46 protein-coding genes (1 of these 46 running past the window's edge) are annotated in these 57,671 nt (G+C 57.8%); 29 read left to right on the top strand and 17 right to left on the bottom strand.

Going from position 1 to position 57,671, the window contains the following annotated elements:
• The 4 genes in view from GS611_RS13210 to GS611_RS13195 are tightly spaced (at most 47 nt apart) and all read right to left on the bottom strand, a layout consistent with a single transcriptional unit that may run on beyond the window.
• Positions 1-111, bottom strand: partial view of a type I secretion system permease/ATPase gene (locus GS611_RS13210; protein ID WP_253285043.1) — the start only. Its footprint begins 2,037 nt before the window's first position; only the first 111 of its 2,148 coding nucleotides appear in the window; it begins with the start codon at positions 109-111; the stop codon falls past the left edge of the window.
• Positions 108-1,451, bottom strand: coding sequence for a TolC family protein (locus GS611_RS13205; RefSeq protein ID WP_171636355.1), 1,344 nt, complete (start codon positions 1,449-1,451; stop codon positions 108-110). The genes GS611_RS13210 and GS611_RS13205 overlap by 4 nt, the downstream gene beginning before the upstream one ends.
• On the bottom strand, positions 1,438-2,271 hold the full coding sequence (locus GS611_RS13200; RefSeq protein WP_171636354.1) for a SapC family protein: 834 nt from the start codon (positions 2,269-2,271) through the stop codon (positions 1,438-1,440). The genes GS611_RS13205 and GS611_RS13200 overlap by 14 nt, the downstream gene beginning before the upstream one ends.
• A 47-nt stretch (positions 2,272-2,318) precedes the next feature.
• Positions 2,319-6,230, bottom strand: coding sequence for an Ig-like domain-containing protein (locus GS611_RS13195; protein ID WP_253285038.1), 3,912 nt, complete (start codon positions 6,228-6,230; stop codon positions 2,319-2,321).
• A 151-nt stretch (positions 6,231-6,381) separates the two neighbouring features.
• On the opposite strand from GS611_RS13195, the gene GS611_RS13190 reads away from it, so the two are divergent.
• The 5 genes from GS611_RS13190 to rfbA all read left to right on the top strand — a co-directional run bounded on the left by GS611_RS13190 (position 6,382) and on the right by rfbA (position 12,168).
• Positions 6,382-8,439, top strand: coding sequence for a dockerin type I domain-containing protein (locus tag GS611_RS13190; protein ID WP_216598281.1), 2,058 nt, complete (start codon positions 6,382-6,384; stop codon positions 8,437-8,439).
• Positions 8,440-8,816: 377 nt separating this feature from the next.
• The gene (rfbC, locus tag GS611_RS13185; RefSeq protein WP_171636353.1) at positions 8,817-9,386 is read left to right on the top strand and encodes a dTDP-4-dehydrorhamnose 3,5-epimerase; all 570 of its coding nucleotides are present in this window, start codon (positions 8,817-8,819) and stop codon (positions 9,384-9,386) included.
• A complete protein-coding gene (gene rfbB / locus GS611_RS13180) occupies positions 9,383-10,423 on the top strand; it encodes a dTDP-glucose 4,6-dehydratase (RefSeq protein ID WP_171636351.1) in 1,041 nt (346 codons plus the stop codon). The genes rfbC and rfbB overlap by 4 nt, the downstream gene beginning before the upstream one ends.
• On the top strand, positions 10,420-11,283 hold the full coding sequence (rfbD, locus tag GS611_RS13175) for a dTDP-4-dehydrorhamnose reductase (protein WP_171636349.1): 864 nt from the start codon (positions 10,420-10,422) through the stop codon (positions 11,281-11,283). The genes rfbB and rfbD overlap by 4 nt, the downstream gene beginning before the upstream one ends.
• 18 nt (positions 11,284-11,301) lie before the next feature.
• A complete protein-coding gene (gene rfbA, locus GS611_RS13170; RefSeq protein ID WP_171636347.1) occupies positions 11,302-12,168 on the top strand; it encodes a glucose-1-phosphate thymidylyltransferase RfbA in 867 nt (288 codons plus the stop codon).
• A gap of 73 nt (positions 12,169-12,241) precedes the next feature.
• Here the strand turns inward: rfbA and GS611_RS13165 are convergent, their stop codons facing one another.
• The gene (locus GS611_RS13165) at positions 12,242-13,096 is read right to left on the bottom strand and encodes a glycosyltransferase family 2 protein (RefSeq protein WP_171636345.1); all 855 of its coding nucleotides are present in this window, start codon (positions 13,094-13,096) and stop codon (positions 12,242-12,244) included.
• A gap of 205 nt (positions 13,097-13,301) precedes the next feature.
• Between GS611_RS13165 and GS611_RS13160 the strand changes: the two genes are divergently transcribed.
• From GS611_RS13160 to GS611_RS13145, 4 genes are all read left to right on the top strand, one after another.
• The gene (locus GS611_RS13160) at positions 13,302-13,577 is read left to right on the top strand and encodes a hypothetical protein (protein WP_171636343.1); all 276 of its coding nucleotides are present in this window, start codon (positions 13,302-13,304) and stop codon (positions 13,575-13,577) included.
• 395 nt (positions 13,578-13,972) lie between these two features.
• Positions 13,973-14,887, top strand: coding sequence for a class I SAM-dependent methyltransferase (locus GS611_RS13155; RefSeq protein ID WP_171636341.1), 915 nt, complete (start codon positions 13,973-13,975; stop codon positions 14,885-14,887).
• Positions 14,887-16,152, top strand: a complete 1,266-nt coding sequence (locus GS611_RS13150; protein ID WP_171636339.1) for a glycoside hydrolase family 99-like domain-containing protein — start codon at positions 14,887-14,889, stop codon at positions 16,150-16,152. The genes GS611_RS13155 and GS611_RS13150 overlap by 1 nt, the downstream gene beginning before the upstream one ends.
• A gap of 129 nt (positions 16,153-16,281) precedes the next feature.
• Positions 16,282-17,577, top strand: coding sequence for a glycoside hydrolase family 99-like domain-containing protein (locus tag GS611_RS13145; RefSeq protein ID WP_216598280.1), 1,296 nt, complete (start codon positions 16,282-16,284; stop codon positions 17,575-17,577).
• 82 nt (positions 17,578-17,659) lie between these two features.
• On the opposite strand, the gene GS611_RS13140 is transcribed toward GS611_RS13145, so the two are convergent.
• A complete protein-coding gene (locus GS611_RS13140) occupies positions 17,660-18,625 on the bottom strand; it encodes a LysR family transcriptional regulator (protein WP_171636335.1) in 966 nt (321 codons plus the stop codon).
• On the opposite strand from GS611_RS13140, the gene GS611_RS13135 reads away from it, so the two are divergent.
• Both GS611_RS13135 and GS611_RS13130 read left to right on the top strand, forming a co-directional pair.
• Positions 18,618-19,733, top strand: coding sequence for a phosphotransferase family protein (locus GS611_RS13135; RefSeq protein WP_253285037.1), 1,116 nt, complete (start codon positions 18,618-18,620; stop codon positions 19,731-19,733). The two genes, GS611_RS13140 and GS611_RS13135, sit on opposite strands and share 8 nt — an antisense overlap.
• An 11-nt stretch (positions 19,734-19,744) precedes the next feature.
• Positions 19,745-20,986 carry an acyl-CoA dehydrogenase family protein gene (locus GS611_RS13130; RefSeq protein WP_171636333.1) on the top strand — a complete coding sequence of 414 codons (1,242 nt, stop codon included), beginning with the start codon at positions 19,745-19,747 and terminating at the stop codon, positions 20,984-20,986.
• 92 nt (positions 20,987-21,078) lie between these two features.
• Here GS611_RS13130 and GS611_RS13125 read toward each other — a convergent pair whose 3' ends face one another.
• A complete protein-coding gene (locus tag GS611_RS13125) occupies positions 21,079-22,674 on the bottom strand; it encodes a GMC family oxidoreductase (RefSeq protein WP_171636331.1) in 1,596 nt (531 codons plus the stop codon).
• Positions 22,675-22,783: 109 nt separating this feature from the next.
• Here GS611_RS13125 and GS611_RS13120 point away from each other — a divergent pair, with 109 nt between their 5' ends.
• From GS611_RS13120 to GS611_RS13105, 4 genes are all read left to right on the top strand, one after another.
• Positions 22,784-24,022: a TRAP transporter substrate-binding protein gene (locus tag GS611_RS13120; protein ID WP_171636329.1), complete on the top strand. Its 1,239-nt coding sequence runs from the start codon at positions 22,784-22,786 to the stop codon at positions 24,020-24,022.
• A gap of 64 nt (positions 24,023-24,086) precedes the next feature.
• The gene (locus GS611_RS13115; RefSeq protein WP_171636326.1) at positions 24,087-24,752 is read left to right on the top strand and encodes a TRAP transporter small permease; all 666 of its coding nucleotides are present in this window, start codon (positions 24,087-24,089) and stop codon (positions 24,750-24,752) included.
• Positions 24,752-26,110, top strand: coding sequence for a TRAP transporter large permease (locus tag GS611_RS13110; protein ID WP_171636325.1), 1,359 nt, complete (start codon positions 24,752-24,754; stop codon positions 26,108-26,110). The genes GS611_RS13115 and GS611_RS13110 overlap by 1 nt, the downstream gene beginning before the upstream one ends.
• An 11-nt stretch (positions 26,111-26,121) precedes the next feature.
• Positions 26,122-26,901: an IclR family transcriptional regulator gene (locus GS611_RS13105; protein WP_171636323.1), complete on the top strand. Its 780-nt coding sequence runs from the start codon at positions 26,122-26,124 to the stop codon at positions 26,899-26,901.
• A 263-nt stretch (positions 26,902-27,164) separates the two neighbouring features.
• Here the strand turns inward: GS611_RS13105 and GS611_RS13100 are convergent, their stop codons facing one another.
• Positions 27,165-28,661, bottom strand: a complete 1,497-nt coding sequence (locus GS611_RS13100) for an aldehyde dehydrogenase family protein (protein ID WP_171636321.1) — start codon at positions 28,659-28,661, stop codon at positions 27,165-27,167.
• An 18-nt stretch (positions 28,662-28,679) separates the two neighbouring features.
• A complete protein-coding gene (locus GS611_RS13095; RefSeq protein ID WP_171233222.1) occupies positions 28,680-29,786 on the bottom strand; it encodes a saccharopine dehydrogenase family protein in 1,107 nt (368 codons plus the stop codon).
• Positions 29,787-30,427: 641 nt separating this feature from the next.
• Between GS611_RS13095 and GS611_RS13090 the strand changes: the two genes are divergently transcribed.
• The 3 genes from GS611_RS13090 (at position 30,428) to GS611_RS13080 (ending at position 36,840) form a co-directional block, all read left to right on the top strand.
• The gene (locus GS611_RS13090) at positions 30,428-32,902 is read left to right on the top strand and encodes a CoA transferase (RefSeq protein ID WP_171636319.1); all 2,475 of its coding nucleotides are present in this window, start codon (positions 30,428-30,430) and stop codon (positions 32,900-32,902) included.
• A gap of 241 nt (positions 32,903-33,143) precedes the next feature.
• Positions 33,144-34,394, top strand: coding sequence for an aminotransferase class V-fold PLP-dependent enzyme (locus GS611_RS13085; protein WP_171636317.1), 1,251 nt, complete (start codon positions 33,144-33,146; stop codon positions 34,392-34,394).
• Positions 34,395-34,422: 28 nt separating this feature from the next.
• The gene (locus GS611_RS13080) at positions 34,423-36,840 is read left to right on the top strand and encodes an FAD-dependent oxidoreductase (protein WP_171636315.1); all 2,418 of its coding nucleotides are present in this window, start codon (positions 34,423-34,425) and stop codon (positions 36,838-36,840) included.
• Between the two features lie 61 nt (positions 36,841-36,901).
• Here the strand turns inward: GS611_RS13080 and GS611_RS13075 are convergent, their stop codons facing one another.
• Positions 36,902-37,519 (bottom strand): UbiX family flavin prenyltransferase, encoded by a 618-nt coding sequence (locus GS611_RS13075; protein WP_171636313.1) that lies wholly within the window; start codon positions 37,517-37,519, stop codon positions 36,902-36,904.
• Positions 37,516-39,024, bottom strand: coding sequence for a UbiD family decarboxylase (locus tag GS611_RS13070; protein ID WP_171636612.1), 1,509 nt, complete (start codon positions 39,022-39,024; stop codon positions 37,516-37,518). Before GS611_RS13070 ends, GS611_RS13075 begins: the two co-directional genes overlap by 4 nt.
• Positions 39,025-39,161: 137 nt before the next feature.
• On the opposite strand from GS611_RS13070, the gene GS611_RS13065 reads away from it, so the two are divergent.
• Genes GS611_RS13065 through GS611_RS13055 form a run of 3 tightly spaced genes read left to right on the top strand, consistent with a single transcriptional unit; the run spans position 39,162 to position 41,603 of the window.
• On the top strand, positions 39,162-39,704 hold the full coding sequence (locus tag GS611_RS13065; RefSeq protein WP_371732264.1) for an SCP2 domain-containing protein: 543 nt from the start codon (positions 39,162-39,164) through the stop codon (positions 39,702-39,704).
• Complete coding sequence (locus GS611_RS13060) at positions 39,704-40,681, top strand: peptidase U32 family protein (protein ID WP_171636611.1); 978 nt, start codon at positions 39,704-39,706, stop codon at positions 40,679-40,681. The genes GS611_RS13065 and GS611_RS13060 overlap by 1 nt, the downstream gene beginning before the upstream one ends.
• A 4-nt stretch (positions 40,682-40,685) precedes the next feature.
• Positions 40,686-41,603, top strand: a complete 918-nt coding sequence (locus GS611_RS13055) for a U32 family peptidase (RefSeq protein WP_171636307.1) — start codon at positions 40,686-40,688, stop codon at positions 41,601-41,603.
• A gap of 48 nt (positions 41,604-41,651) precedes the next feature.
• Here the strand turns inward: GS611_RS13055 and GS611_RS13050 are convergent, their stop codons facing one another.
• From GS611_RS13050 to GS611_RS13040, 3 genes are all read right to left on the bottom strand, one after another.
• Positions 41,652-42,920 carry an MFS transporter gene (locus GS611_RS13050; RefSeq protein ID WP_171636305.1) on the bottom strand — a complete coding sequence of 423 codons (1,269 nt, stop codon included), beginning with the start codon at positions 42,918-42,920 and terminating at the stop codon, positions 41,652-41,654.
• 178 nt (positions 42,921-43,098) lie between these two features.
• The gene (locus GS611_RS13045) at positions 43,099-44,271 is read right to left on the bottom strand and encodes a diaminopropionate ammonia-lyase (RefSeq protein WP_171636303.1); all 1,173 of its coding nucleotides are present in this window, start codon (positions 44,269-44,271) and stop codon (positions 43,099-43,101) included.
• Between the two features lie 14 nt (positions 44,272-44,285).
• Positions 44,286-45,428, bottom strand: coding sequence for an amidohydrolase (locus tag GS611_RS13040; protein ID WP_171636301.1), 1,143 nt, complete (start codon positions 45,426-45,428; stop codon positions 44,286-44,288).
• A 109-nt stretch (positions 45,429-45,537) separates the two neighbouring features.
• Here GS611_RS13040 and GS611_RS13035 point away from each other — a divergent pair, with 109 nt between their 5' ends.
• Positions 45,538-45,999 carry an Lrp/AsnC family transcriptional regulator gene (locus tag GS611_RS13035; RefSeq protein ID WP_171636299.1) on the top strand — a complete coding sequence of 154 codons (462 nt, stop codon included), beginning with the start codon at positions 45,538-45,540 and terminating at the stop codon, positions 45,997-45,999.
• A 131-nt stretch (positions 46,000-46,130) separates the two neighbouring features.
• Here GS611_RS13035 and GS611_RS13030 read toward each other — a convergent pair whose 3' ends face one another.
• Together GS611_RS13030 and GS611_RS13025 are read right to left on the bottom strand one after the other, a co-directional pair.
• The gene (locus GS611_RS13030; RefSeq protein WP_171636297.1) at positions 46,131-48,149 is read right to left on the bottom strand and encodes a CocE/NonD family hydrolase; all 2,019 of its coding nucleotides are present in this window, start codon (positions 48,147-48,149) and stop codon (positions 46,131-46,133) included.
• A gap of 86 nt (positions 48,150-48,235) precedes the next feature.
• The gene (locus tag GS611_RS13025; protein ID WP_171636295.1) at positions 48,236-50,275 is read right to left on the bottom strand and encodes an NADH:flavin oxidoreductase; all 2,040 of its coding nucleotides are present in this window, start codon (positions 50,273-50,275) and stop codon (positions 48,236-48,238) included.
• A gap of 450 nt (positions 50,276-50,725) precedes the next feature.
• On the opposite strand from GS611_RS13025, the gene GS611_RS13020 reads away from it, so the two are divergent.
• Positions 50,726-51,070 (top strand): RidA family protein, encoded by a 345-nt coding sequence (locus GS611_RS13020; RefSeq protein WP_171117928.1) that lies wholly within the window; start codon positions 50,726-50,728, stop codon positions 51,068-51,070.
• 80 nt (positions 51,071-51,150) lie between these two features.
• Here GS611_RS13020 and GS611_RS13015 read toward each other — a convergent pair whose 3' ends face one another.
• On the bottom strand, positions 51,151-52,077 hold the full coding sequence (locus GS611_RS13015) for a LysR family transcriptional regulator (protein WP_171636293.1): 927 nt from the start codon (positions 52,075-52,077) through the stop codon (positions 51,151-51,153).
• Between the two features lie 157 nt (positions 52,078-52,234).
• On the opposite strand from GS611_RS13015, the gene GS611_RS13010 reads away from it, so the two are divergent.
• The 6 genes from GS611_RS13010 (at position 52,235) to GS611_RS12985 (ending at position 57,579) form a co-directional block, all read left to right on the top strand.
• Positions 52,235-53,251: a TRAP transporter substrate-binding protein gene (locus tag GS611_RS13010; RefSeq protein WP_171636290.1), complete on the top strand. Its 1,017-nt coding sequence runs from the start codon at positions 52,235-52,237 to the stop codon at positions 53,249-53,251.
• A gap of 67 nt (positions 53,252-53,318) precedes the next feature.
• Positions 53,319-53,855, top strand: coding sequence for a TRAP transporter small permease (locus GS611_RS13005; RefSeq protein ID WP_171636288.1), 537 nt, complete (start codon positions 53,319-53,321; stop codon positions 53,853-53,855).
• 17 nt (positions 53,856-53,872) lie between these two features.
• Positions 53,873-55,213 (top strand): TRAP transporter large permease, encoded by a 1,341-nt coding sequence (locus GS611_RS13000; protein ID WP_171117920.1) that lies wholly within the window; start codon positions 53,873-53,875, stop codon positions 55,211-55,213.
• Between the two features lie 17 nt (positions 55,214-55,230).
• A complete protein-coding gene (locus tag GS611_RS12995) occupies positions 55,231-55,725 on the top strand; it encodes a universal stress protein (protein WP_171636286.1) in 495 nt (164 codons plus the stop codon).
• A gap of 26 nt (positions 55,726-55,751) precedes the next feature.
• Positions 55,752-56,138 (top strand): nuclear transport factor 2 family protein, encoded by a 387-nt coding sequence (locus tag GS611_RS12990; protein WP_209835032.1) that lies wholly within the window; start codon positions 55,752-55,754, stop codon positions 56,136-56,138.
• Positions 56,139-56,175: 37 nt separating this feature from the next.
• Positions 56,176-57,579, top strand: a complete 1,404-nt coding sequence (locus GS611_RS12985) for an FAD-binding oxidoreductase (protein WP_171636284.1) — start codon at positions 56,176-56,178, stop codon at positions 57,577-57,579.
• The last annotated feature ends 92 nt before the right edge of the window (positions 57,580-57,671 follow it).

The following is a 57,671-nucleotide window of genomic DNA, read 5'->3' as shown; positions in this document are numbered from 1 at the left end:
CTGGATCGTTGCAAGGGTCAGAGGGCGTTCAAGCGTCGCTGCGATATTCAGAATGCAGGCTTCGTAGCATGTCAAACGGGCGCGGTCCTGCATTGATTTCAACGTGCTCATTTCACTTCGATCCAATTGCCAAGCGAAATTCCGAGCAAGCCCAGAATGTCTCCGGTAAGGCTCAGAGCCGCGTAGTTGGTCAGAAAATAACTCTGTTCGGCCAGAATCAGGCGTTCTTGCGCATTTACGTAATCGCGTTGAGCGTCCAGGATTTCGATCAGGCTGCGACGCCCGATCGAGAACTGTGCGCGGGATGCAGCAACACTGTCGGCATTGGCACTTGCCGCAATACGGGCCGCGCGCAGCCGTTCCGCGCCTGCTTTTTGATCGGATCGAATAAAGCCCAGCTCCCGCATGATTTCGCGAACCAATTGCTCTCGCGCGAACTCCGCTTCTTTCACCTTTGCTTCTGCGGCGGCGATGGCGGCGCGGCGTTGGCCGGTGCTGTCCAGCTCGTAGTTGAAAGAAAGATCCACGCCAAAATTTGCATCCCGAGTGTCATCCTGGTTGGCAAATGCGGCGACCCGAACGTTCGGTTTGCGCCGTGCCTGAGCGGCCGACCATTCGGCTTTGGCTGCCAGCAAGCTGGCATCCGCCCTACGGATCTGAGGGCTGTTCATCACGATCTGGGCATCACTTCTATTCAGCGGTGGGGCTGGTACAGGAGGGGGCAATGATCCGGGAAAAGTCCCGAACACTTCTCGAAACCGCGCTTCGGCCCGATCAGTTCGTGATCGCGCGTCAGCCAGTCTTGTGCGTGCATCTGCCATTCTGGACTGAGCGGCCAGAACATCTGCATTTGAACCGGCGCCGCCCGCTGTGCGGTCCGAAATCTGACGCACCAGTTCTTCATGAACCGAGACATTGTCGGCCGCGATGCGGAGTATTTTTCTTTGATCAATGACAAGCACATAGGTCTCGATGGCGGCCAGCGCCGTGGCCGATGCCGTCTGAATCTGATCGCCCCGTGTTTCCAGAACACGTGCCCGGGCTGCCGTCAGATCCCCCGAGGCAGCCCCACCGTCATAAACCAATTGTGAAATTCTCAGATAGGGTGAAACATCTGCAATATCAGATTCGACCCGTTCGGACCGTGCATTTATTCCCAACGAGATTTGCGGAAGAAAGGCGCCTTCCGCTGCATCTTGATTGGCTGATGCGATATCCATCCTGGTATTACTTTGCGCCAGTGTCGGGCTTGTCTCCACCGCCTGGCGCACGCGTTGCCCGAATGCACTACTGCTGAGCTTTGCCGATGGCTTTGCTGCCCCTGCACCGGTGGTCCCGGGTGCAAAGGACACTGCCACTGGAGTCAAATCAGGAGGGGGCGTGCAGGCGGACAACGCTATTGCAAGCAGAGCGAACGCAACCCAGGACAACACTGCTTTACAGGAACGCATGATGACCCTCCTGACTGCAATGGTCCATGGCTTCTTCTTTCTGTTGCGCCGCAACCAACGCGTCCAAGAACCCTGAAACACCGGTGGTCTGTTGTGTCAGAGAACTATCAGCTTCCCGATGTGCGCGAGCATGTGCATGTGTCAGCCAGATACTATGGGTCAGCGAAATCTGATGAGCGTGAATCAGTCGCAAACCCCCATTCGATGTAAGCAGTGACAAGTGCGCGCGGGGAATTTTCTCCAGGGCTTTCTGCGTGACGCCAAAATGCCCGCTCGGAAACTCAACCCCCTGAAAAGAGGTAAGCGGACCAAACAATCCCATGTCAGCAAGAACACGACACAGATGAGTTGTGTATTTCATCGACTCTTGCAGGGCGCGAAAAAAGGCTGCGACTTTTTTCAGTTCCGGCGCAAATTGCCCAGATGTGTCGAAGAATACCTCGTCCTCCGGATTGTCAGTGATAAGCCCCGCCGTTTCGTCGACAAGCAATTCGTCACTGCCGTCACCATCCGATTCAATCAGTCGTGGCCGAAACGGAGCACAGCGCAAGACGCATGGCACATAAGTCGCCAGCCATTTGCCATGTGCTGATACAAATGGCGTAGGCTGGTCTGGTTGCATGGACAAAACAGCCACTGGGTAAAAGCCGTGTTCAGATTTCCGAAAAGTGATTGGAAATGTGGCGGCGGCCTGAAGAATTTCTGCTTCGACCACAGGGCAATCTGCCATAGTCCCTGCGAAATCGAACGAGGTGAACCGCCGCCAGAACCGATGACCATGTCGTCCAAGACTGACCGGAGTTAAGCCATTCTGTGCCATAACTGCCTCATGATGTTGAATTACGTCTGTATGTGCGCCGGTCTGGATCAGGCCGTTGCCCCGGTCGGGTCGGTGTGCAGGATGTTATCTGCGGTCAGGCCGCTCAGATCGCTCAGGTCTTGGAACGTGGCCACGGTTTCAACGCTGGCATCGTTCGCCGCCTGGAAATCTACCTTGACCAAAACACTGTTTGTTCCGTCGGTTGCCATCACGTAAAGTTCATCGCCCGCCATGGCTCCGGCAAGACTCTCGACAGCGGCTTCGATTGTGCTGAGGTTGAGGTCTGTGAGTACCGTGCTGAGGCCGACAAATCCGGTGTTTGTGCCCAACGTGTCCCCGGTGGAAAGCAATTCGAACCCGGTGCCATCACCGCGGAGCGTATTGGTGTCCAGCCCGCGGAACATCAGTGCGTCAGTTACATCCGCAGCCGGGCCAATCGTAAAGCCAGTCACAATATCTGTACCATTGCTGGCCGGGTCCGCCTCGAAGACGACGATGTCTCGCCCTGCTGCAGAAACATCAATGGTATCGTCGCCGACACCGCCGCGCGTGATAGTGTCCGTATTCGTAGCGTTGAGCGTGTCATCACCATTGGTGCCAAACTGCACTGTCGTTGGCCCGCCATCAGACGTTTTGATCGTCAGTTCAATAGGCTGGCTGGAGTCCTGGATCGTCATCGTGAAAGTGACAAGCGGCTGAGAAAGATCTGTAAAGGTTGTCGCGGCCCCGGCAAAATTCGTCGCGCCCCCGGCGCCTGGGCTGGCCAAAAACAAATCGAAGGCGTTGTTTTCCGAAACCGATGCAGAGTTGAAGGTGACAACCGAAGGGTCAAATCCGAGCTCTGCCGTCAACGCCAGACCACCAGAGATATCGCGGTCGGCTTCGGCATAGATTGCGAACGTCACTGTAGATCCCGAGCGCCCAACTTCAGAAATCACATAGGCGGCGGGTTCGTGCGCAACGGCTTGCTCGGAAACCGGCAGCGGATCTGGTCTACCCGCAACTGTCGCCTGCGCGGAAAAGACAAGGTCATCACCTGCCTCTACTGCCGAAAAGTTGGACGCCGCGACAGCCAGCGACCAGGATCCGTCTGCGGCCACCGTTGCAGATCCGACCGAACTGCCGTTTAACGTGACATCCACCGACTGGCCGACTGACAATCCGGTCGATGACCCGCCGATAGTAATCCCGGAGGCCTTGGCATCGGCAAGACCAATCGAATTGTTGACCCCGACATCGTTCAACGTCAACAAGGGGCGAAAATCTGTGGAAAGTGAGCTGTTCGCCGCGGCCGAGCTGTTTCCGGCCAGATCGTCAACAGTGGCGGAAATGGAATAGCTCGTTCCGTCAGAGAGCATTCCAAGATCATTTGCTGGAACGGTAACTGCCCACGAGCCATTTGATGCGACGCCAGTATAGGTTTGCCCGCCGAATGTGACCGAAACGGTCTGGCCATCTTCAGCCGTGGTCGTGCCTGAGATTGCAAGATCCACGCCCCTTTCGGTCACGTCCAACACGGCACCCACGGGCAGACTGTTTATGGTTATTGAAGGTGCTGTGAAGTCAGTGGCAAAGCTTGTCGTGGTTTGATTGTGGTTTCCCGTCGCGTCCGAGATCGACGCATTGACATTGTAAGTTTCGTTGTCTTGCAGAGCAGACAAATCTGTCACGGTTGCCGTATAGGTCCAAGTGCCCCCGGTTACCGTTGCTGTTCCGGAAACGTCCGTAGTGCCGTCAGCGCGCGTGATTTCGACGGTAACAACTGTTCCGTCCGGCGCATCGGACGTTCCTGACACTGTCAGGTCGGTTCCTTGTTCAACGGCGTTCATGACGGCCCCGTCGGATACGGTTGAAATTCCGATCGTCGGTGGCGTGAAATCGGTGGTAAAGCTGTTGTTCGCTTGCAAGGCCGGATTCCCGGCAGCGTCCGAGACATCCGCGGTTACGGTGACGGTCGCCGCGTCAGAAAGACCTGCCAGATCCGAAGCAGGTACGGTTACGCTCCAATTGCCGCCAGAAACCGTTGCGCTATAGGACTGCCCGTTCAGACTGACAGTTACAATTTGTCCGTCTTCAGCTGTCGTACTGCCCGAGATGGAAAGATCCGTGGCCCGCTCGGATGCGTTCATGACAGCTCCGTCCGAGAAACTGTCGATGCTAAGCGTCGGCGCGGTCACATCCTTGGAAAATGTCACTGCGGCCTGCGGTGCCGTGACGCCACTGGCGTCGTCGACATCTGCGATAACAGAGAAGTTGCCTCCATCCGACAAGGACGCCAGATCCCCAGCTGGCACAGTCACGTTCCAGGCCCCGCCAGATACTGTGCCGGAATATGTTTGACCATCGAGGGTTACAGTAACTTGCTGACCATCCTCAACGTTTGACGTCAGCCCGCTGATGGTCAAGTCGGATCCGGCTTCGGCTGCGTTCAGTACGGACCCAACAGGAAGCGGTGATATAGAAATGGAAGGGCCGGTCAGGTCCACGGGAACCGATACAAGAAGCGGTACTGCCGGATTGCCCGACACGTCCTCGACGGCTACCAGAACAGATGCCGGCACTCCGGTGGTAAGACTGCTCAAATCGGAATTGGGGATCGTTACACTCCAGCTTCCGCCAGACGCGGTGCTTGTATGCACTTGTCCGTTGAACGTGACGATGATGGTCTGACCATCCTCTGCCGTGGTGGAACCGGTCAAGGCCAGGTCGCCGGCTACGTCGATCAGTTCTATCGAGCCGCCAGCCACGGGATCCAGAGAAACAGTTGGTGCAGTGAAATCAGTATCAAAGCTTCCGCTCGCCTGTGGTGCGGAATTTCCCGCCGCGTCGGCAACATCCGCGGTAACGTCAATCGTCGCGCCATCAGGAAGGCCCGAGAGGTCTGCCGCCGGGACAGTGACGCTCCAGTGTCCGTTGGATACCGTGCCAGAATAGTTTTGCCCGTTCGTTGAGACGGTAACGGTCTGCCCGTCTTCTGCATCGGTTGTTCCGGTGACCGTCAGATCCGTTGCCTGTTCGATCGAATTCAAAACAGCGCCATCGGAAAACCCGCTGATCGACAGGGTTGGAGGAATTGTATCAATATCGAACTTGACGGATTCGGTTGACAGTTCCGTGCCTGAATCGTCCAGGTGCCTGACTGTCACCGTAGAGACGCCTTGCGGAAGCGCATTGGCTTCGGCCGAAGTGAGAGAAACGCTCCAACTGCCGTCATCGTTGGGCGTTACGGTTTTGACAAGCGAACCTATCGTGACCTCGACTGTCGATGTTCCTTCGGGTGCGGCAGCATTGGTAAGGGCGCTGTTCAATGCCGTTGCCTGAAGTTCGGCCAGGTTCAGGCTGGTATAGCTCGGTTCCGGTTGGGGTTGGGGTTTAGGCTCTGGCGCGACAGGTTCCGGGGAATCGCCGCCGCCGCCGCCACCTCCGCCCACAGCGGCAGCTGCACCAGCCAGCCCGAGGCCGCCCAGTGCAGCCCCGGCGCCGCTGATTCCGCCAGCTGCTGCGCCAGCTTCAGCTGCGCTGAACTGGGCGATTTCAGCAACCGCCTCTTCTGTGATCATGATTGCGCCGCTGTCCAGGACCTGCACGTTTTCCGCCGCCACGATCATCGTCCGACTGTCAGCCATTTTCAGAAGAACATCGCCGTTTTTCAGCAACTTGGCGGAGCGCACACCCGGAATTGTCTCTGCAAACTGGAAGGCGTAAAGCTCTTCGATGGTTGCTTGTGACAAGGCAGGCAAGGCCATCAATGTGGACATGAGGCCGCCAGCCGCGCCGCGACCCGCCCAACGACCAAGCTTTCCCTTGATCCATTGTTGAACTTGAGATTTGCGATCTCCGTCCGTTGAGTCAGCCGCCGGACGATTGTTGGCCTCAGGTGCTTTGGTCATCTTGCCCTCGCATGTGGAGTCCGCGATCATCGCAACAGGAAAGGATGTGCTGTTTGGCGTTTTGCTCATCTGTCTTTCCCATTTGTTGCCGTTGCGATCGGACCTGAAAAAATTGAGTTAAACTGAAACCGAACTTCTCGTTTTCACCACAATTCTGCTTCGGTTTCGGTCTGCTCATCTGGTCATCTTGCCGTAACTGCCAGGGGTGGCGCAGGAGGTGATGGCTGTGATGCTTCAGTTCGAAAGTGTAGTGGCAACGGGGAGCACGGCGCTCGATTCAGGTATCGGCGATACGGCTTTAAAAACGCTTAACGGGAATACGTATCTCTACACGGTGACCGGCCCGGGTGGCGGTGTCGCGGTCTGGCGGCTGGCCGACGGTGCCCTGCCGCAGCTGGTTGATACCGAGTATTACAGCGGTTCGATCACCTTCCAGGTGGGGCGCAGTGCCACGCCAATAACGCTGGCGGGAACCGAGCAGATCGCGCTGGATATCAATACTGCCACGGGCCTGGTCGGGTATGACGTGAACGCGGACGGAACGATCGGTAACCTGAAGGAAACGGGTGTGCTCAACGGAGGCGGAGATATCTCGGCCATCATACAGTTTTCACTGGGGTCTTCGGATGTCCTTGCGATGGCGCATGAGGGTACTGGCAATATCGGAACCTATCATGTGAACGCGAACGGGACGCTCAGTCTTGCGGGTTTGATTGCCGGCACGTCGGATGCCATGCAGACGTTGCGGTCGGGTTCGGAACATTTTCTGATCTCAAGTGACGCGGCAACAAACTCTGTCTCGACATATCGCATCGATTCCGGCACCGGCACGTTAACCGAGATCAACAATGACTCGGCTCTCGGAACCCTAGGTGTTTCAACCCCAACAGATGTCGAGACCGTAGAGGCATACGGCAAATCCTGGGTCGTGGTGGCAGGGTCCGGCAGCAACTCTCTCAGTGTTCTTCAATTGAGCAGCGATGGAAGTTTAAAGGCGACGGACCATGTGCTTGATACGCTTCATACGCGGTTTGAATCGGTTCAGGATCTGGCGGTCATAGACGTGAACGGTCGGGTGTTTGTGGTTGCAGGCGGCGGCGATGATGGCCTGTCTCTGTTCACTCTGACACCCGAAGGTCAACTTGTTCATATGGACAGTTTCGCGGATACGCTGGCCAGTGGATTGCAGAATGTCGAATCGCTGGCGGTTGCACATTTGGGCGACGAGCTGCAAATTCTCGTGACATCACAACAGGATGCCGGGGTGAACGTCCTGACGGTCCCGGTCGATGATCTGGGGGTGGTGCGCAAGGGGTTCGGTACCGTGAACGGGAGCGCGTCGGACGATATCCTCAGCGGCGGTATTCTGGACACGACCCTTTTAGGAGGCGCCGGAGACGACATTCTCATCGCGGGGAAGGGTGCGACGACGATGTCAGGTGGTGCAGGGGCCGACATCTTCGTGATGCAGTCCGGTAGCGGTCTGACCACAATAACCGATTTTCAGGCGGGCCTGGATCGTCTGGATATGTTCGACTACCTGCTGTTGCGGTCGCCTCAGCAACTGACCTTTACCAGCACAGCAAACGGGGCTCAGATCGAATATCGCGGCGAGATCGTGCAGGTCCAATCCGCGTCGGGCGGCGCTTTGACAAGCACGGATATCTTTGGCGCAGGCTTCGCCGGACCGGATCACATCCCGGTAGATTTCGGGGACCTGGGCGGGCTGACACCGGGCAGCTCTGATGGATTGGTCGGGCAGATTACGGTGGACAGCCAGGTTGCGAATCCGGGGCTGACGGATGCGGAAATCCGGTTCACGCCGGACGGCGGGGGTACGGTATCCGCCACCGCAGATAGTCAGGGGCGGTTTGATCTGGAATTGCCCGATGGCACCTTTCCCGGAGTGCTGGACATCACCAAACACTATTCCACGGCAAGCGGGAAGATTGACGCGCTGGACGCTTTGCAAGTGTTGCGTATCTCGGTTGGTCTTGACCCGACATGGGGTCCAGCGACCGCGGAAAACCTGATAGCGGCAGACGTCAACAGGGATGGCACCGTGAACGCCCTGGATGCGCTTGCAATTTTGCAAGTCGCCGTCGGGCAGCCCACGGCCCATGACCCTGAATGGGTATTTCTGGATGAGAACGCGGACCTTTCCGGAATAACCAAGGACAATGTAACCTATCAGACGGGTGTCGATGTTGTGGCGGTGGATGGGGTCATCAACGTGGACATGACCTCCATCCTGTTGGGAAATCTCGAAGCGGCCTGAGTGCCGAAAGATATCTAGGCCAAAGCAAAGTTGTATCTTTTTTAGCGGTAAGGTGCGGATTGGCTTTTGCCGCCAAATCGACACGACCCAGCCTCAGCGCTCGGATGCCGCCCCATGACGCGGTGCTTTAGCTTTCGGCCCAAGTGTTGTCGCGCCGGCGGCTTCGTTATCTGTTCCATCCCTGTGCTTTCATTTGCAGATGGTCCAATAATTTCAATGAATTCTACCAGAATCGCAAGTTGCCTGCGATAATCGCCTGACCTTTGAAACCGATAAGCCGCTCAAATTGCTGGTCGGACAACATAGGTCTTGGCGTCGGTGGAGCAAATGTGACATAGCAGGCCGAGACTTCAACACAGAGATGAAAATTAGTAACAATGGAAATATTGGCGCTTTCCATTCCGGAAGTGAAACTGATCACCCCGAAGCGTTTTGGCGATCATCGCGGGTTCTTTGAGGAAACCTACAATGCCGACAGCTTTGCGGCACAAGGGATTCATACGCAATTCGTTCAGGACAATCATTCCCTTTCGAGCACGGTGAACACGGTGCGCGGATTGCATTTTCAGGCTCCGCCAAGAGCGCAGGCCAAGCTGGTGCGCTGCGGTCGTGGACGGCTGTTTGATGTCGCGGTCGATATCCGCAAAGGTTCGCCCACCTATGGTCACTGGGTCGGCGAAGAACTGAGTTTCGAGAACGGGCGGATGCTGTTGGTTCCTGCGGGGTTCGCGCATGGGTTCGTGACGTTGGAGCCGGAGACCGAGATCGTCTACAAGTGTTCTGATACCTACGCGCCGGAAACTGAAGGCGCGGTTCGTTGGGACGATCCCGAAATCGGCATTGAATGGCCACAGAGCAATTCAGAACCCCAGCTGTCCGAGAAAGATCGGATCGCACCACTTCTGCGCGAAATTGAATCTCCTTTCGTATTCGAGGACACACAATGAAAATTCTGGTTACGGGCGGGGCGGGCTTTATCGGGTCTGCCGTTATCCGTCGTGCGATTGCCGATGGGCATACGGTCGTCAATGTCGATGCCCTGACCTACGCGGCCTGTCTGGACAATGTTGCCTCTGTCGCGGATGCGCCGGGATACGTTTTTGAACATGCGGATATCCGGGATGCCGCCGCCATGTCGGCGATACTGGACAGACACCAGCCAGACGCGATCATGCATCTGGCCGCTGAAAGCCATGTTGACCGTTCGATCGATGGCCCAGCCGCGTTCATCGACACGAACCTGACCGGGACCTATGTATTGTTGGAAGCCGCACGCGCCTATTGGGTGGGTGCCGGCCGGCCCGAGCATTTTCGGTTTCACCATATATCAACCGACGAGGTCTTTGGGTCCTTGGGTAAAACCGGGTTTTTCACCGAAGACAGCCCATACCAGCCGAACTCACCCTATTCGGCCTCGAAAGCGGGATCGGATCATCTCGTGCGGGCGTGGCGTGAAACATACGGCCTGCCAGTGGTTCTTACCAATTGCTCTAACAACTACGGCCCTTACCAGTTTCCGGAAAAGCTGATCCCCGTTGTCATCCTCAGTGCGCTGGCGGGCAAACCGATCCCGATATACGGGAAAGGCGACAACATTCGCGACTGGCTGCATGTCGATGACCATGCCGAAGCCCTGTTGCTGGTGCTCGAAAAGGGTGAACTGGGCCGCAGCTACAATATCGGTGGCGAGAATGAGATGACCAATCTTGATCTTGTCAGAATGCTGTGTTCGATCCTGAATCGCCTCAAGCCGGGTGAAACGCCCTATGCGGATTTGATCACGTTCGTCGCTGACCGCCCGGGTCACGATCAGCGTTATGCCATCGATCCGACCCGGATTCGCACCGAACTGAACTGGCGTCCCTCCTACACGCCCGAAACCGGGCTGGAACAGACGGTTCAGTGGTATCTGGACAACAGTGCATGGCTGAACGCCTTGCAGGCCCGCAGTGGCGTGGGTGAGCGGCTGGGTGTTGCCAAATGAAGGCGCTGGTGTTCGGCCACGGGGGGCAGGTGGCGACCGAGTTGCGGCGTCGCGGACAGGCGCATGGTGTCTTGGTTGAAGCTCTGGATCGCGCCGCGGCGGACCTGTCTGACCCGTCGCAATGTGCAGACGCCATCCGGCATACGGATGCGGACGTGATCATCAATGCGGCCGCCTATACGGCGGTGGACCAGGCCGAAGAAGAAAGCGACCTGGCGCAACGGATCAACGGAGATTCACCCGGAGCAATGGCGCGTGCCGCCGCGGCCCGCAACCTGCCTTTTCTGCATATTTCCACGGATTACGTTTTTGACGGCTCTGGTCCGACCCCCTGGAACACCGATGACCCGACCGGGCCCTTGGGGGCCTATGGTCGAACCAAGCTGGACGGCGAACACCAGATCGCAGAGGCTGGCGGTCACTATGCCATTTTGCGCACAAGCTGGGTGTTTTCGGCACACGGAAAGAACTTTGCAAAGACCATTCTCCGACTGGCAGAGACTCGTGACAAGCTGACCATTGTCGCTGATCAGATCGGCGGGCCAACACCTGCTGCCGACATTGCCGAAACCTTGCTGAAAATGGCCAAGGCCGGCCTCGAAGCCAAAGGGGGGGTGTTTCACTATTCCGGTGCACCCGATGCCAGCTGGGCGGATTTCGCCCGTGAAATTGTTTATCAATCCGGCTTGTCGGTCGAAATCGAGGATATTCCAACCGAGGCTTACCCAACGCCGGCGCCCAGGCCGCTGAACTCACGTATGGACTGTTTGCGGCTGGAAAATGTGTTCGGAATCCAGAGACCCGACTGGAAAGCCGGACTGGCCGAGATATTGAGCGAGTTGAAGTCAGCGACCAGCTGAACCTTGAAAGGACAGATTATGCAGCGCAAAGGCATTATTCTTGCCGGTGGGTCCGGAACCCGGCTTTACCCGATCACCATGGCGATATCGAAGCAATTGCTGCCGATCTACGACAAGCCGATGATCTTTTACCCGCTGAGTGTTTTGATGCTGTCGCAGATCCGCGAAATCGCGATCATCACCACCCCCCAGGATCAGGATCAGTTTCAGCGCCTGTTGGGGGATGGCAGTCAATACGGATTGTCCTTGACATGGATTGTGCAACCGTCTCCTGAAGGTCTGGCGCAGGCTTATACACTGGCCGAGGATTTTCTGGACGGTGCCCCGTCTGCGTTGATTCTGGGTGACAACATCTTCTTCGGACATGGCCTTCCGGACCTGCTGCTCGAGGCGGATCAACTGAAGCGCGGCGGTACGGTTTTTGCGTACCGGGTCGCTGACCCAGAACGCTACGGAGTTGTGGATTTCGAAGGGAACAAAGCCCGCGCGATCGTCGAAAAACCCAAGGTGCCTCCGTCGAACTACGCGGTGACAGGTCTTTATTTTCTGGATGGCGACGCTCCGGCCCGCGCGCATGAGGTCAAACCGTCAGATCGCGGCGAGCTGGAAATCACGTCACTGCTGGAAATGTATCTGGACGAAGGTTTGCTGGATGTGCAGACTATGGGGCGCGGTTTTGCCTGGCTGGATACCGGCACGCACGGGTCTTTGCTGGATGCGGGAAACTTCGTGCGAACGATCACGGAACGTCAGGGTATGCAGACCGGCAGCCTGGATGAAATCGCCTGGGCGAATGGCTGGATCGACGACGAGGCTCTTGAGGCGCGTGCGCGACTGTTCGCCAAGTCCACGTATGGCACCTATCTGAAAGGTCTTTTGAGCTAGGCCGCGAACTGTATCATGGTTACGTGTTCAGGCGGAAATTTGCACGGGCGGTAAGCTGCTTCACGCTTTGTGATCAAGGTCTGAACGGGGCTGGTCGGACATTCCGGCCATGCCAAACGCCACGCAAGAAAGCCCATTGTTTGGCGCGTTTTCTCGTAGAAAACAACACAACCGGTGACAGCATTTGCAGAAGCGCCGATGCCAGGGCTCGACCAAAAGCCATCGGGACTTCATGCTTGCGGGCGACATAAACGCGTGATTGCCCCATATACCAGCCCTTCAGGCCAGCGATGGCTGGGCTTCCCGGCGAGGATTTGCCTCTGGCGTGGCGCATCTGAGCGTTGTGGACATAGTACAGTGGCCCGCAAACGGCTTTGAGCCGCAGGCTCAGATCATCGTCCTCATGATACAGAAAGATTTCGGGATCAAACCCGCCGACCTCTTCGAACGCTTCGCGGCGGACCAGGAACGCAGCGCCGACGAGGACCGGCAATTCAAAGTCGGAATCGGCTGTTTTCCTGGGCAGGGTTTCATTTCGGGGAATGATCACACTGTATCGCCTGAAACGAGGTGCCCCTTTCCGGTCCAGAATTGCAGGGTTGAAGGCTGACGCATCCGGATGATTGTCAGCCCCCTCTTGCAACGCGTCCAATGCTCCGGGCAGCAAGTGGGAATCCGGGTTCAGAAATAAAAGCAGGTCCGTTGTTGCCTTGGCGGCACCAAGGTTGCATGCGCGGCCAAACCCGATGTTGTCGCGGCTTTCGATCAGAGTTGCGCCATGTACCTCGGCCATTTGCCGAACCGCTTCAATATCATCCGAGCCATTGTCGACCAAAATTGTCGGCACGCCCTCTGGGATGGAATTCAGCATCTCCGGCAGCACGCCACTGCTGTTGTAACAAACGCTTATGATCGTAATCTGTGACAATCCTGCCTGCCGTATCTGTGGAATGGGCCTGATCGTTACTTCCTCTCAAACACAGTTAGGGTCAACCCCGGTTACAGTACGACGGAACCGGGCTGCTGCAGCGGTCCGTGATCTTGTGCGCTCCGCGACGACAATCTGAGAAATGATTGAAATGGTTCTGCCCCTATGAAGCGAAGGCGGGAAACCGATCATCAAGCGCGGCCGGATGGCGAAGCCGCGTCAGGGGATGCAATGCCTGTTTGATCGGAGTGGTAAGATTTACCTCTTTGGAAATTTTCGATTTCCGGTGGCCGTGGTGAATGAGCAGATTGTTGCCAGTCGTCGGGTTGAAACCAGTAAATCGCAACATGTCTTGAAGGTGATATCGAAATTCCGGCGCCAACCACTTGCCGGAATGAAGGCGTTGGCGGTTCTCAAAACGTTCTGCAAATGGTTGCGGACGCAAGCCTGTGCGCTCAACACCCTGCGCGCGTTCGCATGATCTCACAGTGCCAAAGCCGTGGTTTCCAGTGATATCGGTAAGCTGTTGAAAAGCGTATCAAGCATACCTCAACTGAAGTGCGGCGGGAGCTCACGAGGTTCAACCCGACGCCCACGCGGATGCCGCTTCTTTCGCAGAAAAGGCCACGAAATAAAACCCTGTCAAAACATGGTTCTTTGAAGAAGGTTGCGTGGCGCCCTTGGTGTGAATGATCCCCGGGTGAGTGGTCATTGCCGCTGGGGGAGTTTTGTGCAACAGTGTTCTCTGAGTTGAGCATAATTTGGGTACAACATCCAAAGCCTTAGGTATCGGTTTGGTATTGGGGATTGCAGAACCAGACCAAACTATATAGCAGCCGAATTGAAGCACGAAATAAGCATCACGGAAGAATTACAGTGAGCGATAGACATACTTACGAATACGACATTGACATGAACAGTGATGTAGCACCCGCACGCGTGCTGCGCATGGTAAAGCCCGGGTCCAAGGTGCTTGAGATCGGGGCCGGGCCAGGTTCGATCACGCGACATCTTTCCGGCACGTTGGAATGTGATGTTGTGGCGCTTGAGATCGACCCTTCGGCGATCGAAAAGCTAAAGCCGTTCGCACGTTCTGTGTACCCGATGGATCTCAACGATGCTTCGTGGAGTGACATAGTTCGCGAGAAAGACGGGGTATTCGACTACGTGATCGCAGCGGACGTTCTGGAACATGTTTACGACCCCTGGAGCGTACTTTCAGGCATGAAATCGCTGTTGAACGACACGGGATCGGTTGTTCTTTCGCTGCCGCATGTTGGCCATGCAGCCATTGCCGGTTGTCTTGTCGATGAAGATTTCGAATACCGTGACTGGGGCCTGCTGGATCGGACCCATGTCCGGTTTTTCGGCATCAAAAACGTTCAGCACCTGCTTAATTCGCAGGGTATGAGCATTGAACAAGCCGAATTTGTGGTTCGTACGCCAGAGATGACTGAGTTTTGTCAACGCTGGAGCCGTCTGCCACAGGATGTTCAGGCCGCGTTGCAGCGCAATCGCTATTCCCATGTCTTCCAGGTCGTAAGCAGATCGGTCCCCAAGGAACGCGCAGAGAATGACATCTACCTGATGGGCCTGCCCGTCGAACAACCCGATGAAGAGACCCGGCAGCATTGGACCAACATGATGGCAGGCCTGCCCCTGTCCGAAGAGATTGATTTGCAATCGACTATCGGGCCGGTGGACACGAGCAAGGCTTCCCGAGTCGAGCCCGGCCCACTGGCCAAGAAGAAAAAAAAATCGCTGGCGCGGCTGTTGGGGTTGAAGAAGTAATGTCCTCAAACACCACGGATCGTGAATTCGGCAACATCAGGACAATTGCCTTCTACCTTCCTCAGTTTCATCCGATCCCGGAAAACGATGAATGGTGGGGCAAAGGGTTCACCGAGTGGACAAATGTCGCAAAAGCCAAGCCGCTTTTCACCGGGCATTATCAGCCTCATCTTCCTACGGATCTGGGGTATTATGACCTGCGTGTCCGCGAAACGCGGCTTGAGCAGATCGAGATGGCCAAGGCCAGCGGAATTGATGGATTCTGCTACCACTATTACTGGTTTTCCGGGAAAAGACTTCTTGAGCGGCCCGTCGACGAAATGCTTGCGGATCCCGAAAGCGATATGCCGTTCTGTCTTTGCTGGGCGAATGAGAACTGGACGCGCCGCTGGGATGCGGCCGAGCACGAGATTCTCATTGAGCAGAAGTACAAGCCCGAGGATGATCTGGAGTTCATCAAGTCGATCGAGCCGTTTTTCCGGGATCCCCGCTACATAACAATAGATGGCGCTCCGATCCTGATTGTTTATCGGCCGCAGCATTTGAAGAACTCGCGCAAAACCGTGCAGGTCTGGCGTGACTATTGCGCGTCTGTCGGAATTCCGAAAATCCATCTGGCCTGTGCGCTTACGCACCGAAACTGGGACTATGCGTCATACGGGTTTGATTCCGGTGTGGAATTCCCGCCCCACGGCATCAACGTGCCCAACCTCTCGCCAGAAGTGGACTTGTTCGACGATTTCCAAGGCCATTGTGTTGATTTTTCTGCGATCGCAGAACAGTACCTGGGTCACAGCTATGGGCCTGAGAACAACGTTCATCGATCGGTTTTTCCGTCCTGGGACAACACGGCCCGGCGGAAGGAAAATGCCATGGTCGTTTTGAACGGAACGCCGGAAAACTATGAATACTGGCTTTCGCGGGCCTTGCACCAAACCGCTCAGGATTTCCCCGACCAGGAACGTTTCGTTTTTGTGAATGCATGGAATGAATGGGCTGAAGGATGTCACCTGGAACCGGATCGCGAGTACGGGCATGCGTTTTTGCACGCCACCAAGGCCGCTCTCCAAGGTTCGAAGCTGACCGACTGGACGCATGTGGGTGTCCCGGAAATTTCGCGCCGTGGCGAAACCACGGAAGGCATCGCGCATCCTGTTCCATATGGTGCCAACAAGCCGTTGGCCAAACGGGCCTTCCGTCTTTTGCGCGATACGGTCAGCGGTCGGTTGCTGAAACAATGGCTGTCCGCGGCCCGCACAAAATAGAAAACCACGCCGGATTGAGTTGCATGAAAGTCCCAAGTACTTGTCATGCAACTCAGTCTCGTGCTTTGCGTGAAAAAAAGGGTTTTCTTTGTCATAGTCGGCACGACGCGCCTTAGTACGAGAAACTGCATGTCCATCAAAGATACCCTGCTTTACTATTTGCTGACCGCTGCGTCGAAACTCAGCCCACCTTTGTCGCCACGTACGGCAAGGCGGTTCAGAAATTCAGCCAAGAAAAGAGACCCCAAACGGGGTTGGGACAAACCGGGGCAATCCAACAGGCAGGGTTTTGAAGCCATCGGTCAGGCTGAAGAGTTCAAACCCTTCGACCCGCCTGCGAAAGCTGAACCCGCAGTACGGGCAATTGCGCATTACCTGCCGCAATTTCATCCCTTCAAAGAGAATGATGAATGGTGGGGCAAAGGCTTTACCGAATGGTCCAATGTCGGAAAGGCCGTCCCGAATTATCCGGGCCATTACCAACCTCATTGTCCGATTCATCTGGGTTACTACGACTTGCGATTGCCCGAGGTCATGGTCGAGCAGGCGCGGATCGCGAAATCTTACGGGATAGGAGGGTTCTCCTATTACTACTACTGGTTCGGTGGAAAGACCTTGATGGAGCACCCGCTCGAACAAATGTTGGGCAATCCGGAAGTCGACATGCCGTTTTGCCTGACATGGGCAAACGAAAACTGGACGCGCCGCTGGGACGGGCGGGCGCACGACGTTCTTATCGCGCAGAACCATTCGATCGAGGATTCCCTGAACCTTCTGCGTCACATACGCAAATATTTTGATGATCCGCGTTATATTCGGATAGATGGGAAACCGGTTTTCATCGTTTACCGAGCGAACATCATACCGAATATCGAGGAAACGACCGCAGCATGGCGAAAAGAGGCACAAAGCTGGGGCGAGCCGGACCTGTATCTCATAGCTGCCCAGACTTTTGATATCGGCGATCCTGAGAAACTGGGTTTTGACGCTGCTATGGAGTTCCCTCCGCATCAGGTAAAGCGCACCGACATCACGGATGAGATGGGGATCTACAATCCAGAGTTCACGGGTGCCGTTCTGGATTACCAGGCCGTGGTCGAGGCAGAGCTTCAAAAGCCGGAACCCCGGTACAAGCTGTTTCGGTCCTCCACGCTCTCGTGGGACAATACCGCGCGCAATCAGGATGCCCCTCGGATTATGGGACGGTTCACAATCAATGCCTACAAGCGCTGGACGGAACATTTGTGTCGCCAGGTTCTTGCGCAGGAAAAATACAGTGCGGACGAAAAAATCGTTTTCATAAACGCGTGGAACGAGTGGGCAGAGGGGACGCATCTGGAACCTGACCGAAGATATGGCTTTGCCTATCTTCAGGCGACGTATGACGCGTTACCCAAGAAATCTGAAAGTCAGATCAACACGTGATGTTTCGGACCTTTCAAGTTTCGAGGACCTAACTGTTGACGCCTCCGATATTCTGACGACACGTGTTGCCAGCGGGTCAGCCTCAATTCTGGTCGACCCTACGATGCTGTTCCGTATCGTTCGCTCTGACGGTGCGACTTGCGATTTGGTCGAACATCCATTGTACGGCTTCGTCGCCGTCGGACCGGATATGCCGATAAAGGCGAAGTTCGATCGGAGGCACATCAACCGGCAGCCTCAACATGCGCAGCCCCATTTCACGCGCGCTGCATTCGGTCAGCGTGGCAACCATATCTGTCTTGTGCAGAATATCCCGGATGTTCAGATAACTTTGCATCTGAAGCCCGAGTTTGCGCCGTGCGCCCAGTTTGCGCAGGACGATGTCGACCGGGCTCGCCCCCTGAGGCCGTGAGGAAACATGCAGATGTGTCAGCTGAAGATAACGCTCCAGCGTCAATGGGCCCGAACCCAGCGGGTGGCCGGGTCGCATGGCACAGACATAGCGGTCCTTCATGATGGTCCGGCTGATCAGATCCGAACTGTCCGGCATCGGAATGTCCGACGTGATGTCGATCGTGCCCTGCTGTAACGCCTTGCGCGTATCCCGGCGGGGAATGCGCACGAGGCTGAGTTCGACCTGGGGTGCCGTGCATTGAAACCCGGACAAAAGCCCGGGCAGGATGATGAGGCTGTGAAGGTCGACCAAACTGACCCGGAACAGCCGTTTGCTGGTAAACGGGTCGAACCGTTCACCCTGCGCCGATGCGGCTTGCAACTGGTGAAGAGCGGCTGAGACCCTGTCCGAAATGCTCTCTGCCAGCGCCGTGGGCTGCATCCCCGTGCCGGTCTTCACGAAAAGCGGGTCGTTCAGTGTCTTGCGCAACCGGGTCAGGGCGTTGCTGACGGCCGGTTGCGTGATCGACAGGCGTTCGGCAACGCGGGTCAGATTTCGTTCGGTATAGATGGCGTCAAAAATAACAAAAAGGTTCAGGTCGATCTTGTTGAGCTTGGTCGTCATGTCATTCACCAGAATTATGCTGATGATCATGCAAGTAAATTTCACAAATGTCATTGAGGGCGGTAAGCTGAATGGTATCCCGGCGGAATACGGAGTTTCATGCATGACCTCATCCGGCCTCGAACTCGATACCGAGCGGCTTTCGACATATTTGGGGCGCCATATCCAAGGTTTCGCCGGCCCATTGTCCTATCGGAAGTTTTCGGGCGGGCAGTCGAACCCAACCTATCTGCTGAAGGCCGGTGGTTCGAAATACGTGCTGCGCCGCAAACCGCCAGGTGACCTGCTGCCTTCGGCCCATGCCGTGGATCGGGAATATCGTGTTCTCAGGGCACTTCATGGCACTGCGGTTCCGGTCGCCAAACCTTACGTGCTGTGTGAGGACACGGATGTCATCGGTTCCATGTTCTATGTCATGAGCTTCCAGGAGGGCCGGATTTTCTGGAACCCGGCGCTGCCCGAGTTGGAGGTGGCCGACCATCATCCGGTGTTCGATGAAATGATCCGGGTTCTGGCCGCGCTGCATTCGGTTGACACAGGCGCCGTCGGCCTGTCGGACTTCGGCAAGCCGGGAAACTATTTCCAACGCCAGTACAGCCGCTGGACCAAACAGTATCGGGCCGCAGAAACAAGTAATCTTCCCGAGATGGAACAGCTTATGGGCTGGCTGTCCCGCAACCTGCCCGATGGTGACGGTTCGGTCAGTCTGATCCACGGTGACTTTCGCATAGACAATTTTATCTTCGCTTCGGATGCCCCGCAGATCACCGCGGTTCTGGATTGGGAACTGTCGACGCTGGGTCACCCGATGGCTGATCTGGGCTATTTCTGTGTGTGTCTCAGATTGCCGCCCACCGGTCTGATCCGGGGGCTGCAAGGGCTGGATCGCGCTGCTTTGAACATCCCTTCCGAAGCTGAGATGATCGAGCGGTATTGTTCGCTGCGTGACCTGCCAGAGATTGAAAACTGGACCTTCTATCTGGCGTTTTCCTTTTTCCGGATGGCTGCGATTGCACAGGGTGTTTACAGCCGTGCGCTGGCGGGAAACGCATCGAACGAGAACGCAATGGCGTTCAAGGGGCTGGTGGCCCCTCTGGCGCAAATGGCGCTCGACGAAATCGCTGCTGCAACGCACTGAAGAGGATCACAATGGATTTTGCTCCATCGCCACGCGCCACGGAAATGCATGACCGGCTGAAAGCCTTCATGCAGGCGCATATCTATCCGCGCATTCGCGATCACAAAGAGGAAATAGAAGCCGGCAATTTCCCCGTTTCGTTCATGGAAGACCTCAAGTCGCTGGCCCGCGCCGAAGGGCTTTGGAACATGTTCCTGCCCTCCTTGCGGGATGATGAGCCCGGAACGCGGCTCAGCAATCTTGATTACGCGCCCCTGGCCGAGCTGATGGGCCAGGTGAGCTGGTCTTCGGAAGTCTTCAACTGCAACGCGCCGGATACCGGGAACATGGAATTGCTGCACATGTTCGCCACACCCGAGCAGCGCGAAGACTGGTTGGTGCCGCTGTTGAACGGCAAGATCCGTTCGGCCTTTGCCATGACCGAACCCGACGTGGCCAGTTCGGACGCGACCAACATAACAACATCCATCCGGCGCGAGGGTGATAAATACGTCATCAATGGCCGCAAGTGGTTCATCACCAATGCGTGCCACCCCAACACCAGACTTTTCATCGTCATGGGCAAAACCGACCCGAACGCCGATCGCCATAAACAGCAAAGCATGATCATCGTTCCAAGGAATACGCCCGGTTTGGAGATCGTGCGCAATCCGACGATCCTGAACATGCACGACCCCGAAGGCCATGCTGAACTGGTGTTCAAGGACGTGCGCGTCCCGGTCGGCAATCTGCTGGGCGAAGAAGGCAGCGGTTTTGCACTGGCTCAGGCGCGGCTTGGGCCCGGGCGAATTCATCATTGCATGCGCTCGATCGGGGCGGCGGAAATGGCACTGAACCTGATGGTGGAACGTGCTCAGGAACGGAAGACCTTTGGCAAGCAACTCTCGGAACAAGGCGTGATCCGTGAATGGATCGCCAAATCCCGGTTGGAGATTGAACAGGCGCGGCTGTTGACCCTGAAGGCGGCCTGGAAAATAGATCAGGTGGGGGCGAAAAAGGCCTTCCGCGAAATATCCCTGATCAAGGTCGTGGCGCCCCAGGTACATGCAAAGGTTACGGATCGTGCAATGCAGGTCTTTGGCGCAATGGGCATGACACCCGACACGCCATTGGCCGACAGTTACACTTGGGCCAGGGCGTTGCGCTATGCGGATGGACCGGATGAGGTCCATCTTCAGGCCATTGCCAAACAGGAGTTGAAGAATTCCAACTATGGGATGTCGGCGCAGTGGCTGACACCGCCTCTGCGCTAGGTCTGGGCAGGGATGGCATCACCGGAATATCCCTAAGATACGCAAGCCGAGTTGCCCAGTTTTCCTGGCATTCGGATACGCGGCCTGCCGCGCTATGTTCCGGCGGCAAGCAAATCGCTCGCCTTTTCTCCGATCATGATCGCGGGGGCGTTTGTGTTGCCGCTGACGATCTCCGGCATGATCGAACAATCCGCGACCCGCAGGTTTCCGATGCCGTGCACCTTTAGCGCGGGGTCAACGACTGCGGTTTCATTCGTACCCATCGCGCAGGTCCCCGTTGGGTGATAGATCGACACGGAATTCGATCTGACCCATTCCAGCGTGCCCTCGTAATCGTCGGTCGAGAGTTGGGATGTCGGGCGGAACTCTTCGGAAATCTTCGATGCCAGCGGATTGTGCTGTGCGATTCTGCGGGCGATGTTCACGCCGTCAACGATGGTTCGGCAATCCGTTTCCGTCGACAGATAGTTCGGAATGATTTTTACATGCTGTGATGGATCCGGGCCGTTCAGATGCAGTTCACCCCTGCTTTCCGGCCGCAGCTGGCACACGGACATGGTAAAGGCGGAAAACGGGTGTACGCCTTCGCCGGGGCTGTCGGCGGACCACGGCTGTACATGGAATTGAATGTCGGGTGTTTCTACGTCCGGGCGCGTTTTCATGAATCCGGTCGCAAGGCTGGCCGCCATGGTCATCGGACCGGCGCGGAACAAAGCGTATTTGAGCGCGATACGGGCCTGATTGATCAGGCTGCGCACCTCGTCATTCAATGTGGGCTCATTGCATTTGAAAACGAGACGGGCCTGCAAGTGATCCTGAAGTCTTTTGCCGACATTGGGCAAGGCATGGACCGGATCGATGCCGTTTTTCTTCAGGTGGTCCGGGTCGCCGATACCCGACAGCATCAGAATTTGAGGAGAGTTGATTGCACCGCCGGACAGGATGATTTCGCGCCGAACGTTCAAGGTTTTCTCATTGCCTGCGCGATCCCGATAGACGAGTCCGGTCGCCTGTTTCCCATCCAGCGTTATGCGTGTCACCAATGCGTTGGTGATGATGTTCAGGTTTTGTCGGTTTCGAATGGGTTTCAGATACGCCACAGCCGAGCTGCACCTGCGCCCATTGCGGGTGGTCAGCTGAAAATACCCTACGCCTTCCTGATCTGCGCCGTTGTAATCCGGATTGAACGGGTATCCGGCGGCTTGCGCTGCCGCGACCCAAGCGTCGCAGATCGGTCGCTGAATGCGCATGTTCGACACCGACAGCGGCCCACCGACACCGTGATACGGGTCTTCGCCGCGTTCTTGATCTTCGCTGCGTATGAACAGCGGCAGCACGTCGTCCCAGCCCCAGCCGACATTCCCCATCTGGCGCCAGCGGTCATAATCTTCCTTTTGGCCGCGCACATAGAGCAGACCGTTCAGAGAGGATGAGCCGCCCAGCACTTTGCCGCGTGGCCAGTCGATCGAGCGCCCGTTCAGGCCCGGATCGGGCTCGGTCCTGTAACACCAGTCCACCGAAGGGTTGTGCATGGTTTTGAAATAGCCAACCGGGATGTGGATCCAGGGGTTGGTGTCGCGGCCGCCGGCCTCTAACAGCGCGACGGTCGTGTTGGGATCGGCGCTGAGCCGATTGGCGATGACACAGCCCGAAGACCCCGCGCCAACTACCGCATAATCCACTTCCATGACCGCCTCCTTCCAACGTCGTTGAAAAAAACTCTATGCAAGATGCTAGAAATATACTAGCCTTTTTTGATACAAAACGTCTCAATAATTGCGAACAGGGAGGTAAGCAATGGAGATTGGTCGGAAACTGAGTGGTATTTCGCGGCGGGATTTCTTCCGGGTAGCGGGGCGCTATGGCATGAGCTCGACGCTGCTTGCAGCAGGAGGGTTTGGTGGTGCGATGAGCCTGGCCAATCTGGCGCAGGCGGCGGAATCCACGTATGAAAAACGCTTTTCGAAAGAACCGAAGTACACGTTGAAATTTGGTGCGTCGGGCTTCAACACCCGCAACCTGCTGATCGAGCGCGCCGGCGCCATCGAATTTGCACGCGACCTCGAAGAACGCACCGATGGCGAGATTCGCATCGAGTTCATCGGCGACAACCAGATCTGCGGACAACTCAGCTGTGTTGAAAAAACCCAGCAGGGAATCGTCGATATCTACGCAGCTTCGACCCAGAATTCGGCCGGCGGTGCGCCTTATCTGAACGTCCTGGACTATGCCTACATGTTCCCCAGCCGGGCGGCGCAGTATCATTTCTTCTACAGCCCCGCCAGCCAGCGCATCCTGCGCGACCCGCTTGAAAAGCGTCACGGGCTGAAATTCCTGTTCACCCATTGTGAACTGCGCGGTCTGCAAATGGGCTCGACCTTTGCCGACAAGCCGACCGTCACCAAGCTGGAAGAGCTGTTCGGCACCAAGAACCGCGTGACCGGTACGCAGCTGGGTCGGATCGCGATGCAACTGCTGAACCTGAACCCTGTTCCGGTGGCATGGGAAGAAACGCTGGATGCGCTCAAGACCGGTCTGATCGATGGTGCGGAAACCTGGGCCTCGGCGGTGGCATATGCGAACATGGCGCCTGTGGTTTCGCAATCGGTGAACCTGAAGTTCTTCTGCGGTACCGAACACACTTCGATGTCTGCCAAAGTATTCGATGGCCTGGGCGGTGAATTGCAGGATGCCGTGATGGAATCGTCCTATTTCACCCAGGCCCTGATCCAAGGCGCGAATGAGGCGGCACTGCTGAACACGGTCGGATTCTCGGATCCGCAATTGCCGCAAACCATTTTTGCGGAAAACGGCGTGCGCCCGGCCTTCCTGCCGGAGGACCAGATCAAGCTGGCCGAAGAAATGTGTGCTCCGAACTACAACCCCGAGCCGTGGGCGCAGTGGCGCGAGCGGCTGAACAAATGGGCCGGTGGCATCGATACTTACCAGGAGATCTACGACATCGCGCGCGAGATCCCAGCGGACACGCTGCCGGAAAATGTCGAGCCGCGCCGCTGGTGGAAGGGCGAGGCCTGATTAGACTGCCAGAACCGGCCCGAACGGGCCGGTTCAATCAATACCCACTGGGAGGACGGGCTTCATGTCACTTTGGGCAGACATTGGCGCAATATTCAGCGCTTTTCTCAGCCAGGATTCTTTCGAGATTCAACTTGCTCTGGAATCCGACGCGGCTTGGATCGTTGGTGCGATCGTTGCCGCGATCGGGGGTTTGCTGGTCATGCTGATCTATCGCATGGTGCCGTTGATCGAACGTCATCTGGAACGGTCGGTCATGGTGTATTCTTATCTTGCCATCGCACTGATCATCTTCTGGGGCGTGATCGACCGGTTTGTCTTCAATGATCAGGAACCCTGGTCCACAACCATTCCTCCGCTTCTTTTCATGGTGATGGCCTGGTTTGGTGCGTCCTACAACGTACGCTTGCGCACGCATCTGAGTTTCAGTGAATTCCGCACCGCCATGCCCCGCGGCGGGCAATTGGCCTGCCTGTTTCTTGACGCGGTGCTGTGGTTCATCTTCGCGGTGATCGTCATCGTGACCACCTCGCGACTGGTGGCGCTTTCGGCCTCGAACTTTCAGATCGTACTGGGCACGGACAATATCATGCAGTGGTGGTTCCTGCTGGCTGCACCATTGTCATTCTTCTTGATGGTCGGTCGCGTGTTTCAGAACCTCGCCGATGATTTGCACAACTGGAAAACAGGCGAGCCGCTGATCAAGCAGGCCGTGATCGGGGCAGACTGATGACAGACGGAACACTTGTTACACTGATCTCGCTGGGGGTCACCTTTCTGTTCATGCTGGGCGTGCCGGTGCTGCTGGTCATCGGTTACTGGGTCATTGGATGTTCCTTTGTCCTTGGTCTGACGCTGGACAATATGGGGGCCGAACTTCTGAACGTCTTCAACAAGGGCTTCGCCCTGTTGGCGATGCCGTTGTTCATCCTGACCGGTGACCTGATCAACAAATCCGGCATCGCGCGACGGCTCAGTGATTTTGCCTATGCCTGCCTGGGCTGGATACGCGGCGGACTTGCAATGGCGTCGCTGGGGGCCTGCGGGCTGTTTGCGGCGATTTCGGGGTCGAACTCGGCCACGACGGCGACCATCGGGTCGATGCTGCACCCCGAGATGGTAAAGGGCGGCTATGACGAACGGTTCAGCGCCGCGACCGCTGCTGCGGGCGGTACTGTCGGTATCATCATCCCCCCTTCGATCATCTTCATCGTCTATGGCTTTCTGATGAACCTGCCGATTTCCGAATTGTTCGTGGCCGGTATTCTGCCCGGTGCGCTGATGGTCATCGGGATGCAGCTGGCGTGCTGGATCATCTGCCGCATGAACGGGTGGGGCTATCTGATCCCACTGCAATTGAACCGGGTGCTGAAAACCGCCTTCGGGGCATGGCTCGGCTTTTTCGCCATCGGGCTTGTGCTTTGGGGCATATATACCGGCAAGTTCTCTCCGACAGAGGCCGCTGGCGTGACCGTGGGCTTTTGTGTCATTGCGGGGCTGGTCAGCTACCCGATCAACCGCATCATGGGGGCCCGGAACGATATACCGCCAACCGAAAAGAGCTTCGCTGAGATGTTCGTGGTCGAGGGGTTCACGATTCCTGAGATCCCCTCAATCGTTATCAGGTCTGCCCAGATTACGGGTATCCTGGCCCCGTTGATCGCAATTTCGGTTGTGATGCAGCAGATCCTGTCCCTACTTGGCGCACAGGAAACAATCGGAAACTTCGTGACCTCCATGGGGGGGTACCATGCGGTTCTGTTTACATCGATGGTGATCGTCTTCTTTTCAGGCATGGTGCTGGAAAGCCTTCCGGTCACCATCATCCTGGCCCCGATCCTTGCGCCAATCGCAGCCTCGGTTGGAATTGATCCAATTCATTTCTCAGTCATCTTCCTGGTCGGTGCATCCATCGGGTTTATCACACCACCATACGGGCTTAACCTGTATGTCGCTTCAGGCGTGACGGGCGTGCCGTACTTCCGGTTGCTGCGCTATACGGTGCCTTATTTGGTGGCCCTGCTATCGGTCTGGATATTGGTGTCGCTGGTGCCCGAACTGGCCTTGATCCTTCTGCCAAATAACTAGAATGTTGAAGGATGGCCGAGACTGATACTAAAGACAGAGAAACTCAGATTCCCACCAACCTGCGCCTGTTGCTGATCCTTGAAGAGGTGGCACGGCGCGGCGTTGCGGTCAAACCTTCGGATCTGATCGATGCATTGGGATTGGCCAAACCCACAATCCATCGTTTGCTGCAAACGGCAGAGGCAGAAGGGTTCCTGCAACGCGATCTTGACGGACGGTCCTATGGTCCGGGCAGAAGACTGCGGCTGTTGTCCGTGAATACCATGTCCGCCGAGCATCTGCGGACCGCGCGTCTCGCCATCCTGCGCGGCGTGGCCGACGAAGTGGGCGAAACATGCAATCTGGCCATCCCGGATCGCGAAGGCATGATCTATCTTGACCGGGTAGAAACCAAATGGCCGTTGCGAATTCAATTGCCGATCGGAACCCAGGTGCCGTTCCACTGCACGGCCAGTGGCAAGATGTACCTTTCCACCTTGCGCCCCAAAACTCTGAACGGGTTTCTTTCAGCCGGAAAGCTAAAAGAGCAGACTGCCCGTTCATTGACAGAGCCGAAGGCCCTGCTGAGTGAAATCAAGATCACGGCCGAGCGGGGATTTTCCACCGACGACGAAGAATTCATGGCGGGCATGGTGGCGATCGCCGTGCCGGTGCAGGACGCGCAGGGCAGGCTGGTTGCCACGCTTTCAGTTCATGCCCCGACGCAACGGCATGATGTCGGCAGTCTGAAGTCATTTCTCGACACCTTGCGCCGGGGGGCGGAAAAACTGTCGCAGCTGTTGGGCGAGTAAATGGCGCAACGGGATAACCGGCAATAATCAGGCCGACGGCCGTTCGTGGCAGTTGTATCGAGGATGCCGCAAAGCCTCGGAAGGCCTCTTGCCGAAACACAAGACAATCCATCAGCACCGGAATGGCCGTCGTCGCGCCGGCATCGGAACCCTTGGCCAAAAGACCGCCTCAACATGCAGAACAAAGTACCCGGGACTGGGCGTCCCGGGTGGTGTTTTTTGCTGGCCTTTCAAGTTTTTGCCCGACGACTATCCAGCGATACTCAGATGTCGAATTTGACGCCCTGGGCCAGTGGAAGTTCGGCCGAGTAATTCACGGTGTTGGTCTGACGGCGCATATAGGCTTTCCACGCGTCCGAACCGCTTTCGCGCCCGCCGCCGGTTTCCTTCTCTCCGCCAAAGGCGCCACCGATCTCTGCCCCTGAGGGCCCGATATTGACGTTGGCAATTCCGCAATCGGATCCGGCCGCAGACAGAAACTGCTCGGCCTCGCGCATGTTCAGGGTAAACACGCAGGATGAAAGGCCTTGTGGTACGTCATTCTGAAGCTCTACCGCGTCGTCGAAATCGTCATAGCCCATGACGTAGAGGATCGGCGCAAAGGTTTCGGTTTTCACGGTCGCGGTCTGACCCGGCATTTCGACGATCGCAGGTTCCATGTATACACCTGCCGGAACACCTTCGGTAACGCGGTTGCCGCCGAACACCGAACCGCCTTCCGCTTCGGCCGCTTTCAAAGCGGCGGTCATCGCCGCGCGCGCGGCTTCGTCCACAAGCGGCCCAACCAACGTGCCGTCTGTCAGTGGATTGCCGATGGGCAGACCCGAATAGGCTTTTTTCAGACGGCTCACCAGTTCTTCGCGGATCGAGTTGTGCACGATCAGGCGACGCAACGTGGTGCAGCGTTGACCGGCGGTGCCAACTGCCGAAAAGACAATCGCGCGCACGGCCATCTCCAAATCAGCCGAAGGGCCGATGATCATTGCGTTGTTGCCACCTAGTTCCAGAATGCACTTGCCAAAGCGCTGTGCGACGATGGGGGCGACAGCGCGGCCCATGCGGGTCGATCCCGTGGCCGAGATCACCGGAACATCTTCACTGGCCACCAGTGTTTTTCCCAGATCGGCGCCACCGATAAGCGTTTGCAGAAGACCGTCCGGCGCATCGCCAAATCGGGCCAGGGCGCGTTCGAAAATCTTTTGACAGGCCAGCGCCGTCAGCGGGGTTTTTTCGGACGGTTTCCAGATCACCGGATCACCGCATACGATGGCCAGAGCAGCATTCCACGACCAAACCGCAACCGGGAAATTGAACGCGGAAATCACACCAACCGGGCCAGCAGGATGCCAGGTTTCCATCATCCGGTGGCCCGGACGTTCGGACGCGATGGTCAGGCCATAAAGCTGACGCGACAGGCCGACGGCAAAGTCACAGATGTCGATCATCTCCTGCACTTCGCCCAGACCTTCCGAGGTGATCTTGCCCGCTTCCCAACTGACCAGTGCACCCAGGTCATCCTTGGCGGCGCGCAGCTCTTCACCCAACAGGCGGATCAGTTCACCCCGGCGCGGGGCGGGGACAACGCGCCATTTCCTGAACGCAGCCTTGGCTCGGGAAAAGATGGCGTCCATGTCCGAGATCGGCGTCTCGTGCACTTCGGCCAGCAGGCTTCCGTCAATCGGCGACGTGACCCTGAGCGTGCCGCCTTTTAGTTGGGCCTCGGTCAGATCCAGGTTTGCAAGCGTAATTTGGGCTGTCATTACGATGTCTTTCATATCTCAGGCCGCCTTGTTCTGTTCGGTGACGTCGCCAGCGCGATACAGCTGGCCAAATTCAGTGTTGAGGAAATCGTCCAGCTTGACCTGTTCCTGCCGGACAAAGCCTTTCGAGGGCAGAGCTCCGATCCGCATCAGATCGACCACCCCCAGCACGCCTGCGGCGGTCGTGACCTGAATAGCGCTCCAGACCTGTCCATTGATGGTGCGGGCAAAGGATTTGTTGATCAGGGACTTTTCGCGCAGCACGCCATCAATGACGCCTTTTGCGGTGCAATATACCAGCACCACGTCCTGATCGGTGCGGGGCAGGGCGGCCTCGAATATCTCTTTCAGCAGGTCGCGGCGGCGTTCCAGTCCCAGATCGTTCAAAAGCAGCTTCAGGATATCGCAATGACCCGGATAGCGGATCGAGCGATAGGACACATCCCGCGCCTTGCCTTCCAGCGTTTCCGGCAACGTGCCCAGACCGCCCGAGGTATTGAAGCATTCGTATTCCACGCCGTCATGGCCCAGAATCTCGTAGTTCTCCAACGGCGCGGTCTTGACCAGCTTGCCGTTCACGATGGCATCGCATGGGTTGCAATATTCGTTGATCAACCCGTCGGTGGACCAGGTCAGGTTGTATTTCAGCGCATTCGTCGGATAAAGCGGCAATGCCCCCACCCGCATGTGCAGGCTGTCAATCTGGTCAAACTCCGCCGCCAGCGAAGCTCCGGCGATGCCGACAAAACCTGGCGCCAGACCGCATTGCGGCATAAACGCAGTTGCGCTGTCCCCGGCCAGTTCACGTACCGCATTCGTGGCCGCAACATCTTCGGTCAGGTCGAAATAATGCGCCCCCGCCGCTTTGGACGCTTTGGCGATGGAAGGGGTCAAGAAGAACGGCGCTGCCGAGATGACTGCGTCGAAACCGGTCAGTTCCCGGGCCAGCCCGTCCGCGTCATTGGCATCGATCTGTCTGGTTCCAATGCCCATCTTCGAGATATCACCAAGCGCTTTCAGATCATGATCAGCGACCGTCACAGAGTAATTCGGCGACCCTTTCAACAGGGTTGCAATCATCTGTCCGATCTTTCCAGCGCCGACAACGCACACATTCCAGGACATAAAGATCTCCGCTGTTTCCCATCCTGTCCCAAGCGTGACGCGCGGCCACGACAATTCATAGGTGCCAATTTGACGAATTGATGTAGAAGATTGTCATCTTGTCGGAAAAAGGGATAAAATATCGGAAGCGCAATTGCCGGCCATGTGTCGCGACAGGTCCTGCCATGTGCCAACGTGGCCCTTGGCCCGATTGCGCCGTGACCTTTTGTCTTGTGGTGCCTGACACTTGGGAAGCGTCACGTTCTTGAGCGATTCCAATAACTTGTCTTCTGACTGCCGGGCGCAACGGTCCGGTGATCTTTCAAGCCGACTGATCCGCTTCCATCCAAGCCTCGAAGCGCTTCCAAGTTCGCGTCACTCGCGGATTTTTGAGCAGTGTTTCTCGTTTGCGACATGGCTTGGTCAAATCGAACAACTTCTTGGCATTGCTCGGCTGCATGGTACGCCCAGCGGTCGCCGGAGAAGGCTGTGAAGCTCGGCTGTGGCCGCCTTGTCGCGTGTTGAACAAGGGCAGGTGTTGCATTGATCGCGTTATGTCCCAAGCCCAAAAACTCAGCCTGTTCCGAGAAGGGCGTTGTGACCTCTTGCCTGCTAGCCGCTTCGCAACAAACTCACCAAACACCCTGGGAGGGTCACAACGAATGACTGCAAGGCCACTCGATCATATTCGTGTCCTCGATTTTGGCCAATACCTGGCTGGTCCACTGGTTGGCATGATGCTTGCTGATTTGGGGGCAGAGGTGATCCGCATCGACCCGCCCTGTGGCCCGCGATTGAAAGAACCGGCCACAGACATGCTGTCACGTGGCAAAACCGCCGTGACGATCGACCTCAAATCCGAAGGGGGTTTGCAGGTCGCGCGCGAACTTGTGGCGCGGGCTGACGTGGTGATCGAGAACTTCCGGCCCGGCGTGATGGAGAGGCTGGGCCTGGGTCCGAAAGCTCTGCGCGACATAAATCCGCGCATCGTGTCATTGTCATTGCCGGGGTTTGCCTCAACCGATCCCGCGCTGGCCGATCTTCCGGCGTGGGAAGCCGTGATCGCGGCCCGCACTGGGCAATTCACGGATATGGGGCTGAACCGGCGCCTGATGGGCATCAACCCATCCTTTTCACCTTTGACGCTGGCATCCGCCTATGGCGCTTCGTTCGGCGCGATGGCCGTGCAGTTCGCCTTGGCTGCACGTGACCGGAACGGAGGCGACCACATCGAGGTGCCTCTGGCTTCGGCCTTGCTGGAAGGGTTGGTGTATAACTGTGAGCAGATTGAAGACTATCCCGAACGTTACAAGTCCCCTCGCGAAGTGGAACTTGACAGGCGCGCAGCCGAAGGCTTGCCAATGGATCTGAGCTTTGCGGAACTGGAAGAGTTCCTGGACCCTTTCTATCGAACTTATACCTGCGCCGACGGGCGTGGGTTCTATGTGGTGGCGGGCAGTGTGAAAACACATCCCCGGCGGGTGTTGGAGACGCTTGGCCTCAAACACCTTGCCGATCAATTGCCGGACTTCGACGCCTATCTCGATACCGCAGACTGGCCGGATGAATGGTCGCTGCGCAACTACCCTGTCGGAGCAAGGGATCGCGCGCGTGTATCCGACGCAATGAAAAAGGCCTTTCTGACAAGGCCCTCTCATGAGTGGGAAGCCCTTTTCGGGTCTGCCAAGGCGCCCGGAACGGCGCAACGGTTCAGCAAGGAATGGCTGGCCGATCCGCACGCTTTGGCCTCGGGCCTGGTGTTGGAGGTAGAGGACCCGCGTCATGGGAAGATGCAGCAGATGGGAAATGTTGCGTGGCTTGCGGATGATGGCGCTGCGCTGGTCAAAAAACCGGGCCCCGATTCCGATGACGCACCCGTTTCAACGATCCTTGCCGAACCGCCGCGCAGCGGACCACCAGCCGCAAGCGGCCAGGGCTGGCTGGAGGGTTTGAAGGTGCTGGACCTGACCAACGTGATCGCCGGTCCGACGGTCGGGTCCACGCTGGCACGATTTGGCGCTCAGGTGACTTCCGTTCAGCCGGCAGAGCCATCAGTTGATCCGTGGAACACCGTGGTTTTCGGCCTGCACGCACATCGTGGAAAACAAAGCGTTTTGCTGAACCTGAGCTCGGATGACGGGAAGCGGGCGTTACGGCGGCTCATCGACTCCTCGGATGTCATCACCATAAACGGCACGGATGAGCAGCGCGATGCCCTGGGGTTGAGCGCGGAAGAGCTGGCGGCGATCAACCCCCGTCTCATTCTGGTGCAACTCGATGCCTTTGGCGGTCCTGCGCGCGGACCCAAATCGGACCATCTGGGGTATGACGACCTGGCGCAGGCGGCGACAGGGGTCATGGTGCGTTTTGGCGGTGGCATGGCGACACCCGAAGAACATGCGCATTTCGGTACGATTGATGTGCTGACCGGCTATTGCGCATGTGTTGCGCTTGGCGCGGCCCTGCTGAGATTGCAGAAAACCGGCAAAGGCGGGATTGCGCGGGCTGCTTTGGCGGCGGCCGGCAACCTCATTCAGGCGCAGTTGATGTATGATTTCGAAGGCCGTGCGGCCTTTGACGAACCAGCCGGGCGCGCAGCTATGGGCTGGGGACCATTCTACCATTGTTACCGCGCGGCGGACGGGTGGATGTTCTTTGCCGCACCCACCGAACAACGCAAAGCCCTGCGCCGTGTCTTGGACCTCGCCAGCGTGGCCGATATGCCGGAAAAGGAATTGCCGGATGCGCTTGCGGATCATTTTGCAAGGCAACCTGTTGAATACTGGCAAAAGGCGTTTTCCGGTGTTGCCAGCACCGTCATGCCTCTGGGATCATTGCATGACACGCGCGACGCCGTGTTGCAGCCGGAAAGTGCCGGAAATATCGACCTGACGCGGGGAACGTTCAACGTCATTCGGCATGACATGCATCCCATGGGCCGGTGGTGCGATCTGGTTGCCCCAAATGCCGTGCGACCCGAACGCGCCCGGATCGTCATTCCCGGACCGATGCCGAAATACGGCGCGGATACACGCAGCATTCTGCGAAACGTCGGTTATGCAGATGAGGATATCGACGCGATGATCTCTGCTGGATCGGCCGCCGAAAGCTGGTCGGAAAAGTACTTGCCCGAGTAGCCGACCAGCCACAGACGGTTCGGAAATCAAGAAGATATGCCATCCGCCGCCGCAGGCACGGGCTCCCGGGCCTGGCGATGGGCAGTATCTGTCGTGACAAGCTTTGGACTGGCACCCGCGCGACTTGCACAGAATATTCAACCGCTTTGCCACAGTTTTTTTTGCATGTCTTGCGGCAAGAACCGTCCTAGGGTCGGCAAAGCACAGCTTTGCACACACAACGAAACAAGAACCACTGACCATGAGCCAAATATCAGAGAGCCTGCTGAACCAAATCCGCAGCCGATTTGCCCAGATCGATCATTGCCCCGAACAGGGTGAGCGGATCTTTTTCGAGAATGCCGGAGGCGCACTGACATTGAATTCAGTTTTGGAAAGCTCGGTTCGTTACGCCGCCATCCCGGACAACCAGGGGCGCGAAAATCCGGGATCCCATGCGCTGGTCGCCACGATCAACGCGGCCAAGGCGGATATGCGGGATTTCATGAACGCACCCGGCGGGCAGTTCTTTGTGGGTGAAAGCGGTACAGAACTGTTGTTCCGGCTGATCATGAACGCATGTCTGGGAACGGGTCCGGGCGTTGTGCTGGGATCCACATTGGAACACCCGGCGACGCGTTCGGCCTGTGATCGTTGGGCCCGCATTTCCGGGCAAACCCACGTTTTGGTACCCCATGATGACGCCACCGGCACCGTCTCGGCCGAAGCCTATGCCGCGGCCGTGACACCGGATACCAAAGTGGCGACGATCCTGCATACCTCTCCGGTGACGGGAATGGGCGTTGATGTCGCCGCCGTTTCTCAGGCCATCCGCACCGTGGCTCCGGATTGTTTCATCATCGTCGATGGCATCCAGCACGCAGCGCATGGCCGGATCGATCTGACCGCCTATGACGTCGATGGTTATGTGATTTCGCCCTACAAGGTGTTTTCGCGTCATGGCTACGGCGTGGCCTGGATCTCTGATCGCTTGACCGCGCTGGAGCACAACGCCTTGCTGAATGGCCCCGCGGACAATTGGGAAATGGGCACGCGCGACACCGGAGCTTATGCCACGATGTCCGACGTCGTATCCTATTTCGAATGGCTGGGCAGTCAGGTCAGCGATGCCGAAGACCGGCGCGGCAAGTTTCTGGCGGCGGGTGATGCGATCCATGCGCAGGAAAAGGCGCTGACCGACGCGATGATCCACGGCACCGGCAACCTGAGCGGCCTGGCCGAGATGGAAAAAGTCACCATTCTGGGCGGGGCCGACAACCCGGCACGAGAAGGTCTGGTATCGCTGCGTGTCGAAGGCGTGGCCTCGTCCGAGGTCGTCAAACGGCTGAACGAACACGGTATCCGCACGCATCTGCGCAAGGCGGACCACTATTCCGGCAATATCCTGACACCGCTTGGCTATGATGCCTGTGTACGGGTCTCGATGTGTCACTACAACTCGATCGGCGAAGTCGCCAAATTCCTTGCCGTCATGAAAGAAATCGCGGCTTGAGCCGCGCCATATCCAAGGACATTCCCTCATGAAAACCCATGCACAAGCTGTTGTCATCGGCGGCGGCCTTGCCGGTACGTCGATCCTGTATCACCTTGCCAAACTCGGCTGGACGGACTCGATCCTGCTGGAACGTGATGAGCTGACCAGCGGATCGACCTGGCACGCGGCGGCCAACATCCACGGTCTGCATGACAACAACAACATCACCCGCATCCAGCACTATACGATGAACCTGTACAAAGAGCTGGAGAAGGAAACCGGCCAAAGCTGTGGTGTATTCCAGCCCGGATCGCTCTATCTGGCCCAGACCGAAGAGCGCGAGCAACAGTTGCGCCTGCAAGAGGCGAAGGCCCGGTTTTATGGGCTGAATTTTCACGAGGTTAGCCGGGAAGAGGCCAAAGAGCTGCACCCGCTGGCGCAGTTTGATGACATCCGCTGCATCATGTACGAACCTGATGGCGGCAATGTGGACCCGTCCGGCGTACCGCATGCCTATGCCGCCGGGGCCCGTGCGATGGGGGCCACCATCGAACGGTTCTGCCCGGTGATCGCCACGGAACGGCAACCCGATGGCAGTTGGATCGTTCGTACGCCCAAGGGTGACATTCATGCCCAATGGGTGGTCAACGCGGCGGGCCTCTGGGGGCGCGAGGTGGCGGCGCTGGCAGGCTTGACCCTGCCGCTGCAACCGACCGAACATCAGTATTTCGTGACCGAAAGCATCGACGAAGTGGCCAGTCTGGGCCGTCGTCTGCCGTCAATCGCCGACCGGGACGGCGAGTATTACTTCCGACAAGAGGGCAACGGCCTGCTGATCGGGGCCTATGAAAAAGACATGAAGTTCTGGGCCGAAGACGGTACGCCGCTTGACTTCGCGCATGATCTGTTTCCCGACGATCTGGACCGGATCATGGAAAACGTGATCCGCGCCACCGAACGCGTGCCGGTTGCCGCCACAGCCGGGGTGAAACGGGTAATCAACGGCCCGATGATCTGGTCGCCCGATGCCAACATGCTGTGGGGGCCGGTGCCCGAACTGAAGAACTATTTCCTCTGCGGCGGTCTGATCCCCGGCTTCTCGCAATCCGGCGGGCTGGGGCTGCTGGCGGCGCAATGGATGATCGAGGGTGAGCCGCAATATGACATGTTCGCCTGGGATCTCGCCCGTTTTGGCGACTGGGCCGACAAAAAGTTCACCAAGGCCCGGGTCGAAGACGCATACACCCATCGGTTCAAAATCCACTTCCCGAATGAAGAACGCAGTGCGGGCCGCCCGGCCCGTGTGCGCCCCGCCTACGAGATGCAGAAACAGATGGGCTGTGTCTTTGGTCTCAACTGTGGCTGGGAACACCCGTTGTGGTTTGCCGATGAACCCGGCACCGAAGAGACCACTGGTTTCACCCGCCAGAACTGGTTTGATCCGGTCGGGCGCGAGGTTCAGATGCTGCGCGACAGCGTGGGCGTGATCGATATCTCGAACTTCGCCAATTACGTGATCAAGGGGCCTGGTGCCTACGACTGGCTGGACCGCCTGGTGGCCAATCGCGTGCCGACCGAAATTGGGCGCAGCTGCCTGACGCCGCTGATTTCGGTCCGCGGTGGCGTGGCGGGGGATTTCACCGTCACCAAGCTGGCGGAAGACGAATATATGATGATTGGTTCCGGCATGGCTGAACGCTATCATCTGCGCTTCTTTCAGATGGTGGAAATGCCTCAGGGCACAACTCTTGACGTCGCAACGGACCGCATCGCCGGGTTCAACATCGCCGGCCCGAAATCACGCGAGGCATTGGCGCGCCTGACCAATGCAGACCTTTCCAACGAAGCGTTCCGCTTCATGCGGTCCCGAAAGATCACCGTAGCAGGTGTTGATTGCGTGGCCATCCGGGTCAGCTTTACCGGCGATCTGGGTTGGGAACTGCACTGCGCCGAAACCGATCAGGTCGCGCTTTACTCTGCGTTGCTCGAAGCCGCCAAAGACTGCGGTGGCGGCCCCGTGGGTGGACGGGCGCTTGGGTCGCTGCGCATCGAAAAGGGTTATGGATCCTGGGGGCGGGAATATTCCCAGGAATACTGGCCGCAAGAGGTCGGGTTGACGGGCCTGATCAAGCTGGACAAGGATTTCCTGCACAAAGACGCCTATCTGTCCATCAAGGATAGAGCTCCGCGCGAGGTCCTGTCCATCTTTGAACTGGACGTGACCGAGGATGCCGACGCCACCGGCAGTGAGCCGATCTTTGCACCTGATGGTGCGCCTGTCGGCCGTGTCACATCGGGGGCGTACGGGTATTCAGTCGGGAAATCTCTGGCATTGGGTTTCCGCAACCCCGAGGTGGCGCAGCCAGGGGATGAAGTGGTGATCCAGGTGATTGGCAAACCGCATAAGGCTCGGGTGCTGGCAGAGGCGCCGTTCGATCCGTTGGGCGGCAGGCTGCGCGACTGAAACAACCGGCCCGCCGGATCAAGGTCATCTCATAGCCACAGATCTCATCCGCGATCTGTGGCTATGGGATGTGCAATTTGCTTTCGAACCGTTCGACAGGGTCCGCCTCGGTTTCGGGATGCCACTGTTTCGCGGCTGGTTCGCAAACCTTCAGACAATCAACCGCGCGCGCTGCGATCTGATCCGCGATTTCGGTTATGTTGACCGGGTTCAAATAGAAGGCAGGCACAGGGGGCAGGATGATGGCTCCCATTTCTGCGGCCGCAGTCATATTGCGCAAATGCGCCAGTGTCAGCGGCGCTTCTCGTGTCAGCAGTACCAGTGGGCGTCGTTCCTTGAGCTGAACGCCCGCCGCGCGTGTCAGCAGGTTGTCGTCCAGTCCATGCGCGATCGCACCCAATGAGCGCATGGAACAGGGCGCGACGATCATCCCGGATACCGGCACTGAACCGGACGCTATACTGGCCCCGATATCGGCGGGCGCGTGATGACGGGTTGCCGACTGCCGCAGTTCCTTCAGGGCATCCGGGCCGCATTCCTGCGCAAGCGTCAGACGGGCGGCGGGGCTGACGACCAGGTCGATTTCGATATCCGCCGATGTCAGATGTCGTGCGACCGCAAGGCTCAAAACCGCACCGGAAGCGCCTGACACGCCTAAGACTACTCGGGTTTTCGTCATGTTCTCAGCTCTGGCATCAATCTGTCTATCAGGTCTTCCGCAAATGCGTGATCAACCTTGTCGGTGCGCATGACCGTCCCCCATTCCCGCTGTGTTTCACTGCCTGTTTTTGTCGTGGCGTCGATGCCCAGCTTTCCGGCCAGACCGGGTTCCGGCGAGGCGAAATCCAGATAATCCATGGGTGTCCTGTCCAGGATCATCACATCGCGGCCCGGGTCCATTCGCGTGGCAAGCGCCCAGGCGATATCGTTCCAGTTTCGGGGGTCGATATCGGCATCTACCGCAACGATCATCTTTGTATAGCTGAATTGCGGCAGCATCCCCCAAAGCGCCATCATCACACGCCGGGCCTGGCCCGGATATCGCTTGTCGATAGCGACAATGGCGATGCGATAGGAACAGGCGGCAGGCGGCAGCCAAAGGTCGTGTATTTCGGGGATCTGAGCGCGAATGGTCGGCAAGGCCAATCGATTGAACACTTCGCCAATGATCGCAGGTTCGTCAGGCGGGCGTCCGGTATAGGTTGACAGATACAGTGGTGCCTCGCGATGGGTCACGGCCGTGACATGCATCACCGGAAACGGCTCGGCGGGGTTGTAGTACCCGGTATGATCCCCGAACGGCCCTTCGGGTGCTGTCTCGCTTGGCGACACCCAACCTTCCAGAACGATCTCGGCATCTGCCGGTACAAGCAGTGGGACGGATTTGGCCGGAACCAATCGTGGCCGGTTCTGGTTCAGGGCCCCGGCAAATGTCAGCTCAGACACCAATTCGGGCAGGGGCAGAGCCGCCGACAACAAGGTCGCGGGGTTTGCGCCCAGAACGATTGCGACCGGCGTCTTTTCGCCGTGCTGCGCCCAACTGCGATGATGGGCAGCCCCGCCGCGATGTGGTAACCAGCGCATAATCAGACGGTTCCGGTCCAGCACCTGAACGCGATAAACGCCGGCGTTGTAAGTTTGTACCGCGTCGGGTTCGCTGCCACGGGGGCGGGTGATGACCACAGGCCAGGTGATCAGGGGCCCCGCGTCCCGGGGCCAGTGTGTCTGGATCGGCAGCGCAGAAAGATCAACATCGGCTCCGCTGTGGCAAACCTGCTGAACAGCGGCGGTTTTGACCTGCTTCGGTCGTGTGGACAATGCGGCCTTCAGCATCGGCCACCGGGACAGCGCATCCCGCAACCCGCCCGGCGGCGTCGGGGCCCGAAGCGCGGCCAGAAACGCGCCCAGATCATCCAGCCCATCGGAAGAAACGCCCAGCCCGGCGGCGACGCGTTCCGAAGTTCCGAACAGGTTGACCACAACCGGCATGTCGCACTGCCCCGAGGGCACGCCCGTCGGCGTGTCGAATTGCAACACGGGCCCATTGGCCTCTAACACGGCGCGGTGGACAGCGGTCATTTGATGGCGCACGGAAACCGGGTCAGGGATGCGCCTGAACTGCCCTTTTTCTTCACACCATTTCAGAAAATGTCGAAGGCTGGGATATGGCGGCAGAGTGCGAATGGGTTTGCTCCGGCGATGGTGCCCACCCTCTAGCAGCGAAAGAGACCGGTCGAATTGACAACCGTCAAGTCCCGGGCGCCGGGGCGGCTTTAGGAAGGCCGCACCGGTTCACTTTGTTGAGACAGCAGGAGGTCTGTTTGTCCGATCCCCGAAACCCGATACCGCAATGCCCTGCCGCTTTGGCCGCAGCCCTGCGGTTTGTTCCGCTTGCACCCTTGTCGCTGTCACTGACGGCGTTTTCCCGCAAAATAACCAAGAAACACCCCGATTTGCTCAACCGGCTCGGGGAATACAGCCGGGCAGCCTTTGTGCTTGATCCAACGGATCTGCCCGTTGTCCTTCTGCTCGAACCGAATGACGGCGCACCGAGAATCAGATTGAGCCGCGGGCGCGTGGACGGGGCCGCGCGAATTTCCGGCCCACTGGCGGCGCTGTTGGGGCTGGTGCATGGAGCGTTTGACGGTGACGCCCTGTTCTTTTCGCGCGATCTGGTGATCGAGGGCGACACAGCCGCGGCACTGGCGCTGCGCAACGCAATTGACGACGCAGAGCTGGACCTCGCGCACGAGGCCGCAACCCTTTCCGGCCCGCTTGAACGCCAGCTGAAGCAGATCATCGCCTTTGCAGAGCGTCGGACCGGCCTGTGCCTGACCCGACCCGAGGACGCGATCCTATGGTAATGGAAATCGTTTGCCCGGCGGGAACGCCCGCGGCCCTGCGTGCAGCCGTCAGGGCCGGGGCTCACACGGTCTATTGTGGCTTCAATGACGAAACCAATGCGCGGAACTTTCCGGGGCTCAACTTTGACCGCGCTGAAATGCGGGCCGGAATTTCCTTTGCCCATGATCACGGATCGAAGGTCTTGATTGCAATCAATACCTTCCCGCAGGCAGGCAACGAAGGGATTTGGAAACAAGCGGTGGCGGATGCCGAAACCTGCGGTGCAGATGCTGTCATTCTCGCCGATCTGGGCTTGCTGGACTACGCGGCGCGACATCATCCCAAGCTGCGCAGACATCTGTCCGTGCAGGCCGCGGCGGCCAATGCTGACGTGATCAATTTCTATGCCGAAACTTTCGGTGTAAAGCGGGTGGTCTTGCCGCGCGTTTTGTCCGTTCCGGAAATTGCCGCGATCAACTCTGAAACCGATGTCGAAACCGAAGTCTTCGTGTTTGGCGGTCTTTGCGTCATGGCCGAGGGGCGATGCTCGCTGTCCTCTTATGCCACCGGGTTGTCTCCAAACATGAATGGTGTCTGCTCCCCTGCCAGCCATGTGCAGTATCAAGAAGAACAGGGCGCGTTGAACGCGCGCCTTGGCGGGTACCTGATCCACCGGGTCGAACGGGATGAGCCCGCACCGTATCCGACTTTGTGCAAAGGGTTTTTTTCCGCAGGTGAAAAAACTGGGCACCTGTTCGAGGATCCCGTCAGCTTGAACGCAGAACGGCTGATCCCGCAATTGCAAAAGGCAGGTGTGACAGCCTTGAAGATCGAAGGGCGCCAGCGGTCAAAATCTTATGTCGCACAGGTCGTTCGGAATTTTCGCGCCGCGGTCGATGCGCTGGAGTCAGGCCAGCCGATGCCCGAAGGTATGCTTGCGCGACTGTCGGAAGGGCAGGCCATGACGACCGGCGCTTACAAAAAGACGTGGAGGTGATCCGATGGAACTGACAATAGGCCCGAACCAGTTCTTCTGGCCCTCCGAAACCTGGGCTGCATTTTATGATGATCTGGCCCGATCGCCCGTCGACCGCGTCGTGCTTGGGGAACTGGTCTGTTCCAAGCGCTTGCCGTTTTACCAGGATCGTATCCCTGCGGCGATTTCCCGGCTGGTGGAGGCGGGCAAAGAGGTTGCGCTGACAAGCCTGGCCCTTGTGACCCTGAAACGCGAGCGCAAACTCACGGCTGAGCTTGCAGAAATGGGCGTCATGGTCGAGATCAACGATCTGACCGCGCTGGCACATTTGCCCGGCACCTGCACGTTTGCCGTTGGCCCGCTGGTAAATGTCTACAACGAAGGTACTTTGAAATGGTTGGCTGCTCGGGGTGCGCGCCGGGTTTGTCTTCCGCCGGAATTGCCCATCGCTTCGGTCAAAACGCTGGCGCAAGCTGCCTCGGACTTGGGCGTCGCGATCGAAATATGGGGGCATGGCAGGTTGCCGCTGGCCATTTCCGGGCGCTGTTACCACGCGCGATTGCATGGGCGCAGCAAGGACAATTGCCAGTTTGCCTGCGAAGACGATCCGGACGGGTTGGACGTTCTGACCGGTGACGGCAAGCCTTTTATGGCCATGAACGGTGTGCAGACCCTGTCAGACAGCCATGCCTGTACGGACCATCAGATCGACCTGCTGAAACAGGCTGGCATCTCGGCGTTGCGTCTGTCGCCGCAATCTGGCGGATTCCGTCAACTGTGCGAACTGTATCGAAAACGTATCGACGGTGATCTTCCCCAAGGAGAAGTGGAGTGCGCCCTGCGTGGCGCTGATCCTGATATTCGGTTGAGCGACGGATTTCTGACGGGGTCCTGCGGTGCAGAATGGTCCGGTGCATCAAAGGCGGCTTCGATCTCGGTTTGACCGCCGCATCGGCACGGCGTCCGTCGCGCCGGACGCGAATGAAACAGCCTATGCTTTGAACCCTTGGGATGAGTCCGGGTTTGTCCGGGTTTCTTCCTCTTGAACCCAGGTTTCGGCCTGCAAGACCCCGGGTTGCCCGGTGCCGATAATCCCCACGACCTGCACATCGCCGGTATCGGTGGGAGCGGCCACCTGAACACGCCGGATCAATGCGAAAAGGGCGACCGCAATACCGATAGCCGCCAGAAGAAACGGAAGACCGCGCCCGCCGAACAATGAGATAGAGTTCGGCCCCAGCATGGTTCCCACCAGCAGGCCGACATTCAGCAGCAGCACCATCGTGCCACTGGCGGGAACGATCTGAGACAGCTTGAGCTGATCATTGGCATGCGCCGTCAGGATCGAATACGCGGGATACAGCCCGATTGCGATCAGAACAAAACCATAGACGATATGAGACGGCGACGTATCGATGGCCATCCAAAGACTGGACAGGGTCGTAACGACACCCAGCCCGATGACCACATAGCGTCTGTCGGTGTGATCCGACAGCCAGCCGATCGGGTATTGCACAACCGCACCGGCGATCAGCGCCGCCACCAGCGCCCCTGACGCCTGCGCCGTCGTAAAGCCGTTTTGCAACGCATAAAGCGGCAACGAGATATAAGACGCCGCGACACCGATGCTGACCAGAACGATACCGATGACTGCGATGGGCGAAACCTTGTAAAGCACGGGAACCGACATGCGTTCCGGAGCGGCATATTCCGGCGCCTTGTTGCCCGACAGAAGAAGCGGCACGATCGAAAGCGAAATCAGGATGGAAACAAGCCCGAACAGCAGGTTCCCAGTGGGGTCGGGAAAGCCTACTATGGCGGTGCCAAGCGCCGGGCCGGCAAGCTGGATAATGAAATAAAGCGACAGGACCTGAGCGCGCATGTTGTTCTCGGACTTCGCGTTCAGCCAGCTTTCGGTGATGACGTAAAGCCCCGGGTAACAAAATCCGCCCAACAGACGCATCACGCTCCAGCTGATCGCGTCGCTGGTCAGCAGATGCACGATGGCCGCAATCGAAACCAGCGAGGCGAGGGCCGAAAATGCCCGAATATGCCCGACATTTTCGACCAGCCTCGGGGCAAGTGCCGTCCCTGCAAGCGCACCCAGGGGATAGCTTGCCTGCATGACGGAAATCGTGAAGTCACTAAAGCCCAGACTGGCCCCCCGGATCGTCAGCAACGTCGCCAACAGACCGTTGGCAACCATCAGCATGAACATCCCAAGGAACAGTGCCCAGTTTTCGTTTAACGCGCGTATCATAGCGAACCGCTACTGATGCGGGGCGGGCCTGTATACAACTCCTACGACATCGGGATGTCGTTTGATGGAACTTCTCCGTTGCGGGCCACTATGTCGGATTCAACCGTCCCAAGGCCCATTGAAACTGGGTTTTCGGCTAAACGGATTGGCCTCTGTGCCCGCAGGAATTGCGGCTGAGTTACACGTCGCCTTGCATGATCCGGGCATAGATATTGGGATCCGTCACGCCTTCAGAGCCGATCGTCAAAACCCGAGACTGCGGCGTCAATCCAAGCTTCTGGAAAAGCTCGGGGTTGTTGGCCGCTTCGATCAATGCGGTCAATCCGGCAACGCCGCTCTCTCCGGCTTCGATCGCCGGATCACTACCATGCGGACGCGCCAGGCGACGGACGGTGGGCGGTATCAGCTGATCGTCGATTGTCAGAAAGTCCGAGGCTTCGCTGCGCAAAACCTCCCACGCCATCGGTGACGGCACCCCGCAGGACAAACCCGCCATAATGGTCTCTTCATCGATATCTACGGACGCGGCTTGCCCCTGCCTTGCGCTTTCGAACAAACACGCCGCCAGATGCGGTTCCACGACCACGACGCGCGGCGCGGCATCACCCCAGGCCTGACGCAATGCTGCCGCAACTGCCGCGGCAAGCCCTCCAACTCCACCTTGCAGAAAGACATGCGTCGGTGCCGCGTCCATTACATCCACGACTTCTTTTACCATGACACCATAGCCCGACATCACGTCGCGCGGCGGGTCGGTGTAGCCTGGCCAGGATGTGTCCGAAACCACGAACCAGCCGTTCTTGTCAGCTTCCCGCCGACACTGATCCACCGAGGCGTCATAGTCTCCATCGATGCGCACGACGTCGGCCCCGAGTTCGCGCATGGCCTGCGCGCGGCCTTCACTGACTTCGGCGTGAATGTAGATCCGGCACGGCACGCCGAACCGCTTGCACCCCCATGCGAGCGACCGACCGTGGTTGCCATCGGTTGCCGAAACAAGCGTGATACTGGCAACCATGTCGGCGCAGCGGCCAGTACGGATATCTTCCAATGACATGTCCTGACCGGTCCGGCGCGATATTTCGCGTTGCAGAACACGCAAGGCGGCAAAGGCCCCCCCCAAGGCCTTGAAACTTCCAAGACCAAACCGGGGACCTTCATCCTTGTAGTGGACTTCCGCGACTCCGATCTCGGCTGCCAACGATGGCAAAGAATGCAGAGGCGTTGGGGCATACCCCTCCCATTGGGTGATTTCCCTTGCTGCGCGATCGAAATCCTGTTGTGTCAAAACGGTTTCGGCAGCGGGGCCAAAGCTCGGCCTGCCTGCCTGATGGGCGATGATTTCTGTCATGGTCGTGTATCCTGTCAGGGGGTCAGCGGCAGGCGCTGCCGTACCAGCTCTGCCCAGAGTTCTGCACCCAGCGGGAGCAGCGCGTCGTTGAAATCGTAATCAGCCGAGTGCAGCGGACGGCCGTTTGATCCTTCGGTCCCGTTGCCGATAAGCAGGAAACACCCGGGCACAACGGCGGCAAATTCAGCAAAATCTTCCGAGAAAGACATGGCAGAGCGGTCTCCGTCCACCTCAAGACCCATGGCCGAAGCCGCTGCAACGACATGCGATGCGGCATCGGCATCATTGTTTGCCTCGATGAATGCGGTACGGAAATCCACACTCACCTCGACGCCATGGCTTTCGGCCACACCGCCTGCGATCTGGCGCATGGTGCGTTCGATCAGCTTGCGGTCTGCCGGTGACATGGCCCGCGCGTCACCTTTCAGAACAGTACGCCCCGGAAGGACATTGCGCTGCCCGTCGGTGGTGAACTCGGTCACCGACACCACGGCGCCGGATGAAGGTGCAAGCTTTCGTGAAACGATGGTTTGCAGGGCCAATACAAGTTCCGCCGCAGGCGTGATCGTTTCGCGCCCGACATGGGGCATCGAGGCATGACCGCCTTGACCGGAAAGCGTGATTTCAAACAGGCTTTCACTGCAACAGATGACACCGGCGCGGGTGGAAACCCGCCCGACAGGCTCACCCGGAAGATTGTGCGCGCCGTAAACCTCATCAATCGGGAAGGTCCGCAAAACGCCCTCATCGATCATCGCTTTTGCCCCAAGCCCATGCTCTTCATTGGGCTGGAACAGAAAGACAACCGTGCCGTCAAACGTCGGATCCTTGGCCAGCAATTCGGCGGCCCCAAGCAGCATCACCGTGTGGCCATCATGTCCACAGGCATGCATGACACCTTCGTTCTGCGACTTGTGCGCAAATGTATTGACCTCGGTAATCGGGAGCGCGTCGAAATCCGCGCGCAGCCCAATGGCGCGATTGCCATTGCCCGCCTTCAAGACGCCCACGACACCGACCCCTTCAAACACCTCGATGCCTAGGTTGCGCAGATGCCCGGCAATCCGGTTCTTGGTCCAGACTTCCTGAAACCCAAGCTCGGGGTTGCGATGAAACTCATGGCGCAACGCACGCAGGCGTTCTGTCAATGCTGTCACGGCAAAACTTCCCCTTCGACGTGTTGCTTCACATGTGAGAAACAAGTTTATTGCAAGTGACCTGAAAAAAGGGCTCTAGTTAGTGGCAAGCCATGCAAGTTTCTTTCACATGACGCAATTGGATGACTTTGACCGCGCGATCCTGCGGATTCTGCAACAAGACAACAGAACCACGCAGCACAAGATTGGCGAGGCCGTAAATCTGTCCGCACCCTCGGTGCAGCGCCGTATCCGCCGGATGGAGGCCGAGGGCGTTATTCGAGCCAATGTGGCCGTCGTTGACCCGGCGGCCGTAGGTCTTCAACTTACCATCTTCGTTGAACTTGAACTGGTCAGTGAAACCCCGGACGAGATCGATGCCGTCAAGAAAACCCTGCTGAATGCTCCGGAAGTCCAGCAATGCTTTTACGTGACCGGAGAGGTTGATTTCATGGTTGTCGTGGTCGTCGAAAGCATGGCGGTTTACGAAGATTTCACCCGCAGGATGTTCTTTGAAAACGGCAATATTAGAAAGTTCAGAACCTTCGTTTCCATGGATACCATCAAATCCGGCAGTGCTTTGGGGTTCTGACCGGCACATGGTGCAACGACAGGACCGTCCAGACATGTCCGCGCAAGTCTGGACCATTCGGTTGGGTTGACAGGACTGCGAAGGCAAGTCCAGTCACGGGTCTCAACGCAATTTTTCCAACGTGTTTTCAACTACATTCCATTGCGCGGAATGACATGCGCTTTCTCTTCCTCAAAGATCAGCTCCTCCCCTGACCATGCCTTCAGGCGCGAGATCAAATGAAACTCGGTGGCCGTTGCCCGTTGTTCGGAATAGGTCCATATCCTGGCCGACCAGTCCTCACGGTCGAAACCGGCGGTCTGCTCCATCGTGGCAACAGCAGAAAGCGGGTCACCCGGATGGATTGAATATCTTCGATCCGACACGTCGCTGAGCACCGTCCCAATATCGTCCAGGCGGAAATCACCCACCGGCCCGAAGACGCCCCCGTCCAGAAAAAACCTGTGTGTCACCTTGCCATTGGTCAGGTCCGTGTGGACCGAGCGTTCCATCGAGCCCGAGCGCACCTTGGTCTTTCTTGCGGCCTCACCGGAAGCCGATGGTTCCGGCAGCGGGCGGGGTTCGGTTGTGTCAACGCCTGGGTTGCGGATGGGCAAGTGCAAATGAGATTGACCCGGGCGGATTGTAAGTGTCACAGGTTCGGGGGCGGGCCAGAGTACCGGCCAGTAAGCCGAAGCGATCTGCAAAACGATGCGATGACCTGACGGAACCCGATATCCTGTTCCATACATCGAGACGGTAACAGCCATCTCTTCCCCGGGTGTGATCGGCGTGGGTTCTGTATCGCTGATCCGGTGGTTGAGGTTGCAGAATCCCCTGGCAATCAGCGTCTGCGCACCGTTCGGGTCTTCGTCCACCAGCAATACAACGACAAAGCCCTGAGTCTGATCTGCTGACACCTTCAGATCGACCGATGGTTGCCCCAGGATATCAAGTGCGTCTTCAAGTGGCGCCGCTTTGAACTGCAACGCGCCGGCGGCGTCGATCCGGCAATCTGCCGCCATGTCTCCGGGAATGGCGAAAGAGCACATATCACCTGCGGCCGCCCCAAAGCTTTGCGGCGAGCAAATCGCAAGCTCTGCCGCGGAAACGGGGTCTGCCTCAAGCGTCAGATGATTCAGCCACAGGGACGTGTTGGTGATATTCGGTGACGGCCAGCTCGGCTCTTCGACCCAGCGCCCCGTGCGTTCCAGATGCGTTCCGGTCGGCGCTGCGCTGTCTTGAAGGAAAAAACGCAAGGGTGGTTCGTCCATCAACCCTGTGTCTTTTCCCTTCAGCCAGTGATCCCAGAACCGGATGACCTCGCCGACGAAATCAGCCTTGGGGCCGGGCACCCCTTCATGCGGGTAAAGATGCGCCCAGGGCCCCATCAGGATCTTGACCGGTCCGCTGAGGTGTTCGGCAATGCGGAATGGGGTATCGCGGTATAGATCCATCCAGCCGCCGAAAAAGTAGACCGGTATATCCACGTCGGCATAGTTCTCGCAGATCGAACCGCGCCGCCACATCTCGTCATGGGTCTGGTGTTCCAGCCACATGGCCGGCCAGAACGCGGCGCCTTCCAACCGCTCGCGCCACATGTCAAGCCAGCGGTCCGGGCCGACAATCTCTGGGTCTGGTGGCATGGCGTTGTACAGCTGCATGATCGAGCCCCACCAGAAATTGTCGTTGGCTAGACATCCGCCGTAAAAGTGGATGTCCTCGCGCCACCGGTTGTCTGTGCCCATCACCGGTGCGATCGCCTTCAACGCCGCAGGGCGCGTCGCCGCCACTTGGAACGCGTTATATGCGCCCCAGCTTTTGCCGAACATTCCGACGTTCCCATCGCACCAGTCCTGATCGGCGATCCACTGGATGAGGTCGTGACCGTCCTGAATCTCCTGATGCGAATACTCATCTTCGGAAACACCATCACTGTCGCCATAGCCTCGGATATCAACGCGGATCGACGCGTAACCGGCGGCGGCAAACTGCGGATGCATGCTTTCATCCCGCATGCGTGTCCTGTCCCGGCGGCGATAGGGGATGTATTCCACGATACAGGGCACAGGGGCGTTCTTCGCGCTTTCCGGCAGCCACAGGCGCGCCGCAAGTTTCGTGCCGTCAGGCAGCGGTATCCAAACAGTCTCGATGACCTCAATATTGCTCATGTCCGGTCCTTTTCGTTCGGGCGCATAAGGGGTTTCATGCCGTGCGGGCAATCGGCTGTACGTGTTCAACCCATTCTCAGATGGCGTCACCACCGAAGGCCTAGGCGCAGCGCGTCATAGACTGCCGCGTGTATGTTGCGCGAAGAAACGGCGTCTCCGATCCGGTAAAGATCAAAACCGGCATTCGGGTTCACCTGCGGAAACACGTCACCCGAATTGGCGACAAGAGCGTCGTGATCCACACGGCCACGATTTCGCGAAAGCGGCTTGAGTTGGAAATAGAGATCATCCAGAGGCAAGGTGCCCTGATTGACAATGACCTGATCATACACGCGCTTTTCAACAAGTTTCGAGTAATCCGTTCCAATCGCCGCTTCCAGTTGATTGCCTGAGCGAACCAGCGATTTCAGCGTTCGGGTAACGGTGAACACCGCCCCCGTTTTTTGCAGCGCACGCATATATGGCACCAGATTCATGCCCATGATCTCGGGCGCAAAGCTGCGGTCGCGGGTCATGATCTCAACCCGCGCACCGGACCCGGCGATGACCTCGGCCGCCATCAGGGCCGGGTGGTCGCCCGCATCATCGTAGATCAGGACATTTTCGCCCGGTTGCACGTCTGCCGACAGGATGTCCCAGGCCGAAACCGCCAGATCGTTGCCGGTTTCCAATATTGTCGTCTCGGGCAAGCCTCCGGTTGCAATCACGACCATATCCGGGGCAAAGGTTGTTACGTTCTCCGCCTCTGCAAACGTGTTGAACTGAAACCTGACGTCGCGCGCAGCACATTGCGCCATGCGCCAGTCGATGATCCCGATCATCTCGGCCCGGCGTCGGGATTGCGCGGCCAGACGCACCTGACCTCCGGGTTCAGGGGCCGCTTCCAGAACGGTAACGTCATGCCCGCGCTCTGCCGCGACCCGCGCGGCTTCAAGCCCTCCGGGCCCTGCGCCGACGACGACCGCCCGGCGGCGGGATTTGGCTGCGGGGATCACATGCGGCATCGACAATTCGCGCCCGGTAGCGGGGTTGTGAATGCAAAGGGCTTCACCCGCCTGATAAATTCGGTCCAGGCAGTAGGTTGCACCGACGCAGGGGCGGATGTCATCCTCCTGACCGGCCCGGATCTTGGACACGATCATCGGGTCGGCCATATGCGCGCGGGTCATGCCGACCATATCCAACAACCCCGAGGCCACGGCATGTCGTGCGGTTGCCACATCGGGAATGCGCGATGCATGAAAGGTCGGCATCCCGATTTCGGCTCGTACACGCCCGGCAAAATCCAGATGAGGCGCACTTTTCATGCCCTGTACCGGGATCACATCCGTCATGGCCGGATCCGTATGAATGCGCCCGCGGATGACGTTCAGGAAATCGACCTGACCGCTGTCGCGCAGCCTTCGGGCGATTTCCAGCCCGTCTTCTTCGGTGATGCCGCCTTTTTCGACTTCATCCGCGGTATAGCGGACGCCAACGATGAAATCCTGCCCGACACGGTTGCGGATTGCATCCAGAACCATGAAGCCGAACCGCAACCGATTGTCGAAACTGCCGCCATAGGGCGCGTCCATCGTATTGGTGAGTGGTGACCAGAACTGATCGATCAGGTGGCCATAGGCTTGCAATTCGATTCCGTCGAGACCCGCGGCCTTCATACGCTCGGCTGCATCGGCGTAGTCGCTTACGATCCGTTCGACATCATGGTCTTCCATCTTCTTGGCAAAGGCCCGGTGGGCCGGTTCACGATAATGCGAAGAAGAGACCGACGGCAGCCAATCGCCCTTGTTCCAACCCGTGCGCCGCCCCAGATGGGTCAACTGGATCATGACCGCGCAACCATGAGCATGGCAGGCATCCGTCAATTCAGCCATCCAGCGCACCACCTCGTCCTTGTAGGCAAGGATGTTGTTGAACACCGGTGGGCTGTCGCGACTGACGGTGGCGGAACCCGCCGTCATGGTCATCGCGACCCCAGCTTTCGCGCGCATCTCATGATAGGCGCGGTAACGCTCTTTCGGCATACCGTCTTCGGGGTAGGCGGGTTCATGACTGGTCGTCATGATCCTGTTCTTCAGCGTCAGATGCTTCAGCTGATAGGGTTGCAGCAGCACATCGCGGGTCATGACCACCCGTCCTTTGTTGGAACCATTGACGTCAGTCGACCAACTTCGCTGTCCTGCATCGGACATGCAAAAAGCAGTGTTTCGGCAGTGCCGGGTGGCATATGGCGCTCCGATATTGGGGCGAGCGGAGAAGCTCTTGACCGATTGAAAGCAGACTGGGAAACCTCCGTCAAACGCCTTGTGAACCAAGGCCGTCATGTTTTACCGAATGCGTTGGCCGAGGTGGGTAAGACAGGAAGGAAAAGGCATCAGTGAAAACGACCTGTCCGCAAGGCGCTGGCAACCGCTTATCCCGTCGCCGCGCACCGGACATAAGCGTGCTGTTAGGCTGAAAACTCCCGCGCGGCAGGCTGGCAATTTTTCGATGATTGAAGGTCTGGGCTGGCGGTTGGCGTCGTTTCGCTCTATCGCCCAACTGGAACATACCTTTCGTGACAGGAGACAGCAGTCGTGACCATCACTCGGATCGAGACCGGCAAGCGCATGAGCCGCATCGTCAAACATAACGGAACCGCCTATCTGTGCGGTCAGGTTTCCGATGCCGCAACCGTTGCCGATCAAACCCGTGACATCCTTGCCAAGATCGAGGACCTTCTGGCCAAGGCTGGCAGCGACAAGACGCGTATCCTGCAATGCGTGATCTGGCTGTCGGACATGGCCGACTTTGCCGAAATGAACGCGGTCTGGGATGCCTGGGTGCCAGAGGGCCACGCCCCGGCCCGCGCCTGCGGCGAGGCGAAACTGGCCCGTGATGTTCTGAAGGTCGAGATGATCGTTACCGCAGCCTGCGATTGATCCGCCCGGCCTTGCGCCGTGTGCTGATTTCAGGCGTGGGCGGGTTTGGGTCTGGGAAACAAGACGTCCTGCCCGCGTTCCTACTGTACCTGAGAATGTACCTTTACCAGAGTTTCCAGAAACAGCTTGGCCACGCGTGTTGGCGCAGGTTGTTTTCTGGCCACGGCCGCGAAACGGGTTCTGTATTTGATCTCTTTGGGCAGAACCTTTTTCATAAGCCCATGTTCGACAAATTCCTGCGCCAGATGATCGGGAAGAAACCCAAGGTAGCGACCTGAAAGTATCAGAATGACAAGGGCTTGTTCGTTCTGCACTTTGGCCGCACGTCGAAACCCCAGTTGTTGACCAACGATGAGGTTCGGAGAGTTCACGTGCAGGCCGGCGTAGTTGAACTTGCGAAGAACACTCAGTTTCAACTCTGGATCCGAGCGGTCAAACAGGGGGTGTTCCTGCCCACAGTACAAATACATGTTTTCCCCGTAGAGCGGCGTGTATTCCAGGCTTGCCGATGGTCTGTGCAAAGCGATGATACCGACATCCAGTTGCCCGCTGATGACCATTGTTTCGATCACGTTGGGGGGTTCCAGCGACAGTTCGATGTGAACCGCCGGTGCGGCCTCATTGAACTTGTGAATGGTGCGGGCAAGTTGGGCTTCCGGGTTGGTCGTACATTGATCGAACAGAGCCACGCGAATGCTGCCGGCCAGTTGTTGTTTGACTTCGTTGACCTCGGTTCTGAACTGCGCCACGGAAATAAGCAGGTCTTCTGCCGCGGCCAGCACCTTTTCGCCGTCTTCCGTCAGTGAAAACCCTGACGGCCCCCGGTTGCACAGCTTTAGGCCAAGCCTCAGTTCCAGGTCAGACAAGTGTTTCGAGATCGTCGATTTGCCGATGTTCAGCTCGATCTCGGCGGCCGTGATGCCACCACTTTCCGCGACGGTTTTGAACACGCGCAGCAGACGGATGTCCGTGTCGCCGATCCGGGTATCAAGTTTGTTCTGTCTCATATCGTATGTTTGAAATTTATGAAACCTTTCGCGCAAATATTAACAACGACGAAACCAAGTTGGCAAGTTAGCTTCGTGTCGCCGAGGTAGAATCGGACTGGCCACCTTCTCCCCAGGTCAGCGCGCACCTCGAAACACGACATATGGGAGGAAATCCATGTCATTTATCAAAAAGCTTGGCACTTTCAGCGCAGCCGTTTCCGTTGCCGCACTGATGGTTGCAGGCACGGCCGAGGCGAAGAACTTCAAGATCGCTGTCGGCGACAGCGCGGGCAGCGCACAAGAGGCGCTGGGGCTCGCGTTCGTAAAAGCGCTCGAAGAAAAATCAGGTGGTGAGCACACCGCGACACTGTTTCTCAACGGTCAGCTCGGTTCCGAGCAGGACACGGTGAACGAGGCGGCGATCGGCACGCTGGATATGTCGCTGCTGGCGATCAACAACATCACCCCGTTCTCGCCTTCGGTCGGTGTTTTCACACTGCCTTACGTGATCCTCAGCCTGGAAGATGCCGAAAAACTGACCCAGGGTCCAATCGGTCAGGAACTGGTCGAAAACACCATCCGTGATGCCGGTGTGCGCATCATCGGCTGGACCTATACCGGTTTCCGCCGTCTGACGAACTCGAAGAAGCCGGTCAAATCGGTTGCGGATTTGCAGGACCTGATCATTCGCGTTCCCAAAAACGAAATCATGATCGAAACCTACAAGGCATGGGGCATCAACCCGACCCCGATGGCCTGGTCGGAAACCTTCACCGGCCTGCAGACCAAAGTGGTTGACGGTCAGGACAACCCTTACCTGACGATCAATGCGATGAAGTTCTACGAGGTTCAGAACCACGTCACCAACCTGCGTTACATCTTCTCGATCGAACCGCTGATCATCTCGGAAGCCGTGTTTCAGGACCTGTCCGAAGAGGAACAGCAGATGATCCTGGAAGCAGGGCAGGAAGCCACTCAGGTCTCGGCCCAGTTCCTGCGGGACTCGGAAGCAGCCATCAAGGAAGAGCTGACGGCCAAGGGGATGGAAATCATCGACCCCGAGAACGACGAAGCCGAGTTCATTCAACTGGCGACCGAAGCTGTATGGCCGCAATTCTACGAGTCCATTGGTGGTGTCGAGAAACTGAATGCAGTTCTTGAAGCCATCGGCCGCGAGCCGGTCCAGCAATAATCGTCGCACGGCGATACCGGGAAGAGCGCTGCGGCGCTCTTCTCACTTCAGGGAGGAGTGAAACCACATGTTCTGGAAATTTCTGGACAACATAGAAAGTGTCATCTGCCGGATCCTCTTATCCGGCTTCGTCTGCCTTTTGTTCGTGCAGATCATCGCGCGCGAGGTCTTCGGCTTTTCGGTCAGCTGGATCGAGGAACTCTCGGTCTACATGTTCGTCTGGTTCGTCTATTTCGGCGCGAGTTACGCCGCTCTGAAAGGTGCGCATAACCGCGTGACATTCCAGTTCAAGTTCCTGCCCGATGGGTCGATCAAATACATCGAAGCCTTCGCCGATCTCTTCTGGCTCTTCTTCAATGTCTACTTCCTGTATCTGGCGACGGATTTTGTCTTCAACAAGATGAACAAGTTCTGGAAATCCCAGACCCTAGGTATCGAGATGAAGTACGTCTACATGGTGCTGCCCATCGCGTTTGCGCTGATGACCGTCCGCATCATTCAGGTGAATTACCGCCGCCTTATCAAGGGCGAGGATATTCACGATCCCGATCAGATCGACCTCGACGAAATCAAAGCTGCGACTGAAGCAGCAAAGAAATCCTAAGGGCAGGGGGATAAACCATGGAATCCGAAATCGTCACAATCCTGTTTGGGTCTTTCCTGTTTCTGCTGCTCATTGGCGCGCCGATCACTGTGGCGCTGGGTGTGGCATCGCTGGTCTCATTCCTTTACCTGGACGAGAACCCGATCAAATTCGTGCAGATCGCCTTTACCTCGGTGGGTGCTTTCCCCCTGATGGCGTTGCCTGCCTTCATTCTTGCCGGGGCCCTGATGGAGGCCGCCGGTATCTCGAAACGCCTGATCAATGTTGCTGAAAGCCTGGCCGGTCCATTCACCGGCGGTATTTCGGCTGCAACGGTCATGGCTTGTCTGTTCTTCGGCGCCATTTCGGGCTCGGGCCCGGCAACAACCGCGGCCGTTGGGATGCTGATGATCCCTGCGATGATCGACCGCGGCTATGAGCGCGGCTATGCCTCGGCGATCACTGCGTCCTCTGGCGGCCTCGGGATTATCATTCCTCCCTCCATCCCGATGGTGATCTTCGGCATTGCCGCGCTCGGCATGGCGCCGCCGCCGGAAGCCGTGGAAAAGTTCGGAACCTTTCAGTCGGTTTCGATCTCGAAACTGTTCATTGCCGGATTCGTCCCGGCCTTCCTGATCGCCACCAGCCTGCTGATCCTGAACTTCTTCATGTCGAAAAAGCGCGGCTACAAGGGCGTTTCCGAAGGTTGGTCGATCCGTCACGTGGGCTGCGAAATGTATCGCGGTTTCTGGTCGCTGATGGCGCCGCTGGTGATCCTGGGCGGTATTTATACCGGCTTCTTCACCCCGACCGAGGCGGCAATCGTGGCGATTTTCTACACCCTGTTCGTGGGCGTGGTTATCTACCGCGAACTGACCTGGCAGTCGCTGTTCCAGTCGCTTGAAGCCACCACCTGGCTGACTGGGCGTGTTCTACTGATCCTGTTCACCGCGACCGTGTTTGGCCGACTGCTGGTGGAAAACCAGATCCCGGCAATCATCGCGGATTCGATGCTCAGCTTCACAGACAACCTCTATGTCATCTGGACGCTGATCATCTTTTTCCTGCTGTTCGTCGGCATGTTCATGGAGACGCTGGCCACCATCCTGATCCTGGTTCCGGTGATGCTGCCGGTGGCTTATTCGGTGGGTATCGATCCGATCCACTTTGGCGTGGTGATGGTCTGCACGCTGGGTATCGGTTTCCAGACTCCACCACTGGGCGAAAACCTGTTCATCGCCTCGGGTATCTCGAACATCACGATCGAACAGATCTCATTGCGTGCGCTGCCTTTTGCGGCCGCCAACACGATTGCGATCTTCATCATCGCCTTCTTCCCTGAACTGTCGCTGTGGCTCCCACGGCTGTTTGGCTACTGATCTGAAAGGATGACGACATGAAACAGATGGTCACAAACATCCTCTTTGCCACTGACCTGTCCGAAAACTCGGGTCACGCCATGCGCCATGCCGCCAGCATCGCGCAGGCCACGGGGGCCGAAATTCACGTGCTGCATGTGAATGAGCCACTGTCGGACGATGCCAAGATCACGATGGAGATCTTCATCCTGAATGAAGAAACCCGCAAGACCGCGATCGAGCGTCGTCACGAGATGGTGCGCAAGGTTCTGGCCGAACGGCAAGCCAAATTCTGGGCGCAGTTCGACGGCGACGATGGAAAAATTCGCGATCAGATCACCTCGGTCGAAGTCACCGATGGCCACCCGGCCGAAGTGATCCTGCGCCGCTCGGTCGAACTGGGCTGTGATCTGATCGTGCTGGGTGCGCATGATCACGGCTTTTCGCATACGTTTCTGGGCACCGTCGCAAAACGCGTTTTGCGGCGCTCCAAGATACCGACACTGATCGTTCCGAACCCGGACGAAACGTAACAACCCCACTGACAAGGAAGTACAAAATGAGCAAAACTCTGACCGCGCAGGACCTGGCGGACACGTTTGACGCGTTCAACCGCCATGACATCGACGGCGTAATGACCCACTTCGCCGACGACTGCGTGTTCTACACCGTGGCTGGTGACGAGAAATACGGCAACAAGGTTGAAGGTGCCGAAGCCATAGCCGCCGCGTTTTCAGGCGTCTGGGCAGGCATGAAAGACGCCCATTGGGACCATCACAGCCATTTTGTCCACGGTGATCGTGCCGTGTCCGAGTGGACCTTCTCAGGAACCGACGCAAACGGTATGCGGATCGAAGCTGAAGGTGCGGATCTGTTCACCGTTCGTGACGGTAAAATCGTCGTAAAACAGGCGCTTCGAAAGACGCGTCCAATGTTCAAAGCCTGATCCGCCGCCCTGCGCGCAGCCTCGGAGAAAAACAAGAATGGTGGATAACAGCATCCCGCGTCACTGGCCCAAGGCCAGCTATGACCCGAAATATGACCCGATCATAGATGCGGGTCCGGGTCACAATCGCGACCACGCGCCCACATATTGGATTGGAACGGCCGGAACACCTCCGGCCGATGATGGACCTGTGTCCAGCGATATGGATGCGGATGTGGTGGTGATCGGGTCGGGGTATACCGGCCTGTCCACCGCCATTCATCTTGCCAAGGAACACGGCATTCAAGCCGTTGTTTTAGAAGCAAATACAGTCTCTTGGGGCTGCTCCACCCGCAATGGCGGGCAGGCCCAGATCTCATCCGGACGGCTGAAACGGTCGCAATGGATTCAGCGCTGGGGCACGGACGTGGCCAAGCGCATGCATGCCGAGGTCACAGAAGCGTTTCAGCTGTTCAACGATCTGATTGCGTCGGACGATATCGATTGCGACCCGCAGCCAGGCGGCCACTACTACATCGCGCATCGCGACAAGGTCATGCCCTCCCTCAAGAAAGAAAGCAAGCTGCTCAACGACGTGTTCGGCTATGGTTCGCGGATTCTCTCTCGGGAAGAACTTCACGAAAAGCACGTGCGCGATATGGAGGCCGCAGGTGCCATGTGGGAACCTGACGGGACCTGCATCCATGCGGGTAAACTGGCCTTCGGCTACGTCAACATGGCGCGCCGTCTGGGGGTGAAAATTCACACCGGCAGCCCGGTCATGGGATGGCAGACGAAGAACGGCGTGCATCACCTGCGCACACCGGGCGGCATCGTCCGCGCCAAAACGGTGGCCTTGGCAACCGCGGGCTATACTCCGCCGGGTCTGAACACGCGCACAAAGCACCGCCTGATGCCCATCCTGTCCAACTCGATGGTGACACGGCCGCTTACCCAGGCCGAACTGGATGAGTGTGGCATTCAGACCAAATCCCCCCTGACCGACACGCGTACGCTGCGCCACTATTACCGCCTGCTGCCGGACAATCGGATGCAGATCGGCAGCCGCAGCGCGGTGACAGGGCGTGATGCCGAGAACGAAAAACATCTGGAGCTACTGAAAAAGGGTCTCGCCCGAAAGTTCCCGGCGCTGACGGATATCAACCTCGACTACTCGTGGTGGGGCTGGGTCGATGTCAGCCATGATATGATGCCGCGTATCTTCCAGCCGGACCCGCAACAGCGCGTGTTCTACGCGATGGGATACGGTGGCAACGGCGTGATGTACTCGGCTCAGGCCGGGCGTCGTATGGCACAGCTGATCGCGGGTAAGAAAGACAAGGCGTTTGAACTACCGATCTTCACGTCCCCGCTGCCCAGCCACGGCATTCTGACGCCTTTCCGCCGACTGGGACAGCGCATGGCGTATGTCGGCTACTACCTCAAAGACGAAATACTGTAACTCACAGGGGCTTCGGCGCCCTGAAAGGATAAGGAAACACCCTTATGAAAATGACGACGGAAGAGGCCTTTGTTAAGGTTTTGCAGATGCAC

This window comes from Ruegeria sp. HKCCD6119 (genome assembly GCF_013110585.1).
Lineage (GTDB): Bacteria > Pseudomonadota > Alphaproteobacteria > Rhodobacterales > Rhodobacteraceae > Ruegeria.
Note: the sequence above shows the minus strand (reverse complement) of the source record. Positions and strands in the feature narration are given on the sequence as shown.

Coding starts and splice junctions, on each gene's coding strand:
- GS611_RS13115 (WP_171636326.1), top strand. CDS start 24,087: ATGTCACTTTGGGCAGACATTGGCGCAATATTCAGCGCTTTTCTCAGC.
- rfbD (WP_171636349.1), top strand. CDS start 10,420: ATGAAGGCGCTGGTGTTCGGCCACGGGGGGCAGGTGGCGACCGAGTTG.
- GS611_RS13000 (WP_171117920.1), top strand. CDS start 53,873: ATGGAATCCGAAATCGTCACAATCCTGTTTGGGTCTTTCCTGTTTCTG.
- GS611_RS13130 (WP_171636333.1), top strand. CDS start 19,745: ATGGATTTTGCTCCATCGCCACGCGCCACGGAAATGCATGACCGGCTG.
- GS611_RS13035 (WP_171636299.1), top strand. CDS start 45,538: ATGACGCAATTGGATGACTTTGACCGCGCGATCCTGCGGATTCTGCAA.
- GS611_RS13095 (WP_171233222.1), bottom strand. CDS start 29,786: ATGTCCTGGAATGTGTGCGTTGTCGGCGCTGGAAAGATCGGACAGATG.
- GS611_RS13145 (WP_216598280.1), top strand. CDS start 16,282: ATGTCCATCAAAGATACCCTGCTTTACTATTTGCTGACCGCTGCGTCG.
- GS611_RS13060 (WP_171636611.1), top strand. CDS start 39,704: ATGGAAATCGTTTGCCCGGCGGGAACGCCCGCGGCCCTGCGTGCAGCC.
- GS611_RS13030 (WP_171636297.1), bottom strand. CDS start 48,149: ATGAGCAATATTGAGGTCATCGAGACTGTTTGGATACCGCTGCCTGAC.
- GS611_RS13045 (WP_171636303.1), bottom strand. CDS start 44,271: ATGACAGAAATCATCGCCCATCAGGCAGGCAGGCCGAGCTTTGGCCCC.
- GS611_RS13205 (WP_171636355.1), bottom strand. CDS start 1,451: ATGCGTTCCTGTAAAGCAGTGTTGTCCTGGGTTGCGTTCGCTCTGCTT.
- GS611_RS13110 (WP_171636325.1), top strand. CDS start 24,752: ATGACAGACGGAACACTTGTTACACTGATCTCGCTGGGGGTCACCTTT.
- GS611_RS13075 (WP_171636313.1), bottom strand. CDS start 37,519: ATGACGAAAACCCGAGTAGTCTTAGGCGTGTCAGGCGCTTCCGGTGCG.
- GS611_RS13010 (WP_171636290.1), top strand. CDS start 52,235: ATGTCATTTATCAAAAAGCTTGGCACTTTCAGCGCAGCCGTTTCCGTT.
- rfbC (WP_171636353.1), top strand. CDS start 8,817: ATGGAAATATTGGCGCTTTCCATTCCGGAAGTGAAACTGATCACCCCG.
- rfbB (WP_171636351.1), top strand. CDS start 9,383: ATGAAAATTCTGGTTACGGGCGGGGCGGGCTTTATCGGGTCTGCCGTT.
- GS611_RS13120 (WP_171636329.1), top strand. CDS start 22,784: ATGGAGATTGGTCGGAAACTGAGTGGTATTTCGCGGCGGGATTTCTTC.
- rfbA (WP_171636347.1), top strand. CDS start 11,302: ATGCAGCGCAAAGGCATTATTCTTGCCGGTGGGTCCGGAACCCGGCTT.
- GS611_RS12990 (WP_209835032.1), top strand. CDS start 55,752: ATGAGCAAAACTCTGACCGCGCAGGACCTGGCGGACACGTTTGACGCG.
- GS611_RS13015 (WP_171636293.1), bottom strand. CDS start 52,077: ATGAGACAGAACAAACTTGATACCCGGATCGGCGACACGGACATCCGT.
- GS611_RS12985 (WP_171636284.1), top strand. CDS start 56,176: ATGGTGGATAACAGCATCCCGCGTCACTGGCCCAAGGCCAGCTATGAC.
- GS611_RS13090 (WP_171636319.1), top strand. CDS start 30,428: ATGACTGCAAGGCCACTCGATCATATTCGTGTCCTCGATTTTGGCCAA.
- GS611_RS13055 (WP_171636307.1), top strand. CDS start 40,686: ATGGAACTGACAATAGGCCCGAACCAGTTCTTCTGGCCCTCCGAAACC.
- GS611_RS13200 (WP_171636354.1), bottom strand. CDS start 2,271: ATGGCACAGAATGGCTTAACTCCGGTCAGTCTTGGACGACATGGTCAT.
- GS611_RS13025 (WP_171636295.1), bottom strand. CDS start 50,275: ATGACCCGCGATGTGCTGCTGCAACCCTATCAGCTGAAGCATCTGACG.
- GS611_RS13140 (WP_171636335.1), bottom strand. CDS start 18,625: ATGATCATCAGCATAATTCTGGTGAATGACATGACGACCAAGCTCAAC.
- GS611_RS12995 (WP_171636286.1), top strand. CDS start 55,231: ATGAAACAGATGGTCACAAACATCCTCTTTGCCACTGACCTGTCCGAA.
- GS611_RS13190 (WP_216598281.1), top strand. CDS start 6,382: ATGGCTGTGATGCTTCAGTTCGAAAGTGTAGTGGCAACGGGGAGCACG.
- GS611_RS13195 (WP_253285038.1), bottom strand. CDS start 6,230: ATGAGCAAAACGCCAAACAGCACATCCTTTCCTGTTGCGATGATCGCG.
- GS611_RS13125 (WP_171636331.1), bottom strand. CDS start 22,674: ATGGAAGTGGATTATGCGGTAGTTGGCGCGGGGTCTTCGGGCTGTGTC.
- GS611_RS13005 (WP_171636288.1), top strand. CDS start 53,319: ATGTTCTGGAAATTTCTGGACAACATAGAAAGTGTCATCTGCCGGATC.
- GS611_RS13135 (WP_253285037.1), top strand. CDS start 18,618: ATGATCATGCAAGTAAATTTCACAAATGTCATTGAGGGCGGTAAGCTG.
- GS611_RS13150 (WP_171636339.1), top strand. CDS start 14,887: ATGTCCTCAAACACCACGGATCGTGAATTCGGCAACATCAGGACAATT.
- GS611_RS13050 (WP_171636305.1), bottom strand. CDS start 42,920: ATGATACGCGCGTTAAACGAAAACTGGGCACTGTTCCTTGGGATGTTC.
- GS611_RS13105 (WP_171636323.1), top strand. CDS start 26,122: ATGGCCGAGACTGATACTAAAGACAGAGAAACTCAGATTCCCACCAAC.
- GS611_RS13100 (WP_171636321.1), bottom strand. CDS start 28,661: ATGACAGCCCAAATTACGCTTGCAAACCTGGATCTGACCGAGGCCCAA.
- GS611_RS13160 (WP_171636343.1), top strand. CDS start 13,302: ATGGCGAAGCCGCGTCAGGGGATGCAATGCCTGTTTGATCGGAGTGGT.
- GS611_RS13085 (WP_171636317.1), top strand. CDS start 33,144: ATGAGCCAAATATCAGAGAGCCTGCTGAACCAAATCCGCAGCCGATTT.
- GS611_RS13080 (WP_171636315.1), top strand. CDS start 34,423: ATGAAAACCCATGCACAAGCTGTTGTCATCGGCGGCGGCCTTGCCGGT.